This window comes from Micromonospora sp. NPDC047644, from assembly GCF_040704315.1.
Lineage (GTDB): Bacteria > Actinomycetota > Actinomycetes > Mycobacteriales > Micromonosporaceae > Micromonospora.
Genome location: NZ_JBEYSY010000004.1, coordinates 225,910 through 283,580 on the forward strand (window position 1 = coordinate 225,910; position 57,671 = coordinate 283,580).

A 57,671-nucleotide genomic window follows, 5' to 3' on the forward strand; every position below is an offset into this window, starting at 1 on the left:
GATGCCGAACGTGGCGGCGACGGTGAGCAGGAAGCCCAGTGCCGCCTTGATCGGCACCAGCAGCGAGCGGAACACCAGCATCAGCAGCAGCACCGAGAGCCCGACCACCAGCAGCAGGTAGATCGGTAGCGCGTCGGAGAGCTTCTCGGAGACGTCGATGCCGATGGCGGTGACGCCGGTGAGCAGCACGTCCGCGTCGGGGATCCCGCTCACCGCCCCACGGATGTCGTGCACCAGCGTCTCGGTGGCCTCGTCGGTCGGGCCGGTCTTCGGCACCACGCCGAGCAGCGCGGTCCGGCCGTCCGGGCTGAGCTGGGGCGGCGCCACCGCGAGGACGTTCTCGGTGCGCTGGAGCAGGGCGGTGACCTGCGGCACGGCCGCCGAGGTCGCCTGCGGGCTGTCACCGGCGACCACCACCGCGAGCCGGCCGGTGAAGCCCGGACCGAAGCCCTCGACGGTCAGGTCGTTCGCCACCCGGGCGGGTGAGCCGACGGCGGCCGTCGCGGCGCCCGGCAGGGCCAGCCGCATGTCCGGCGTGGGCAGCGCGAGCAGCCCCAGGCCGAGCAGACCGACCAGGATGACCGGTACGCGGAACCGCGTGATCAGTCGCGCCCAGCGGAAACCGAACCGGTTGCGCTCGTCGGTCGTGGTCGGCGTCGCGGTCGGCCGGTCGGTGACGTCCGAGTCGTCCTCGTCGGCGGCGGTGCCGTCGGCGGCGGTCCCGTTTGCGGCGGTCCCGTCGGTGGAGACGGAGCGGAGCCGGCGGGGGAGCACCCGGCGACCGGCGAAGCCGAGCAGCGCCGGCTGGAGGGTGATGGCGACCAGCACAGCGACGGTGACCGTGCCGGCGGCGGCGAGACCCATCACGGTGAGGAACGGGATGTCCACCACGGCGAGCCCGGCCAGGGCGATGACAACCGTGGCGCCGGCGAAGACGACTGCCGAGCCGGCGGTACCCACGGCCCGGCCGACCGCCTCCTCCGGGGACAGGCCGTCGAGCAGGTTCTGCCGGTGCCGGGAGGTGATGAAGAGCGAGTAGTCGATGCCGACCGCGAGACCGAGCATCAGTGCCAGGATCGGCGCGGTGCTGGTGAGCTGGACAGCGCCGCTCAGCGCGAACAGCCCGGCCATGCCGGCGCCCACGCCGATCAGCGCGTTGAGCATCGTCATGCCGGCGGCGACCAGGGAACCGAAGGTGATGATCAGGACGATCGCGGCGACCAGCACGCCGAGCGCCTCGGTGGAGCCGATCTCCGGCTCACCGCCGAGCACCTCACCGCCGGGGGCGACCTGCCAGCCCTGTGCCCTGGCCGCCGCGCCCACCTCCTCGTACGCGGTGCGTTGGTCGTCGGTCACGTCGTCGCCGCCGGTGGCGAACTGGACCTGGACCAGCGCGTACCGGCCGTTTGGTGAGACCGCGCCGACCTGGAGCGGATTGACCGCCCCGACCACGCCGGGCAGTGCCGACGCCTCCTGGACCAGCTCCTGCACCACGGCCTGGCCCTGCGGGGTGGCCAGTTGGCCGTCGGCGGGCGCCTTGACCGTGATGGTGCCGGTGGCGCCGCTGGCCGCGGGGAACTGGTCCGCCAGCAGGTCGAGCGCGCGCTGGCTCTCGGTGCCGGGCATTGTGAAGTTGCTCGCCGTCGGGCCGCGCAGGGTCGCCGCGGCCAGGCCGGCGACGACGAGTACGACGAGCCAGAGCGCGACGACGAGCCGTCGCCGGCGCAACGCGCCCCGGCCGAGCCGGTAGAGCAGGGTGGCCATCAGGAGTCCTTGTCCTCGGTCGTGGGTGGATGGGGCACTGGTGCGTCGACGGGTTCGACGGCCCGTCGGGCGAGGGTGAGCAGGGCGAGGCGCAGTTCGTCGTCGGGGATGTCGGCGAACTCGGCGCACGCCTCGGAGATGCCGGCGAGCAGCACCAGCGCGGCGATCCGGGCGCCTGGCCGGTCGGAGTGCCCGGCGAGGGCGTCCCGCAGCCGGTCGGAGATCTCCTGGATGTGCGCGAAGGCGGGCTGGCACAGCAGCTCCGGGAACTCGCCGCGCAGGACGGCGATCTCCTGTCGGAACCGCACCGCGAGGTCGACGAAGCCCTGTGCGGCAACCTCCTGGGCGGCCGCCCCGGTTAGGCCGTTGAGCTGGTCGTCGAGGCTGCGAAGCACCTCGATCGCGGGTGCCATCAGTTCGGCGAGCAGGGCTTCCTTGTTGGCGAAGTGGTAGAGCACGGTGGCCTTGGAGCAGCCGACCTCCCGGGCGATGTCCTGCAGAGAGGTGCCCCGGTAGCCGGTCACCGTGAACCGCCGCGCCGCCGCGGCGAGGATCTCGCCGTGCGTGTCGGGTACCGCTCTGCCCATGCCCGGTCCACCTCCCGCAGACCAGCATGCCTGACCGATCGGTCAGACCCTGACCGATCGGTCAGATGGAAGCGGTGGCGTTCACCACACTCCTGGCGGGTTTCGTCAGACGTGCTCGGCGTCGTACCTGGTCCGGGCCGCAGCGATGGCCCGCCGGTGCCGCTCGGCCCAACTGGTCAGCGCGACCAGCGACTCGTAGAGCTCCAGCGCCATCGGGGTGGCCGTGTATTCGACCTTGGGTGGGACGGTCGGATAGACGGTGCGGTGCAGCAGGCCGTCCCGCTCCAGGTTGCGCAGCGTCAGCGTGAGCATCCGACGGCTGATCCCCTCGATGTGCCGCTCCAGTTCGGTGAAGCGCACCGGGCCGTGCGAGGCGGCCACCAGGATGCCGATGCTCCACTTGCCGCCGACCCGGTCGAGCACCTCGCGGACGGTGCACGCGCGAGCCTGACCGGGGGTGAACGGCACGTTCTCGGCCGAGCAGGTCAGCTCGGCCTTGACCAGCGCGGACACATCGCTGTTCCTCTGGGACATCAAAGTGCCTCCTTCCGCCGCGGTTAATGGTCACAGACGATGACCTCGGTAACAAACCGTGCCCCAAGGAGGGTTCCGTGGAACGTGTCGTCCCATCCCGTTGGCCGGCGCTGCTGGTGCTCTGCGCCGGCAGCCTGATGATCATTCTCGACGGCACCGTCGTCGCGGTGGCGCTGCCCGCCATCCAACGCGACCTGGGCTTCAGCGCCGCCGGCCTGGCCTGGGTGGTGAACGCCTACCTGGTCGCGTTCGGCGGGCTGCTGCTGCTCGCCGGTCGGCTCGGAGACCTGCTGGGCCGGCGCGCGGTCTTCCTGGCCGGCGTCACGATGTTCACCGTCGCCTCGCTGGCCTGCGCGGTCGCCACCGGGCCGGCCCTACTGGTGGGCGCGCGGTTCGGGCAGGGCGTCGGCGGCGCTCTGGCCATGGCGGTCAGCCTCGGCATGATCGTCCGGCTCTACCCCGAAGCGGCCGAGCGGGCCCGTGCCATCGCCGTCTTCAGCTTCACCGGCGCGGCCGGTGCGTCGATCGGCACGGTCGCCGGCGGGGTGCTCACCGAGGCCGCCGGATGGCGGACCATCTTCCTGGTCAACGTGCCGATCGGGGCGGTCATCCTCGTCGCGGCCCTGCGCCGGCTGCCGGCCGAACGAGGGGCCGGCCTGCGCGCCAGCCTGGACCTGCCCGGCGCGCTGCTGGCCACCGCCGGTCTGATGGCCGCGGTGCTGGGCATCGTCGGAACGGGCGAGCACGGCTGGACCAGCCCCCGGACGCTCGGCGCGGTAGCCCTCGCGGTGCTGCTGCTCAGTGGGTTCGCGCTGCGCCAACGGGTGGCGGCGGCCCCGCTCGTGCCGCCCCGGGTGCTGCGCGTCCCGGGCCTGGTGGCGGCGAACGCCGTGCAGTTCCTCATGGTCTGCGCGTACTTCGGGTTCCAGTTCCTGCTCGCCGTGGAGCTGCAACTGGTGCTGGGGTTGGACGCCGCCGCGACCGGCTGGGCCTTCCTGCCCACCCCGGTCGTGATCGCCGTGGTCTCGCTCGGCCTGGCCGGTCGACTGATCGCCCGCTTCGGTGCCCGGATGGTCCTGCTGGTCGGGCTCGGCCTGGCGAGCGTCGGCTTCCTCCTGCTCGCCCGGCTGCCCGTCGACGGCGCCTACGTCGCTGACGTACTCCCCGCGATGTTGATCTTCGGGGTGGCCGGCGGGCTGACCCTGCCGGCGGTCACCACGGTGGCCATGGCGGGCGCGACCGAGACCGACGCCGGGCTCGCCTCCGGCCTGGCCAACACCACCCAACAGGTGGGCGGAGCGGTCGGCCTCGCCGCGCTGGCCACAGTCGCCGCCACCCGCGCCGACGGGCTGCGGGCCGCCGGCTGGGCCGAGACCGCCGCGCTCGCCGGCGGGTACCGGACGGCGTTCGCCGTGGCCACGGGTCTCGTGGTCGCCGCGTGGCTGGTGGCGCTGACCACAGTGCCCCGACACCCGGCCCAGCCGTCGCCGGCGGCCGGAGAGTCGGAACCGGCCGGGGTGGGCGCCGGAATCGATCCGGCCCGAAGCGCCGCGTCCAGTTGACCGACGGCGGTGCGGCCGGGAGGGTGATCGGGTGAGCAAGGCTGACGAGACCCGGGACGGCGTGGCCCTGACCAACCTGGACCAGCCGCTGTCCGACCGCGACGACGCGACGAAGCGTGACCTGGTCGACTACCTCGACGCGGTCGCCGACCGGATCCTCCCGCAGTTGCGGGGCCGGCCGCTGTCGGTGATCAGGGTCCGTCCCGGCCAGCCGCCGTTCATGCAGAAGAACCTGCCCCGCTACACCCCGGACTGGGTCCGCCGGGCGCCGGTCTGGGCGGAGGCGTCGCACCGGGAGATCTCGTACGCCCTCTGCGACGACCGCCGCACCCTGCTCTGGTTCGCCAACCAGCGGGCGGTGGAGTACCACCCGACGCTGGCCACCGTGGCGGATCTGCACCGCCCGACCCACCTGATCCTCGACCTGGACCCGCCGGACGGCGACGGGTTCCGCGCGGCGGTCGACGCCGCCCTGCTGGTCCGTCAGGCGCTCGCCGACGCCGGCCTGGCCGGTGCGGTCAAGACCAGCGGCGCCAAGGGCGTGCACGTCTTCGTTCCGGTGAGCGACGAACCCACGGCCGAGGAGCTGGCCGCCGCCACCCGGGCGCTCGCCGTCCGCGCCGAGCGGCTCGACCCGGCGCTGGCCACCACCGCCTACATCAAGGAGGACCGGGACGGCCGGGTCTTCGTGGACGCCACCCGGGCGGGCGGAGCGACGGTGGCCGCCGCGTACAGCCCCCGGCTGCGCCCCGGGATGCCGGTCTCGTTCCCGGTCGACTGGGCGGACCTGACCGAGGTGACCCCCGCCGACTTCACCATCCGGACCGCGCCCGCGCTGCTCGTTGACGGCGACCCGTGGGCCGCGCTGATGCCGGCCCCGCAACAGCTCCCCGCCGACCTGGTGGCCGAGGGCCGGAGCATCCCGGTGGCGCGGGTGCAGGCCATGCACGAGGGGAAGCGTCGGGCCCGCGCCCGCCGCGAGGCTGGCTGACCGGCCCGCCGGCCCCCGCCCGGGGTGCGGCGGATTGTCGGTGGGTTGTGGCACGATTTCGCGGGTGAGCAGCAAATCCGACGTGACCCAGCGACTGGCCGACCTGGCGCGGCTGCGCCGGGTCCGCGACCGGATCGACCGGGAGTACGCGTCTCCGTTGGACGTCGAGGCGCTCGCCCGTGGCGCACACATGTCGGCCGGGCACCTCAGCCGTGAGTTCCGGCTCGCCTATGGTGAATCTCCCTACAGCTACCTCATGACCCGGCGGATCGAGCGGGCGATGGCCCTGTTGCGCCGTGGCGACCTGAGCGTCACCGACGTCTGTTTCGCTGTCGGTTGTTCGTCGTTGGGCACCTTCAGCACCCGCTTCACCGAGCTGGTGGGCGTGCCGCCCAGCGTCTACCGGCGGCAGGCGGCACAGGCGACGGCCGGCATGCCGTCGTGCGTGGCGAAGCAGGTGACCAGACCGGTCAGGAATCGAGAAGCGCGGGTCGCCGAGCCGCAACTAGCGTGACCAGCATGGACATCACCATTCATTCGAGTTTCCTGCCGCACACCGACCCGGAGGCCTCGCTGGCCTTCTACCGCGACGTCCTCGGCTTCGAGGTCCGCCTCGACGTCGGGTACGAGGGGATGCGGTGGATCACGGTCGGGCCGGTCGGTCAACCCAGCACCGCCATCGTCCTGCACCCGCCGGCCGCCAACCCCGGCATCACCGACGACGAGCGGCAGACCATCCTTGAGCTGATGGCCAAGGGCAGCTACTTCGGCGTCAACCTCGCCACCACCGACCTCGACGCGACCTTCGCCAAGCTGGAGGCCAGCGACGCCGAGGTCGTCCAGGAGCCGACCGACCAGCCGTACGGCGTGCGCGACTGTGCCTTCCGGGACCCGGCGGGCAACATGGTCCGCATCCAGGAAGTGCGCTGAGTCCTGCGCGCCCGAGGAGATGGAGACACGATGAGCACGGCCATCCAGCCGTCCGCGCCGCACGTCGCCGACAGCCACGACCTGATCCGGGTGCAGGGCGCGCGGGTGAACAACCTCAGGGACGTCAGCGTCGAGATCCCGAAGCGGCGGCTGACGGTGTTCACCGGCGTCTCCGGCTCCGGCAAGAGCTCGTTGGTGTTCGGCACCATCGCGGCCGAGTCGCAGCGGATGATCAACGAGACCTACAGCGCCTTCGTGCAGGGCTTCATGCCGACGTTGGCGCGGCCCGAGGTCGACCTGCTGGATGGCCTGACGACGGCGATCATCGTGGACCAGGAGCGGTTGGGCGCGAACTCCCGCTCCACCGTCGGCACCGCCACCGACGCCAACGCGATGTTGCGCATCCTGTTCAGCCGGCTCGGGCAGCCGCAGATCGGCTCGCCCAACGCGTACTCCTTCAATGTTCCCTCGGTGAAGGCGACCGGGGCGATCACCGTCGATCGCGGCGCCGGCAAGACGAAGACCGAGAAGGCGACCTTCAACCGTCTCGGCGGCATGTGCCCGCGGTGCGAGGGCATGGGTGCGGTGACCGACATCGACCTGTCGGCGCTCTACGACGACAACCTCTCGCTCAACGAGGGTGCGATCACCATCCCGGGTTACAGCATGGAGGGCTGGTTCGGCCGGATCTTCCGGGGCTGCGGCTACTTCGACCCGGACAAGCCGATCGCCAAGTTCACCAAGCGGGAGCTGCACGACCTGCTCCACCGGGAGCCGACCAAGATCAAGATCGACGGGATCAACCTGACCTACTCGGGCCTCATCCCGTCGATCCAGAAGTCCTTCCTCGCCAAGGACATCGACGCCCTGCAGCCGCACATCCGCGCCTTCGTGGAGCGCGCGGTGACCTTCACGACCTGCCCCGAGTGTGCCGGCACCCGGCTCAGCAAGGAGGCCCGGTCCTCGAAGATCAAGGGCAGGAACATCGCCGACGCGTGCGCGATGCAGATCAGCGACCTGGCCACCTGGGTACGCGGGATCGAGGAGCCGTCGGTGGCCCCGCTGCTGGCCGGCCTGCAACATCTCCTCGACTCGTTCGAGGAGATCGGGCTGGGCTACCTCTCCCTCGACCGACCGTCGGGCACCCTCTCCGGCGGCGAGGCGCAGCGCACCAAGATGATCCGCCACCTCGGCTCCTCACTCACCGACGTCACCTACGTCTTCGACGAGCCGACGATCGGGCTGCACCCGCACGACATCCAACGGATGAACGAGCTGCTGCTCCAGCTGCGCGACAAGGGCAACACCGTGCTGGTCGTGGAGCACAAGCCGGAGGCCATCGCCATCGCCGACCACGTCGTCGACCTCGGGCCCGGCGCGGGCACGGAGGGCGGGACGGTCTGCTACGAGGGCACAGTGGAAGGTCTGCGGGCCAGCGGCACCATCACCGGCCGCCACCTCGACGACCGGGCGGCCCTCAAGGAGACGGTGCGGACGCCCACCGGCAAGCTGGAGATCCGCGGCGCCACCGCCAACAACCTCCAGGACGTGGACGTCGACGTACCCCTCGGGGTGCTCGTCGTCGTGACCGGCGTCGCCGGCTCCGGCAAGAGTTCGCTGGTGCACTCCTCGATCCCGGCCGGCGCGGGCGTGGTAGCGATCGACCAGGGCGCGATCCGCGGCTCACGGCGCAGCAACCCCGCCACCTACACCGGGTTGCTCGACCCGATCCGTAAGGCGTTCGCGAAGGCCAACGGGGTGAAGCCGGCGCTGTTCAGCGCCAACTCCGAGGGCGCCTGCCCGAGCTGCAACGGCGCCGGCGTCATCTACACCGACCTGGGGATGATGGCGGGCGTCGCCGCGCCCTGCGAGGACTGCGAGGGCAAGCGGTTCCAGGCGTCGGTGCTGGAATACCGCTTCGGCGGCCGCGACATCAGCGAGGTGCTCGCGATGTCGGTGACGGAGGCCGAGAAGTTCTTCGGCGCCGGCGAGGCGCGTACGCCGGCGGCGCACGCCATCCTCGAACGGCTCGCCGACGTCGGGCTCGGCTACCTGAGCCTGGGGCAGCCGCTCACGACCCTCTCCGGCGGTGAGCGGCAACGGCTCAAGCTGGCCACCCACATGGCCGAGAAGGGCGGCGTCTACGTCCTCGACGAGCCGACCACCGGCCTGCACCTGGCCGACGTGGAGCAACTGCTCGGCCTGCTCGACCGCCTGGTCGACGCCGGCAAGTCGGTGATCGTCATCGAGCACCACCAGGCGGTCATGGCGCACGCCGACTGGATCATCGATATCGGCCCCGGCGCCGGCCACGACGGTGGCCGGATCGTCTTCGAGGGCACACCCACGGATCTCGTCGCCGCCCGCTCCACCCTCACCGGCGAACACCTGGCGGCGTACGTCGGCAGCTGACCGGCCGCCTCCGTCACCATTGTGGCGGGTGTCGCGCCAACACGATGAAGGCTCCTGACCGAATCTGCCCGAGGTAAACGAGAAGGGACCGGCCGTCCCACCTCGACGGCCGACCTGCGCACCCCCGACGACCATGAGGTTCGCAAGGGCAGGACGACACGCCCGGAGCGCATTGTCTTTTCGAGGAGACGATGGCTCCGGGCGACCGGGTCGGTGCGGCTTTCAGGTCTCAGATCCGGGTCATAGTGGAGGTGTAGCCGCCTCCGCCGGGGTAGGTCCATTCGCCGGTGACCGTGGTGTCGTCGGTGCTGAAGGTGCCCTCGTAGTAGGCCGGGCTGCCTTTCGCGCCGGCCCAGATGGTCAGCTTGTCGCCGACGAGTTCGTAGACGTAGTCGAAGGTGTTGCCGGCCGTGTCGTAGAACCGCGACGCCACATCCGCGCCGACCGGCTCACCGAACGGGTGCAGATTGCCGATGACCTCGAGACCGGTGACGGGTTGGTCGAACTGGCTCAGTTCGACGTGCTGGAGCAGGAAGAAGCGGCCGGCCATCCACTCGTACCGCACGGTTCCCTCGGCGCCGCCGGTCACCGACCAGGTGCCGACCAGACGGTCCAGGGCGGTCAGTTCGGCGCTCGGCTGGATGTTCTCAGACATCGTGTCCTCCTCGGGCGGGTTGTTGCCGGTACCTCGGAGGCGACGCCCGGGCTTTGACGTCGACGTCAGGTGAGCTGGGTCACGCTCCCGGAATGTCAAAGTTCACGGTGCGGCCACGAGGTAGCGACAAGCACCCACCAAGGAGGAAGTCATGGCCACCATCGCCGCCGTTCCCGCCAAACGCCGCTCGTCCGACCGCCTGCTCCTCGCCGGCGGCCTCGCCGGACCGGTCTTCTTCGCCTCGGCCGTGACGCAGATGCTCACCCGGGAGGGCTACGACATCACCCGGCATCCGATCAGCCAACTGGCCACCGGAAGTCTCGGCTGGATCCAGATCGTCACGTTCGTGCTCGCCGGCCTCGGCGGGGTCGCCCTCGCCCTCGGTGTCCGACGCACGCTCACCGAGGGAACCGGGCGGCGTGTACTGCCAATCTTCATCGGGATCTTCGGCGCCGGGCTCATCGCGGCCGGGGTGTTCACCATGGATCCTGAATACGGCTTCCCGGTAGGGACCCCTGACGGGCCGGTCGGCGAGATGTCCTGGCACGGCATCGCGCACTCGGCGGCGGCCGCCATCGCCTTCACCGCGCTGGCCGTCGCCGCCATCGTGCTCACCATCCGGCACGTCCGCCGTCGGGCCACCCTGCCGGCGGTGCTGAACGGTCTCGTCGCGCTCATCCTGCTGACGCCGATGTCGCCGAACCACATGAGCATCCAGATCGCCGTGAACGGCCTGGTCGCCTTCACCTGGACGACGGTCGTCGCCCTCTCCCTGCGCCGTACGAGCTGATCGGCGTAGCGTGATCCGCGCCCCGCTAACACGAGGATGATCATGAAATACCTGCTGCTCAGCTACACGCCGGCCGCCGCCTGGGACGCCGCGACCGCCGACACCCCGTCCGAGGAGGCGCTTGCCGCGTTCGCCGCGTACCAGCGGTTCGAACGGGAGCTGATCGAAACCGGCGAGTTCCTCAGCAGCGAGGGACTCGGTCACCCGGTGGTCAGCACCACGGTCCGCAAGACCCCGACCGGCGTGGTGGCCACCGACGGCCCGTTCGTCGAGCTCAAGGAGGTCCTGGCCAGCTTCGCGGTGATCAACGTGGACAACCAGGAACGCGCCGTCGAGATCGTCTCGCGAATGGTCGAGGTTCTGGGCGAGCCGATGGAGATCCGGCCGATAATGGGCGCGGACTTCGCGGCGTGACCCTCTGCATCCAGCGTCGCCGGACGGCGGCAGACGCGGAGGGCACACGAACGGCAGCACCCGCGTGACACCGAACGTCGAGCACCTGCTGCGCACCGAGGCGCCGCAGGTCCTCGGCGCGTTGGTGCGGCGCTTCGGCCACTTCGATATCGCCGAGGACGCGGTACAGGAGGCAATGCTCGTCGCGAGCCGGGCGTGGCCGACGGACGGAGTGCCGGAGAACCCGCGCAGCTGGCTGATCCGGATCGGGTACCGGAGGATGGTCGACCTGCTTCGCACCGATCAGGCCCGGCGCCGCCGCGAGCGGCACGCCGGCATGAGCGAGCTGGCGATGCGGGACCCGAGCCGCCAGGCGAGTCCTGCGCTGGAGACCGACGACAGCCTCACCCTCCTGTTGCTGTGCTGTCACCCCACGCTGAGCCCGACCTCCCAGGTGGCGCTCACGCTGCGCGCGGTCGGCGGCCTGACGACCACGGAGATCGCACACGCGCATGGGACGACCGAGAACACCATGGGCGCCCGGATCAGCCGGGCCAAGCAGCACCTGGCCCGCGCCGGTGCCCGGTTCACCCCGCCGACCGACGCCGACCGCGACAGCCGGATGAACGCCGTCATGCAGGTGCTCTACCTGATCTTCAACGAGGGCTACACCGCCTCCGCCGGGGACGAACTCACCCGCGTGGACCTGACCCGCGAGGCAATCCGGCTGACCCGCATGCTCCGCGACTCCCTGCCGGACGACCCTGAGGTGACCGGGCTGCTCGCCCTGATGCTGCTCACCGAGTCGCGGCGCGCTGCCCGTACCGACGGGGACGTGTTGGTGCCGCTGGACGAGCAGGACCGGACAGGGTGGGATCCCGAGCTGATCCGCGAGGGCATCGGGCTTATCCACAACGTCTGGCGGCGGCGTGAGGTGGGCACGTACCAGCTGCAGGCCGCGATCGCGGCCGTGCACGCCGCCGCCGCGTCGCCGGACCAGACGGACTGGCCCCAGATCGCGGCCCTGTACCTGGGACTGGAACGGCTCAGTCCGACCGCGCCGGTACGGCTCAGCCGGGTGGTCGCAGTCGCGCACGCGTACGGGCCGGGCCGAGGGCTGGCCTTGCTAGACGACCTCAACCGCAGCTACCACCTGGACGAGGACCCGCTGACCCGACAGCGCGAACGCGCGATCCGCGCACATCTGCTCGAGATGACCGGTGACACGGCCGGCGCGGCGGCGTGGTACCGCGAAGCAGCCTCCCTGACCCGGAACCAGGTCGAACAGCGATACCTCCAACGCCGAGCCCACCGCCTCGGCTGACCAATTGTCGGCCGACGTCCGCACATCGGCAGACCCGGATGCCGAGCCCCGCTTCGTCGGACGGTCGCGTGTCACACAGCGTCACCTACCGGGGCGGCCCGCCTGTCCCACCCGTCTCCAGCAGCCCACCAACGGGAGGCTGGCTGACCCTGATGCGGCCCTGTGTCGAGCCGTGCCTGGCTCTGCGTCGGAGCCGGTACGCCGACACCTACGGAAACGACCGATGCGAACGCCAGCGAAGGTCGTCCTCACATCGGTCGTGATATGTCCGGAGGCGCCCATCAGCCCTGTCGGCTGGGCGGAGCGGGTAGGTTGCCTGCACCACCAGCACGCGCCCAGGTGCGGCGCGGTTCTTTTTTGGTGCCCCCGGCAGGATTCGAACCTGCGCCCCCGCCTCCGGAGGGCGGTGCTCTATCCCCTGAGCTACGGGGGCTCAGCGACTGGAGAAGACTAGCAAACCTCCCCTGCGTACGCCGAATCGGTATCGGGTGAGCCGATCGTGTCGGACCGGCCCACCCGGTGCTCAGGCGGCTACCGCCCGCCCGCAGCTGGGCAGCGGGTGCAGGACGATTCGCCGAGGGAGCCGGCGCGGCCACTCGTTGCGCGGCCAGGAGCCGTCCACGATCAGGTGGACGGTGCGCTGCTCCTCGCCACTGAGTCGCAGCACGAAGTCGCGGGGGAGCGGCGGGTCGACCGTCGGCGTCGTGATCATGAAGCGCACCCGACCGCGGGACGAGACGGCGGAGATCACGTCGGCGGCGGGCATCGTGCCGCGCAGCCGGACCCGGCCGATCCAGTAGACCTCCGCGAGGTGCTCCTGGGCGGCCCGGGTGATCCCCGGGTACTCGCTTCGGACCCAGCGCTCCACCGCGCTGACGCAGAGCCCGCAGGCCCGCTCCCGCGGTTCCCGCGGACCCAACCCCCAGGCCCGCAGGTACGCCCCGACCGCGCCGGTGTCCAGCGGCAGCTCGAAGCGCCGCTGGATGAGCGTGGTGAGGCTCTGCCGCGTCCACAACTCCTCGTCCAGGCCGAACTCGTCGGGATGGACGCCCCGCAGCATGTCGATCAACTCGAGTTCCTGTTCGCGGCTGAGCATTCCCGGCTCGCCCTGCCGCTGTCCGCGACGGACGGCTGCCACCGCCCCGTCACCACCGATGGTGTGGCGTCGGCACCAACTGGTGACCGAACGCCGTGCGTCTCTGAGTGCAACCCCCACGTCTTGGGCAACGAGCCCGAATCGCAACTGGTCACGATATGTGGGGAGAAAACTCTCTAAGCAACGTAATCGCCTGTCCCACTCAAAACGCCCACAAGGTGCGAGAGGGGTGTTCAGGTCATACACGGCGGGTCTGGCCTCTTGATCGACTCGGGTTCCTGGACCTCGGGGCATCCGGGTCGCGTGGACGGCGCGGTTTCCTGCGACCCGAGTCGATCAAGGCCGGGCGGCAGGGGTCGGAGCGGGCGGGACACATGGTGCGGCCCGCGTCACCGCCACGGATCGGCGGGGACGCGGGCCGTTGCGCCCGTCCGGTCGGTCAGCCCTTGGCCTGCGCCTGGAGTTGCCGGAGGTTGTTCAGTTCGGTCTGCTGGGTGTTCTTCATGGTCTGGGCCACCCGCACGACCTCGGCATTGTCGGTCTCGTCGAGCGCCGCGTCGATCATGTGGATGCCGCCCAGGTGGTGGTCGTACATCAGGGTCAGGAACTGGCGGTCGACCTCGATGCCCTGAGCGTTGCGCAGGGCGGTCATCTGCTGCGGCGTGGCCATGCCCGGCATCAGACCGTCCTTGACGGTGGCCCCGTCGGACATCCACGACATCGGCGGGTTCGACCCGGTCGGGCTGAGGCCCCACTCGCGCAGCCAGGTCTGCATCGCGCCGATCTCGCCCTGCTGCCCGGTGGCGATGTCGACGGCGATCTGCCGCACCTCGGGGAGGGTCGCCGACCGGTACGCGATCAGGCTCATCTCCACCGCCTGCGCGTGGTGGGTCGTCATGTCCCGGGCGAAACCCGCCTCGACCGAGGCGTCACCGGGTCGGGTGAGCCGCGGCGTGAGCAGACCGCCCCCGTAGCCGAGGAGAAGCCCCACCACCAGCATGATGGCGAGCGCCAGCACGCCGTAGCGCGACGCCGGGGCCCGGCCGCCCTCCTCCGGGTCGGCCGGGATCTCGTCGTACTCGCTGTCGGTGGTCGCCGGAGCGGTCATTGCCGTCCTTACTGCTGGGGCTGCTGCTGAAGCTCACGCGGCGTGGTGCCGGTGGCGGTGATGCCGGTGTTGCAGAGCGCCGTCGGGCCCTCGACGGAGGCGTTGACCCGCAGGTCCTTGATGAACTCGTCGATCCGCGAGTCGTCGGCGTTGTCGACCTTGAGCTGGTAGCCCCACGCCTGGAGCGAGATCGGCTTGTCCAGGTTCTCGTACGGGCTCATCATCATCTTCTCGACGCCGCGCACCTTGTCGGCGAGCTTGTCGACCTGGTCCTTGGGCAGGTCGGGGCGGTAGGTGATCCACACCGCCCCGTGCTCCAGGCTGTGCACCGCGTGCTCGCTGGCGATCGGAGCGTCGTAGACGTCGCCCATGCAGTTCTGCCAGGCGGCGTTGTGCACGCCACCCACCGGCGGCGAGTACTTGTAGGTCAACGGGCCCGACTTGTGCGACTCGTAGTCGAGGCTCTCCTTGTCGGTCTTGCGGATGTTGACGATGCCGTCGATGGCGTTGGCCCGCTTGTCCCACGGCTTGGAGCCCTGGAACGACGCCCAGGCGCCGTAGCCGATGATGCCGGCCGCGAGCACGCCGACCGCGACGAAAAGCGCGATCGGGCCCCAGGCGCGGCCCTGGCTCACCTTGACCGGTGTGACCGGCTTGCGCGGGCCCTTGCCCCCGCCCCGGGGGGAGCCCGTCGGCTTGCCGGAACCGGCCTTGGCGCCGGACGCCGGCCGGCCCGCAGCCGGCTTCTTGCCGGTGCTGACCACGGTCGGGCGGCGCTCAGGGCCACCCGGGGTGCTGATGCTCATCGTGCCTCGTCAAGTCGGTCGGTCAGGGGAGTGGCGGGCCGGTAGACGCGCAGGGGAGCCGCCGAGTGCCCGAGTCTACCCCCGATAACATGGTTGGGTGACTCCTGCAGAACTAGCCTCGGTCGTCCTTGCCGCCGCCCACGCCGTCTTCGAGCAGCGGGGGCTCGACCGCGCCGCGCTGCCGGCGAGCACCGTGGTGGAGCGACCGCGCAACCCCGAGCACGGCGACTACGCCTCGACGCTCGCGCTGCAGTTGAGCAAGAAGGTGGGCGTTCCGCCCCGGGAGCTGGCGACGGCCCTGGCCGACGAGCTGGGTCGGGCAGAAGGTGTCAAATCGGTGGAAATCGCCGGGCCGGGCTTCCTGAACATCCGGCTCGACGCGGCGGCCGCCGGTCAGCTCGCGCGGGTGATCGTCGAGGCCGGCGCGGAGTACGGCCGCAGTGACCGGCTCGCCGGCGAAAAGATCAACCTGGAGTTCGTCTCGGCCAACCCGACCGGGCCGGTGCACATCGGTGGGGTCCGCTGGGCGGCCGTCGGTGACGCGCTGAGCCGGCTGCTGCGGGCCACCGGCGCCGACGTCGGCACGGAGTACTACTTCAACGACGCCGGTTCGCAGATCGACAGGTTCGCCCGGTCGCTGCTCGCCGCCGCCAAGGGCGAGCCGGCGCCGGAGGACGGCTACGGCGGGGCGTACATCGCTGAGATCGCCGCCGAGGTGCAGGCCCGGCGGCCGGAGGTGTCCTCGCTCGACGACGACGCCGCCCAGGAGGTCTTCCGGGTCGAGGGCGTCGCGCTGATGTTCGACGAGATCCGTTCCTCGCTGCGTGACTTCGGGGTGGAGTTCGACACCTACTTCAACGAGAAGGACCTGCACGACCGGGGTGAGCTCGACCTGGCGCTGAACCGGCTGCGCGAGCAGGGGCACCTCTACGAGTCCGAGGGCGCCACCTGGCTGCGCACCACCGACTTCGGCGACGACAAGGACCGGGTGCTGCGCAAGTCCAACGGCGAGTGGACGTACTTCGCCGCGGACTGCGCCTACTACCTGGACAAGCGCGAGCGCGGCTTCGAGCGGGTCGTGATCATGCTGGGTGCCGACCACCACGGCTACATCGGCCGGATGAAGGCGATGTCCGCCTGCTTCGGCGACGACCCGGAGCGCAACCTGGAGATCCTCATCGGGCAGCTGGTCAACCTGCTCCGCGACGGTGCCCCGATGCGGATGAGCAAGAGGGCCGGCACCGTGATCACCCTGGAGGATCTGGTCGACGCGATCGGGGTGGACGCCTCCCGGTACGCGTTGGCCCGCTACTCCAGCGACTCCCCGATCGACATCGACATCGAGCTGTGGACCCGGGCGACCCGCGACAACCCGGTCTACTACGTGCAGTACGTGGCAGCCCGGACGGCGGGCGTGGCCCGCAACGCCGCCGAGGTGGGGCTGGTTCCGGGCGACGCCGACGCGTTCCGCCCCGAGCTGCTCGCCCACGAGAAGGAGAACGAGCTGCTCAAGGCGCTCGCCCAGTTCCCCGCGGTGGTGGCGACCGCCGCCGAGCTGCGGGAGCCGCACCGGGTGGCCCGCTACCTGGAGGAGAGCGTCGCCGCCTCCTACCACCGCTTCTACGACAACTGCCGGGTGCTGCCGCTGGGCGACGAGGAGATCACCGACCTGCACCGCGCTCGGCTCTGGCTCAACAACGCCACCCGCACGGTGATCGCCAACGGCCTGCACCTGCTCGGCGTCTCCGCACCCGAGAGGATGTGACATGAGGGCTCATGAGGCTGGTGCGCTGCACGCGGACATCAGTAACCGGGGGCCGGCCTGGCTGCGTACCCCGGAGGACGTGAACGCCCTGCTCCCCACGCTGTGGCCGCGCAGCGTGACGCGCGGCGCGGACGGCGCGCTCGCCGTCGCGGGCCTCAGCGTCCGCGACATCGCGGCCGAGTTCGGCACCCCCGTGTACGTCCTCGACGAGGCCGACCTGCGGTCGCGCTGCCGTGACTTCCGGGCGGCCTTCCCGACCGAGGACATCTTCTACGCGGGCAAGGCGTTCCTCTGCCGGGCGGTGGTCCGGATGATCGCGGAGGAGGGGCTGCACCTGGACGTCTGCACCGGCGGTGAGCTGGCCACCGCGCTGTCGGCCGGGATGCCGCCGGAGCGGATCGGCTTCCACGGCAACAACAAGTCGGTCGCGGAGCTGGGTCGGGCGCTGGACGCCGGGGTCGGCCGGATCATCGTCGACTCGTTCACCGAGATCGACCGGCTCACCGCGCTGGCCCGGGAGCGCGGGGTCCGGCCCCGGGTGCTGGTCCGGGTCACCGTGGGCGTCGAGGCGCACACCCACGAGTTCATCGCCACCGCCCACGAGGACCAGAAGTTCGGCTTCTCCCTCGCGGGCGGTGCCGCGGCGACCGCCGCGTTCAAGATCCTCGATGAGGACGTGCTGGAGCTGCGCGGCCTGCACTCGCACATCGGGTCGCAGATCTTCGACGCCAGCGGCTTCGAGGTCTCGGCCCGCCGGGTGCTCGCCCTGCAGGCGCAGATCCGCGACGCGCGCGGGGTGGAGCTGCCCGAGCTGGACCTGGGCGGCGGCTTCGGCATCGCGTACACCACCCAGGACGACCCGGCGACTCCGCAGGACCTGGCCAAGCGGCTTCGCAAGATCGTCGATTCGGAGTGCGCGGCGGAGAACCTGGCCGTGCCACACCTGTCGATCGAGCCGGGCCGGGCCATCGTCGGGCCGGCCGTGTTCACCCTCTACGAGGTCGGCACGGTCAAGGACCTCGACGGCCTCCGGACGTACGTCAGCGTCGACGGCGGGATGAGCGACAACATCCGCACCGCCCTCTACGACGCGTCCTACTCGGCGACGCTGGCCTCGCGGGCCTCGACCGCGCAGCCGTTGCTCGCCCGCGTGGTGGGAAAGCACTGTGAGTCCGGGGACATCGTGGTGAAGGATGAATTCCTGCCCGCCGACGTGCAGCCCGGAGATCTTGTCGCAGTGCCCGGCACCGGTGCGTACTGCCGAAGCATGGCCAGCAACTACAACCATGTGCCCCGGCCACCGGTGGTCGCCGTGCGCGACGGCCAGGCGCGTCTGATCGTCCGGCGGGAAACCGAAGAGGACCTGCTCGCATTGGATGTTGGATGACGTCACCTGTGCGCTTGGCGCTGCTCGGCTGTGGCACTGTCGGCCAGGAGGTGGTCCGGCTGCTGCACGAGCAGTCGGCCGACCTGACCGCGCGGATCGGCGCCCCGCTGGAGATCGCCGGCATCGCCGTCCGTCGGCTCGGCCGCGATCGGGGTGACCTGCCGGTCGACGAGGACCTGTTCACCACCGACGCGCTCGGCCTGATCAAGCGCGACGACGTGGACGTGGTCATCGAGGTGGTCGGTGGCATCGAACCGGCCCGGAGTTGGCTGGTCGAGGCGTTGCGCGCCGGCAAGAGCGTGGTCACCGCCAACAAGGCGCTGCTGGCCGAGGACGGCGTGGCCCTGCACGAGGCGGCGGCCGAGGGCGGCGGCGACCTCTACTACGAGGCGTCCGTGGCCGGGGCCATCCCGCTGCTGCGCCCGCTCCGCGAGTCGCTGCACGGCGATCGGATCAACCGGGTCACCGGCATCGTCAACGGCACCACCAACTTCATCCTCTCCGCGATGGACGCGACCGGCGCCGGCTTCGCCGAGGCCCTCGAAGAGGCCACCGCCCTGGGGTACGCGGAGGCCGACCCGACCGCCGACGTGGAGGGCTTCGACGCGGCGGCGAAGGCGGCGATCCTCGCCTCGCTGGCGTTCCACACCCGGGTCGGCGCCGCCGACGTGCACCGCGAGGGCATCACCGAGGTGACCGCCGCGGACATGGCCAGCGCCCAGGCGATGGGCTGCACGATCAAACTGCTCTGCATCGCGGCCCGGGGTGTCGACGCAGGCGGCCAGGAGACGGTCAGCGTCCGGGTGCACCCGGCGATGATTCCGCGCAGCCACCCGCTGGCCAGCGTCGGGGACGCGTTCAACGCGGTCTTCGTCGAGGCCGACGCGGCCGGGCAGTTGATGTTCTACGGTCGGGGCGCCGGTGGCGCGCCCACCGCCAGCGCGGTGCTCGGTGACGTGGTCGCGGTGTCCCGCAACCGGCTCGCCGGGGTGCGCGCGGCCAGCGAGAGCGCGTACGCGGACCTCGCGGTCCGGCCGATGGGTGAGGCGTTGACCCGCTACCACGTGAGCCTCGACGTGGCCGACCGCTCGGGTGTGCTGGCGTCGGTGGCGAGCGTGTTCGCCCGGCACGACGTGTCGATCGCGACGGTGCGGCAGGGTTCGGCGGGCGGGCCGGCGGGCCGCGACGGCGACGCCGAGCTGGTCATCGTCACCCACGTGGCACCGGACGCCGCGCTCGCCGCGACCGTCGGCGAGCTGCGCGGTCTGGACATCGTCCGGTCGGTCACCAGTGTGCTGCGGGTCGAGGGCGGCGCCTGAGTCGTTTGCATCATCGAGGGGGCGGCGCGCGCGTCCCGCCAGGTGGGTAGGCGGGGGTGTGCCATTGACCACTCCAACAGGCTGGTCCAAGGTGGCCCTGACAATCGGGTGGGCACGGCGGTAGAGGCGAGGAGAACGACATGTGGCGGGGTCTGATCGAGGCGTACCGGGATCGGCTGCCGGTCACCGCGGCCACGCCGGTCGTCACGCTGCACGAGGGCAACACCCCGCTGTTGCCGGCGCCGGTGCTGTCCGCCCGGCTCGGTTGCGACGTGCACCTCAAGGTGGAGGGTGCCAACCCGACCGGCTCCTTCAAGGACCGGGGGATGACCCTCGCGGTGTCCAAGGCGGTCGAGGCCGGCAACAAGGCCATCATCTGCGCCTCCACCGGTAACACCAGCGCCTCCGCCGCGGCGTACGCGGCCCGGGCCGGGTTGACCTGCGCCGTGCTGGTGCCGCAGGGCAAGATCGCGTTGGGCAAGTTGGCCCAGGCGCTGGTGCACGGCGCGAAGCTGCTCCAGGTGAGCGGCAACTTCGACGACTGCCTCGCGACGGCCGCCAAGCTCGCCCAGGACTACCCGGTCGCGCTGGTCAACTCGGTGAACATCGACCGGCTGCACGGCCAGAAGACCGCGGCCTTCGAGATCGTCGAGGCGCTCGGCGACGCGCCCGACATCCACTGCCTGCCGGTCGGCAACGCCGGCAACATCTCCGCGTACTGGATGGGTTACGCGGAGGATCTGGCCGCCGGCGCCACCACCCGCACCCCGAAGATGTACGGCTTCCAGGCGGCCGGCGCTGCCCCGATCGTGACCGGCCAGGTGGTGCCGGAGCCGTCCACCATCGCCACCGCGATCCGGATTGGCAACCCGGCGAGCTGGACCAAGGCCCTGGACGCCCGAGACGCCTCCGGCGGCCTGATCGCGTCGGTGACCGACCGGGAGATCCTCTCGGCGTACCGTCTGCTCGCCCGTGAGGTGGGGGTCTTCGTCGAGCTGGGCAGCGCGGCCAGCGTGGCCGGCCTGTTGCAGCAGGCCGCGGCGGGTGCGGTGCCGCCCGGCTCCACTGTGGTCTGCACGGTGACCGGCCACGGGCTGAAGGACCCGGAATGGGCGATCTCCACCGCGCCGGCGCCGGTGACCATCGCGAACGACCCGCTGGCCGCGGCGCGCGCCCTCGACCTGGCCTGAGCGCGCCGCCGTCGCAGGCGGTGTTCGACGGCGGGCAGCTGGCCGGCACGACGGCCCGGGGGCGGCGGGGGTCGAGGTATGCGAGTCCGGCACACTTTCGGGTATCCCCGCCCGCATTCTCGTTCAGGAGTGAGCCAGGCCGATGTCGCTGCTCGCCAGATTCAGCCTCGCCAACCGAGGGTTGATTGCCCTCATCGCGGTGGTGACCACGGTGTTCGGAGTGTTCGCCGTGCCGTCGCTGAAGCAGCAACTGCTGCCGTCGCTCGAGTTCCCGGCCGCGTTCATCGTGGCTCCCTTCCCCGGCGCCGGCCCCGAGATCGTCGAGTCTCAGGTGACCGAGCCGATCGAGAACGCCCTCCAGGGCATTCCGGGGCTGGACCAGGTCACCTCCACCTCCCGCGAGGGGGCGGCCACCGTCCAGGTGACGTACGAGTTCGGCACCGATCTCGACGACGTGGTCAACAAGATGCAGACCGCGTTGAGCCGGATCGACTCCCAACTGCCGGAGGGCGTCGACCCGCAGGTCATCGCGGGTAGCACCGACGACCTGCCGGCGGTGGTGCTGGCCGCGGCCGGCACCGGAGACGAGCGGGCGCTGGCCGAGAAGCTGCGCTCGACGGTGGTGCCGGAGCTGGAGGGCATCGAGGGGGTACGCACGGTCGAGGTGACCGGCACCCGCGACGACGTCGTGGTGGTCACCCCGGACCCGGCGAAGTTGGCCGCCGCGAAGATCCAGCCGACGGCGATCGGCGCGGCGCTGAAGACCAACGGCGTGGCGGTTCCGGCCGGCGCGGTGACCGACGGGGCGTTGGCCCTCCCGGTGCAGGTCGGCACGCCGATCTCCACCCTGGAGGAGCTGCGCGGCATCGTGGTCGTCCCGGCCGCGGCGCCCGTCCGCCTCGGTGACGTGGCGACGGTCGACCAGCAGCTCGCCCCGGCCACGGCGATCACCCGGACCAACGGCAAGGACAGCCTCGGTATCGCGGTCACCGCGGCACCGGACGGCAACGCGGTGGAGATCTCGCACGAGATCCGGGACCGGCTCGACGACCTGAAGGACGCCTCCGGCGCGGAGCTGACAGTGGTCTTCGACCAGGCGCCGTTCGTCGAGAAGTCGATCGAGTCGCTGACCACGGAGGGCCTGCTGGGTCTGGTGATGGCGGTCATCGTCATCCTGGTCTTCCTGCTGTCGGTGCGCTCGACGGTGGTCACCGCGGTCTCCATCCCGCTCTCCGTGCTGGTGGCGCTGATCGCCCTGTGGATCGGTGACTACTCGCTCAACCTGCTCACCCTCGGCGCGTTGACCATCGCGGTCGGTCGGGTGGTCGACGACTCGATCGTGGTGTTGGAGAACATCAAACGCCACCTGGAGTACGGCGAGGAGAAACGGCACGCCATCATCACCGGCGTCCGGGAGGTCGCCGGTGCGGTGACCGCGTCGACCCTCACCACGGTGGCGGTGTTCGCGCCGATCGCGCTGGTCGGCGGGTTCGTGGGCCAGCTCTTCGCGCCGTTCGCGATCACCGTGACGGTCGCCCTGCTCGCCTCGCTGCTGGTGTCGCTGACCGTGATCCCGGTCCTCGCGTACTGGTTCCTCAAGCCGCGCGGCGGCACCGCTGACGACGAGGCGGTACGGCACGCGGCGGAGGAGAAGGAGCTGCGCAGCCCGTTGCAGCGGGCGTACCTGCCCGTGATCGGGTTCGCCACCGGCAAGCGGTCGACCCGTTGGATCACCGTCGGGCTCGGTCTGCTGGTGCTCTTCGGCACCTTCGGTCTGGCGCAGAAGTTGGAGACCAACTTCCTGGACGACTCCGGCCAGGACACCCTCAACATGAGCCAGGAGCTGCCGGCCGGCAGTGGCCTGGCAGCGACCGACGCGGCGGCCAAGCAGGTCGAGTCGGTGCTGTCGAACACCGACGGCGTCGAGACGTACCAGGTGACCGCCGGCGGTGGGGACAACCCGTGGGCGGGCGGCGGCGGCAACAACGTCGCCAGCTGGTCGCTGGCGCTCGACGGTGACACCGACGCGAAGCAGATGCGTGAGGTGCTGCGCAAGGAGTTCGAGAAGCTCGGCGCCGGTGTGGGTGAGATCAGCTTCGGTGGCGGGCAGGAGGCGTCGACCAGCCAGCTGGAGGTGATCGTCCAGGCCAGCGACCCGGAGACGCTGACCCGGGCCGCCGAGGAGGCGCGGGCCGCGATGGCCGGCGTGCCGGACGTCGAGGACGTCTCCACCAGTCTGGCCGCGCGGGTGCCGCGGGTCGACGTGGTGGTCGACCGGGTCGCCGCCGGTCGGGTCGGGCTCACCGAGGCCGCCGTGGGGCAGCTCGTGTCGCAGGCGTTCCGGGGAGCGCCGCTGGGTCAGGTCGCGCTCGACGGCCAGCAGCAGAACGTGGTGCTGCGGTTGGGCACGCAGCCGCCGATGACGGTGGAGGAGCTGCGGGCACTGCCGGTGGGCCCGGTCAAGTTGGGCGACATCGCGCAGGTCACCCAGGGCGAGGGCCCGCAGCAGGTCACCCGCATCGACGGTGAGCGCAGCGTGTCGGTGACCGGCGCGGCGACCGGCTCGAACCTGGGCGCGACCAGCACGGAGTTGCAGAAGCGGCTGGACGGTCTCAACGTGCCGGGTGCGAGCTTCACCATCGGTGGTGTCAGCGCGGATCAGGCGGACGCCTTCGCGGACCTGGGCCTGGCGGTGCTGGCCGCGATCGCCATCGTCTTCCTGATCATGGTGGCGACGTTCCGTAGCCTCACCCAGGCGCTGATCCTGCTGATCTCCATTCCGTTCGCGGCGACCGGTGCCATCGGTCTGCTGTTGGTCACCGGGACGCCGCTCGGTGTGCCGGCGCTGATCGGTGTGCTGATGCTGGTCGGCATCGTGGTGACCAACGCGATCGTGTTGCTCGACCTGATCAACCAGTACCGGGCGCAGGGCATGGGGGTCCGGGAAGCCGTGGTAGAGGGTGGCCGTCGCCGGCTGCGCCCGATCCTGATGACGGCGGTGGCGACGATCTTCGCGCTGCTGCCGATGGCGTTCGGGTTGACCGGTGAGGGTGGCTTCATCTCGCAGCCGCTGGCGGTCGTGGTGATCGGTGGTCTGCTCAGCTCGACGCTGCTCACGCTGATCCTGGTGCCGACGCTCTACGCGATGGTGGAGCACACCAAGGAGTCGCTGCGGGCTCGGCGCGCACGACGCCGTTCCGGCGGGTCGGCGGTGAGCACGACGACGGAGACCGACGAGGCGTCGGCGCCGAACCAGGTCGCGGTGCCGAGCGACGCACCCGCCCCGGTCGCGGCCGAGGGTGTGCAGCCGGCCGCGCGACCCGCGCCGTCGGCCGCGTTGGTGGAGGGCACGGACCAGTTCGAGGTGCTGCGGTTGCCGCGTAGCCGTACCTCCCCGCTGCCTCCGGCGGAGCCGACCGAGTAGGTCGCAGAGCAGTTCGGAACGCCCCCGGCGGATTGTCGCCGGGGGCGTTCCAGGTTCATTCGCCCGAAAACACTCCGACTCGACCGCCCCATACTTTGTGTAACTTCTTGCATACTCCTCGTAGACGGGTGGGGGTGTGGGTGGAGCGGGGCGGGCGGATGGCCGAGGGCGCGCGCGGGTGGGACCGACGCGACCTGCTGCGTCGTGGCCTGCTGGTGGTGGGCGGTGTGACCGTCGGCGCGGGGTCGTCCGAGGCGTGGTGGAGCACCCGTCGCCGGATGCCGATCGCCGGAGGCCCGGCCAGCGCCACCCTCGGTAACGGCCAGCAGGATGTCGGCTCCGGGGTGGTGGACGTCGTCTGGTCCGGGCGGACCAACCAGCGCCTGGTGGCCCTCACCTTCGACGACGGCCCGGCACCACAGTGGACTCCCATGGTGCTCGACACGCTGGCCCAGCACCGGGTGCCGGCCACCTTCTTCATGGTCGGGGCGCAGGTCCGTCGACACGCCGACTTGGTGCGCGACCGGCTCGCCGGGCACGAGGTGGGCAACCACAGCTGGGAACACCGGGACCTGGCTGAGCTGGACGCCGCCGAGGCGTACGACGACCTGCGTCGCAGCCACGACGCGATCGGCGACCTGACCGGGGTGCCGCCGGCGCTCCTCCGACCACCGTACGGCCACCTGGGCGGGGCGGTGCTGCACGCGGCGGCCCGACTGGACTATCGGCTGGTGCTCTGGTCGTTGCAGATGGTGGAGCGCGAGTTTCCCGACGACCCGGCCGGTCACGCCCAACGGATCGTGGCCGAGGTTCGACCGGGAACGATCGTGCTCGGCCACGATGTGGGGGCGCACCGACGGCTGGTCGCGCTGCGGGGCCTGGCCGACATGATCAACGGGCTACGGTCGCGCGGTTACACCTTCGTCACGGTTTCGGCGCTGCTGGGAGCGGATGTGGGTACGGCACCGACCAGGTAGGGTCGCGCTCCGTGGCGTCCACCCTCTCGGTTCTGACCGGCAATCGGAGCTTCCGCAACCTGTTCCTCGCCGAGTTGGTGGTCTTCGGCGCCGACTGGTTCGTCATGGTGCCGTTGCTGGTGCTGTTGCCGCACCTGACCGGCAGCGGCGTCTGGGGCGCGCTGGTGTTGGCCGTGGACACCGGCATCGTGGCGTTGCTGCTGCCGTACACCGGCACGATCGCGGACCGCTTCGACCGCCGGAAGATCATGATCGCCGCGAACGTGGCCGCGCTGGTGGGCGTGTTGCTGCTGCTCGGCGTGCGCGACGCCGGAACCGCGTGGCTGGCGCTGGTCGCCATCGGAGTGGTGGCGGTCGCCAAGGCGTTCTACTCGCCGGCGGCCCAGGCCGCGCTGCCCAACGTGCTGGAGCCCCACGAACTCGCCGCGGGCAACGCCGTCGCCGGCTCGGCCTGGGGCACCATGACCGTGGTCGGTGCGTCGCTGGGCGGCGTGCTCAGCACCGCTGCCGGCCCGTACGCCTGCTTCTGGGTGGCGGCGGTGGGCCTGGCGGTGGCCGCGGCCCTCGCCACCCGGATCCGTCGGCCGTTGCAGGCGCCCCGGGACGCCGACCAACCGGCCCAGCGAACCTGGTCGGCGGTCCGCGAGGCGCTCGGCTACATCGGTCACCGCCCCCGGGTGCTCGCGCTGGTCACCGTCAAGTCCGCGGTGGGCCTGGGCAACGGCGTGCTGACAGTGTTTCCCCTGCTGGCCGGCGTGTACGGGGTGGGCCCGCTCGGTGCCGGCCTGCTCTTCGCCGTCCGCGGCGCGGGAGCGTTGGTGGGGCCGATCCTGATGCGCCGGGTGTTGACCAACCGGGCCTGGCTGCTGCCCGGGCTCGCGCTGTCCATGTCGCTCTACGGCCTGTCCTACCTGGGCACCTCGGTGGTGCGCTGGTTTCCGCTGGTACTGCTGCTGGTCTTCGTGGCGCACTTCGCGGGTGGCAGCAACTGGGTGATGTCGAACTTCGCCCTTCAGGGTGAAGTTCCGGACCGGTTGCGGGGCCGCGTCTTCGCCACCGACATGATGCTGGCGACGCTGGCGATCTCGGTGAGCCAACTGGCGGTGGCCCTGGTGGTGGACTCGGTCGACGAACGGGTGGTGCTCGCCGGCTGCGGTCTGATCACCCTCGTGTACGCGGTCGGCTGGCGGATCGCCACCCGCCGGCTGTCGCTCACCGATCCGGCCGTCGAGCCGGTCCCGGACCCGGCCGGCTGAACTCGGCGGTCCCAGGCAGCGGGCGCGGGACCGGTTCGTCGGCCCTGAGCCCTAGCATGGGCGCGTGCCGACGAACTTCACCGCCGAGCCGGTCCGGGTCCGCGTCCCGGCGACCAGCGCCAACCTGGGCCCGGGCTTCGACGCGCTGGGTCTCGCCCTCGGGCTCTACGACGACGTGGCCGCCGAGGTCGCCTCGGCCGGTGTCCGGGTGACAGTGACCGGGCAGGGCGCCGGTGAGCTGCCCGACGACGACCGGCACCTGGTGGTGCGGGCCATGCGGGCCGCGTTCGACGTGCTCGGGGCCCATCCTGCGGGGCTGAGCGTGGAGTGCGTCAACCGGATCCCGCAGGCGCGTGGGTTGGGGTCCTCGTCCGCCGCCATCGTCGCCGGGGTGCTGCTGGCCCGGGCCCTGGTCGTCGACGGGGAGCAGCGCCTCGACGACGCCGGCGCGCTGCGGCTGGCCGCCGAGATCGAGGGCCACCCCGACAACGTGGCACCGTGCCTGCTGGGCGGTTTCACGGTGGCCTGGTCCGAGCCGGGCGGCGCTCGGGCGGTTTCGCTGCCCGTCGCCGCAGCGGTCCGGCCCACTGTTTTCGTTCCGGCGGAACGCGGTTTGACCGCGACCGCGCGGGCGGCTCTGCCGGCGGCCGTGCCGCATGGTGACGCCGCGTTGACCGCCGGGCGGGCTGCGCTGCTGGTGCACGCGCTCACCACGGACCCGACCCTGCTGCTGCCGGCGACCGTCGACCGACTCCATCAGGATTACCGCGCAGCCGGGATGCCGGGCACGTCTGCCCTGGTCAGCGCGTTGCGTGCGGCCGATGTGGCGGCTGTGGTCAGTGGGGCCGGGCCGACTGTGCTGGCGCTCAGTCAGCCTCCGGCGGACTTCGGAGTGGGAACAGACTGGGAGATCTGGCAGTTACCGATAGACGTCAGCGGCGCGCGGGTCGCACGGGGTAGACTTGGACACGCCGAGCGGGACCCTGTTGCCGCAGGTCGGAAGAGTTGATTACGCTCTAGACCTAGCACAGCCGCGAAGCACGCGATCTCCTGCGGGGCGGCGCACCCCCGAAGCTCTCGGCGGTCAGCCCGTCTACCCCTGCCAAAGGCCCACGCCGCACCGCAGTTTCCACAGGTCGCCGCAGACGGCGAGACCTGCTCACCGACGTTGGTGAGTCGGGATACCGACCGGCTGCTGTGTCACAGACTCCCGCGACGCGTCCTTGCGAGGCGGGTGCACCGAGGCCGCCCGGCCACCTGAGCTCCGACTCCGGGCAGTCCCGGCCTATCGAGGGAAGGAATCCATTGAGCGACACCACCGACGTGACGTCGGATGTTTCCAACGTCGCTGGCGATGCCACCGCAGCCGCTCCCGCCCGTCGTCGGCGCAGCGGCACCGGTCTGTCGGCGATGCTGCTGCCAGAGCTGCAGAGCCTGGCCGCGTCGCTCGGCATCTCCGGCACGGCTCGCATGCGCAAGGGCGAGCTGATCGCCGCGATCTCCGAGCGGCAGGGCGGCAACGCCGCCGGGACCCCTCGACCACGGGCCGAGGTCGCGGCCGCGGCCGCCCCGACCCGTGAGGGAGTGCGCGCCGAGGTGCGGGAGACCGCCGACCGGCCGGCAGCCGAAGGACGCGGTGCCGAGCAGGCGCCGGCCGAGCCGGCCGCCGAGACCGAGGGCCGTAGCCGCACCCGGCGGAGCCGGACCGCAACGGCGGAGGCCCGTACCACCGAGGCTCGCCCCGCTGAGGCGCGGGCGACCGAGCCGCGGGCAGCCGAGGCGCGGACGACCGAACCGCGCAGCGACGAGGCGGAAGCCGGCGAGCGGGCCGACCGTGGCGAGAACCGCCGCGACCGGGCCGAGCGTCCGGAGCGCGCCGAGCGTGCCGACCGGGGTGAGCGGACCGAGCGTGCCGACCGGGGTGAGCGGACCGAGCGTGCCGACCGGGGTGAGCGGACCGAGCGTGGCGAGCGGGCTGAGCGTGGCGAGCGCAACGACCGGGGCGACCGTGCCGACCGGGGTGAGCGTGGCGAGCGCGAGCGCAACGACCGGGGCGAGCGTTCCGACCGGGGCGAGCGGGCCGAGCGCAACGACCGGTCCGACCGCAACGACCGCAATGACCGCAATGACCGCAATGACCGCAACGACCGTGGTCAGCGTGCCGAGCGGGACAGCGACGACGACGAAGATGGTGGCGGCCGGCGCGGCCGGCGCAGCCGTTTCCGGGACCGTCGCCGTGGGCGCGGCGAGCGCACCGAGACCGGTGCCGACACCGGCGGGCGTGAGCCGCAGGTCAACGAGGACGACGTACTCGTCCCGGTGGCCGGCATCATCGACGTGCTCGACAACTACGCCTTCGTGCGGACGACCGGTTACCTGGCCGGCCCGAACGACGTGTACGTGTCGATGTCCCAGATCAAGAAGTACGGCCTGCGCCGCGGTGACGCGATCACCGGTGCGGTGCGGGCGGCCCGCGAGGGCGGCAACAGCGGCGACCAGCGGCGCGACAAGTACAACCCGCTGATGCGGCTGGACACGATCAACGGGATGGAGCCCGAGGAGGCCCGGCGTCGTCCGGAGTTCTACAAGCTCACCCCGCTCTACCCGCAGGAGCGCCTGCGGCTGGAGACCGAGCCGCACATCCTGACCACCCGGGTCATCGACCTGGTCATGCCGATCGGCAAGGGCCAGCGGGCACTCATCCAGTCTCCGCCCAAGGCGGGTAAGACGATGGTGCTGCAGGCGATCGCGAACGCGATCACCCGTAACAACCCGGAGTGCCACCTGATGGTGGTGCTGGTGGACGAGCGGCCTGAAGAGGTCACCGACATGCAGCGGTCGATCAAGGGCGAGGTCATCGCGGCCACGTTCGACCGTCCGCCGCAGGACCACACCACGGTGGCGGAGCTGGCCATCGAGCGGGCCAAGCGGCTCGTCGAGCTTGGGCACGACGTCGTCGTGCTCCTCGACTCGGTGACCCGGCTCGGTCGGTCGTACAACCTGGCGGCGCCGGCCAGCGGCCGGATCATGTCGGGTGGTATCGACTCCACGGCGCTGTACCCGCCGAAGCGCTTCCTCGGCGCGGCCCGCAACATCGAGAACGGCGGGTCGCTGACCATCATCGCCACGGCGCTGGTGGAGACCGGGTCCATGGCGGACACGGTCATCTTCGAGGAGTTCAAGGGCACCGGCAACGCCGAGTTGAAGCTGGACCGGAAGATCGCCGACAAGCGGACCTTCCCGGCCATCGACATCAACCCGTCCGGTACGCGTAAGGAAGAGGTCCTGCTCGCACCGGAAGAGCTGGCCATCATCCACAAGCTCCGGAAGGTGCTGCACTCGCTGGACTCGCAGGCCGCGATGGATCTCCTGCTGGACCGGCTCAAGCAGTCCCGCACGAACATCGAGTTCCTGATGCAGATCGCGAAGTCGACGCCGGGGGAGTAACCCTCCCCGGGTGACGACGAAGGGGCACGGCCATCGCGGCCGTGCCCCTTCGTCATGTTCCCGGGCCCGACATCAGCAGCCGCGGGAGCCGCCGTCAGGTGATGGAATTTTCCTTCGGTTAAGTCGACAGGTATTGAAACTTCTATTCATTGCCGGGTTGACTGTCGTCCATGCGTACCCGCAGACGATCCGCCCGCCGCACCGGCGTCCTGCTGCTGACGCCGCTGCTGGCCCTGGCCCTGTCGCCGCCGGCCACCGCCGCGCCCACCATCGACCCGCCCACACCGGCCGCACCGTCGGTGGCCTCACCCACCATCGCCGAGGACGCGCCGCCCGCGTCCTCCCGCCCGGCCGGCTCGGTCAGCCTGGCCGCCGCTGCGACGGTCGCGACCTCCCCGACCACCGACGCCGGTGGTCTGGAGCCGGCCGGTGGGCTGGAGACCACGAAGGCCACCCGGCCGGTCGCTCCGGGCGTGCAACTGACGTCCTTCGACCGGTACGACGCCGAGGGCTGGCTGCGCGCCGACGCGCTCACCACCGACCTGGCCGGCGGCTCCACCGTCGACTACGTCAACTCCGGCGCGGTCAGCCGGGCCGAGCCGCTGCGAAAGGCGGTGGACCAGTCGCGCGCGGTCGCCGCGGTCAACGGCGACTTCTTCGACATCAACAACTCCGGTGCCGCCCAGGGCGTCGGCGTCCGTGACGGCGAGCTGATCCAGTCGGGGGTCAGCGGTCATCGCAACGCGGTGGCCGTCACCACCAACGGGGTCGGGCGGGTGATCGAGGTGAACTTCGACGGCAGCGCCGCCCTGCCCACCGGGCCGGTCCCGCTGACCCAGTTCAACAACATGGTGCAGGCCGACGGCATCGGCGCGTTCACCGAGCTGTGGGGGACGTACTCGCGGCAGCGTGCCGTGGAGGGCGCGGCCCGGGTGGTCGAGGTCACCGTGACCGGCGGTCGGGTGGCCGCGGTGGGAAGCGTGGCCGGTAGCGGCCCGATCGTGGCGGGCAGCACCGTGCTGCTCGGCCGCGACCTCGGCGCGGACGCGCTTGCCGGTCTGCGCCCCGGTGACCCGGTGGCCGTCGCCTGGCGGCCGAAGCCGTCCGACGGCAGCACCCTGCACGCGGCGGTCGGGGGCGGCAACGTCCTGGTCCGCGACGGCGTCGTGCAGAGCATCGCCGACCCGACCCTCGCACCCCGCACCGCCGTCGGCTTCAGCGCCGACGGTCGAAAAATGATCATGCTGACGGTGGACGGCCGTCAGGTCGACAGCCGCGGCGTGACGCAGACCGAGATGGGCCGGATGATGGCCGAGTTGGGCGCCCACCACGCGCTCAACCTGGACGGTGGCGGATCGTCCACGCTGCTGGCCCGGGAGCCGGGCGCGCCGGCGGTGCAGCTGGAGAACGGCCCCTCCGACGGCAGCGAGCGGGCCGTGCCCAACGGCCTGGCCATCTACGCCCCGAAGGGCAGCGGGCGACTCACCGGCTACTGGGTCGAGACGGCCAGCGACCCCACCACCGCCCCGGGCGTCTCACCGGTGCGAGGTGGGCGGCCCGACCGGGTCTTCCCGGGGTTGACCCGCACTCTCACCGCATCCGGCTACGACGAGACGTACGGCCCGGCCGCCGGCGCCCCCACCTGGCGGGCGACCCCGGCGGTACGCGGCCGGGTCGGCAGTGACGGCGTGTTCCACGCCGCCGCGCCGGGGGCCAGCACGGTCACCGCCGGACGAGGGCGGGTCACCGGCTCGCTGAACCTCACGGTGCTCGGCCCACTGGCCCGCATCGGCACCACCACGCCGCGGGTCGGGCTGACCGGCCGGGACGCCGCCGCCCTGGTCGGCGTCGTCGGGTACGACGCCGAAGGCAACACCGCGCCGATCGAGCCGGACGATCTCACCCTCGACTACGACCGGGACCTGCTGCGGATCACCCCCACCGGGGACGGCAACCTGTCCATCGCCGCGTTGCGGGACACCGGCTCCGGCCTGGTGACCATTCACGTCGGACGCACGAGCGCCGTCCTGCCGGTCACCGTCGGGCTGAGCGACGTGCCGGTCGCCGGTTTCGACGACGCCGCGTCCTGGCGGTTCAGTCAGGCCCGTGCCAGCGGTTCGGTGGCGTCGGCGCCCGGGCACACCGGCACCGGTCTGCGAATGTCGTACGACTTCAGCCAGTCCACCGGCACGCGGGCCGCGTACGCCGACCCGCCCGCCTGGATCGAGGTGCCCGGTCAACCGCAGGCCTTCGGGATGTGGATCCACGGCAACGGCACCGGGGAGTGGCCCAGCCTGCACCTGCACGACGCCCAGGACACCCAACACGTGCTGCGCGGCCCACTGATCACCTGGACCGGTTGGCGGTACGTGGAGTTCGCGGTGCCGGCCGGGGTGCAGTACCCGGTGCGGGTGCGCCGCTTCTACGTGGCCGAGACGAACGCGACGGCGCAGTACACCAGCGAGGTGGTCATCGACGACCTGGTGGCGAAGGTGCCCCCGACGGTCGACGTGCCGCCGGCGGCCCCGCGTACCGATCGGGTGGTGGTCCGCGACGGCACGGTGGACGGCGCGCCGTGGCGGTTCGCCGTGCTCTCCGACGCCCAGTTCGTCGCCGCCGACCCGGACAGCGACCTGGTCGCCCAGGCCCGGCGGACGTTGCGGGAGGTGCGGGCGGCCCGGCCGGACTTCCTCCTGATCAACGGCGACTTCGTGGACACCGCCAATCCGGCCGACTTCGCGCTGGCCCGGCGGATCCTCGACGAGGAGTTGGGCGACGCGCTGCCCTGGTACTACGTGCCCGGCAACCACGAGATCATGGGCGCTCCGATCAGCAACTTCGCGGCCGCGTTCGGTGCCACCTCCCGGGTGTTCGACCACGACGGCACCCGGTTCGTCACGCTGAACTCGTCCACCGGGACGCTGCGCGGCGGAGGCTTCGACCAGGTACGGATGCTCCGCGAGACGCTGGACGCCGCCGCCACCGACCGGCGCGTGGGCTCGATCGTCGTCCTGCACCACCACCCGCCGCGTGACCCCAGCCCGGCGCAGGCCAGCCAGCTCGGCGACCGCAAGGAGGCGGCGCTGCTGGAACAGTGGCTGGCCGACTTCCAGCACCGCACCGGCAAGGGCGCGCTGTTCGTGGGTGGGCACGTCGGCACCTTCCACGCCGACCGGGTGGACGGGGTGCCGTACGTGATCAACGGCAACGCCGGCAAGACGCCGTCCACCCCTGCCGACCAGGGCGGGTTCACCGGTTGGACGGAGTTCGGCGTGGACCCGGTGACCCCGGCCGAGGCCGACCGGGCCCGCCGTGACCCGCTCGCCGAGGGCCCGCGCTGGGTGGACGCGGAGTTCCACGCGCACGCCGACCGCCTCACCATGGCCGCCCCGGCCAGCGTCGCGGTCGGTACCCCGGTGGCGGTCACCGCCACGCTGACCCAGCCCGGCGGGCGTACGGTCCCGGTGGCCGCACCGGTCAGCGCCGACTGGTCGGCGTCGCCGGGAGTGCACGTCGGCCCGCCGACCGGGGTGCGTCCCTGGCACACCGCCCGATTCGACCCGGCCACCGGCACCCTGACGGCACTGCGGCCCGGCGCGCCGATACGCCTGACGGTCGAGGTCAACGGCGCACGCGCCGAGGCCACCGTCACCGTCACCGGGTGAGCCGTCCGGACGGGCCCCACACCCGGGGCCCGTCCGGACACCTCAGAAGTCGCCGTCGGCGACCTGGAAGACGGTGAGGCCGAGAGATCGCCACATCTGGACCACCTGGACGCGGTCGTCGAAGACGCCGGCCACCCGGTAGCGGTCCCGGATCTCCCGGTCGTAGATCTCCCGCTTGACGATCGAGTCCTTCCGGGAGTCGCCGACGGCGCGCAGGTGCAGGCCCAGGTACGGCACTCGTACGTGCCGGGCCAGCCACGCCTCGGTGGCGGCGCGGGCGGAGGCGTCCCGCCCGGAGCAGAAGACCACCCCGTAGCCGGCGGCGTGCATCGCCCGGACCGCCGCGATTACCGCCGTGTTCGGCTGGTCCTGGCCGACCCGGGTCATGTCGTACGGGCTGCGGGAGACGGCCAGCGCCACCGTGCCGTCGATGTCCACCAGGACGATCTCCGGTGGCTCGGTCGACGGCGGGTGCACCACGGCGGGTCGTCCGGTGCGGGCCTGCGGCACCGGCAACGGCATCTCCCGCCCCTGAAGGTAGCGCTCGTGCAGCCGGCGGATCGCGTCCGCGCCGACCTGATCGGTGACCGGGCGGGCGGCGTCGCGGCGCAGGCACTCGTCCAGCGGCACGTCGGTGAAGTCGTGCACCTCGAAGTCCGCGCCGTGGCGGGCGGCCAGCTCGGCCCAGCCGCGCAGGGTCCGCGCGCGCAGGTTGGTGTCGTCCACGCAGACGTCCGCCCGGGCCCGCAGCAGCGCCTCGACCTGAGCCTGCTGTACGGCGGTCACCTGCGCCTCGGCCCACTGGGTGAACAATCGTTCGCCGTGCAGCATGCGCCGCAGATCGTCCCGGTTCACCCGCGACACGGACGGCTGGAGCGTGCGGGCGAACGTCGTCTTGCCCGAGGCGGGCAGTCCCCGGGTGGCGATCAGGCGGGTCATCGGCGCACCTTCGGTTCGACGGGCGTACCCCGGCCGGGGTACCGGGCGGCGGTCCGGCAGGTGCGCGAATGCCCCGCCGGGCGGCGGGAATGCGGACGGGTGGGCACGTGTTGACGATGCCGGACGAGGTGTGCGGCCCGATTACCGGGTCGGCTCAGGCCCATGGCACACTGGTCAATCGGCCACCGGTTCCGGTTCACGCCCGAGCCCGTCGCGTACGGCGCGACGAGCGATGACGGCGACCCGGCGACCACCAACGAGAGGACCGAGGCGAGATGAAGGCAAACATCCACCCGGAGTACGTGACCACCGAGGTCAGCTGCTCCTGTGGCAACACGTTCACGACCCGCAGCACCGCCAAGGGCGGCACGATCCACGCCGAGACCTGCAGCGCCTGCCACCCGTTCTACACCGGTAAGCAGCGCGTTCTCGACACCGCGGGCCGGGTCGCGAAGTTCCAGCAGAAGTACGCCAAGGTTCAGGCCAAGAAGGCCAAGTAACTCCTCGTTCGGCGCCCGCGTCCGGTTTTCCACCGGACGCGGGCGCCGTCCGCGTTTTCCTCCACTTCCGCCCGGCCGCTGGCCTCCCGGCCCCCGGCCCGGTCGTCGCGCACGTCGAAGGAGCATCCGCAGCATGAGCAGCGAGCGTCTGGCCGGCCTTCTCGACGAGTACGCGGAGCTGGAGAAGCGGTTGGCCGATCCGGCGATCCACGCCGACCAGGCCACCGCGCGCAGGGTCGGCCGCCGGTACGCCGAGCTGGTGCCGCTGCACAAGGCCGCCGACGAGTTGGAGCAGGCCCGCGCCGATCTGGCCGCGGCTCGCGAGCTGGCCGCCGAGGACCCGTCCTTCGCCGCTGAGGCGGACGCCATCGCCGGGTCCCTGCCGGTGCTGGAGGAACGGCTCGCCGAGCTGCTCATCCCGCGTGACCCGCACGACGCCAAGGACGTGATCGTCGAGATCAAGGCCGGTGAGGGTGGCGAGGAGTCAGCGCTGTTCGCCGGTGACCTGCTGCGGATGTACACCCGGTACGCCGAGCGGCACGGCTGGGTCACCGAGGTGATCGACGCACAGGACTCCGACCTGGGCGGGGTCAAGGACGTCTCCCTGGCGATCAAGACCAAGGGTGTGCCGGACGGTGGCAACGGCGTCTGGTCGCGGCTCAAGTGGGAGGGCGGCGTGCACCGGGTACAGCGTGTGCCGGTCACGGAGTCGCAGGGCCGGATCCACACCAGCGCCGCCGGGGTGCTGGTGCTTCCGGAGGCCGAGGACGTCGACGTCACCATCGACCAGAACGAGCTGCGCATCGACGTGTTCCGCTCGTCCGGCCCGGGTGGCCAGTCGGTGAACACCACCGACTCGGCGGTACGGATCACCCACCTGCCGACCGGCATCGTCGTCTCCTGCCAGAACGAGAAGTCGCAGTTGCAGAACCGGGAGCAGGCGATGCGGATCCTGCGGGCCCGGCTGCTCGCCGTCGCGCAGGAGCAGGCCGACGCCGCCGCCTCGGACGCGCGCAAGGCTCAGGTGCGCACCGTGGACCGCTCGGAGCGGATCCGCACCTACAACTTCCCGCAGAACCGGATCACCGATCACCGCATCGGCTACACCGCGTACAACCTGGATCTGGCGCTCGGCGGCGAACTGGACGGGGTGCTGGACGCCCTCACCGAGGCCGACCGGGCCGCCCGCCTGGCCGGCGACACCGAACTAACCCGCCGCTGACGCCCCCGGCCCCTCTAACGCCCGGGTCGATCATGGACTTGTGGTGGGCTGATTGGGGCGTCGTGGGCCTTTCGTGAGGCACCACAACTCCATGATCGACCCCGATCCGCCGGGGGTGGTCAGCTTGCGCGCGGGCGGGTCTTGGCGCGGAGCATCTCGCGGTCGGCCTGCTCGAACGCGACGCTGAGCGCGTCGCGCAGCCCGCTGCCACCGGAGACCTCGGCGAAGCCGATGCTGACCCCGACCGGGGTGCCCGGGACCAGCGACTCCCAGTCCTCCAGGCGGACCGCTGCCTCGATCCGGCGGGCCACCTCGGCGGCCTCGATCATGCCGGTGTCCGGCAGCACCACCACGAACTCGTCACCGCCGTAGCGGGCCACGAAGTCGCCCCGGCGCATCACCCGGTTGATCACGCCGGCGATGCGTTGCAGCACCAGGTCGCCCGAGTGGTGCCCGTGCCGGGTGTTGACCGCCTTGAAGCCGTCCAGGTCGCAGACGCCGATCACCACTCGATCGCCGCGGGTGACCACCGCCGTGATGTAGCGCTCCAACCGGCGGCGGTTGGGCAGCCCGGTGAGCGGGTCGGTCAACGCCTCGCCCTCGAAGCGTGCCGCCTCACGGCGCATCTCCTCGTGGTCGATGCGGGCGGCGATGCCATCGATGTAGACGTCGCGCAGCCGGTCGTTGCGCTGCGCGGCGAGCCGGAACGCCAGCCGATCGGCCCGGTGCGCCGCCAGATGGTCCCCGGCACGGGTCAACGCGATGCTGCGCAGCCGGGCCGGCTCGGCCGCCCCGAGCGTCTCGTTGGAGACCTGGACGGTGTCCAGTCGGGCGACCGCCTCGATCGGCCGCCCGTCGGCGACGGCAAGGCACACCTGCCCGAGCTGACGCAGGTCGCGGGCGCGGGCGCTGTCGCCGCCGTGGGTCATCAACCGGGCCGGCTCGGGGCCTTCGGTCGCCACCTGATCGCCGAGCGCGGCCTGTCGAGCCGCCGCGTAGCCGTACGCGGCGAGGCTGCTCGGGCGTAGCTGGGCGGCCCGCCCGGCGCGGACGAAGCGGGTCAGGTCGGCGGCCACGTCCCGGAGCACCCGCAGGCAACCGTCGCTGTCGCCGTTGTGGTCGAGGGCCACCGCGTTGCGCAGCCGGATGCCCGGTGCGGCGAACGTCTCCTCCGGGATGCCGGCGGTCAACCCGAGCTGCCGGGCCCGCTCGATGGCCCCCAGGGCGTACCCGTGGAAGCTGAGGTAGCTGTAGGCCATGGCCAGGTCGTGCCAGCCCCAGGCGGTGTCCCGGTCCGGGTCGGTGACGGCGCCCAGCGCCCGGGCCGCCCGGACGAGGTGCATGACGCAGCGGTCCAGCGCGCCCTGGTGGTGCGCGGCGAGCGCGGCGAGGGCGTTGAGGTGACCGTGCAGGTAGGGCTCGGTGAGGTCGCGGACCGCCGCCGACGCCTCTTCGATGGCCCGGGTGAACTCCGCCGTCCGGCCGAGATTGATCAGCGCGGAGAGGCGCTGCACCATGGCGTCCGCGCGGGCCGCCGGGTCGTCGGTGGTGCGGATCACACGCTCCAGCAGGACGTACGCCTCCGCGGAGCGGCTGGCCTCCTGCAACGCCCGGGCGTGCGTCAGGGCGTCAACCTGGTCAACGACCCGGTCGAGCCAGCCCACCCGCCAACCTCCTGTCGTGCGCGCCCGGGCGCACCTGTTCGTCACGTCGCCCGCGACGCTTCATGATTATGTCGTGAGTACTTTGCCGCAACACCCCCCCGAAGGGACAGGCCCCATCCGGCCGTCCGCCGCGGTGGCCCGAGCGGCCCGCGCCCTCGCCGCCGCCGGGGTCGGGCCCGCCCGGGTGGAGGCCGAGGTGCTGGCGGCGTACGTGCTCGGGGTTTCTCGGGGCCGGTTGGCCCTCGCCGACGGCCTGAGCGACGACCAGGTGGCGAGGCTCGACGAGTTGACGCGCCGCCGCGCCGCGCGTGAGCCGTTGCAGCACCTGACCGGGCGGGCCGGGTTTCGGCACCTGGAGCTGTCGGTCGGTCCGGGTGTCTTCGTTCCCCGGCCCGAGACCGAGCTGTTGGCCGGCTGGGGCGTCGAGCAGGCCCAGGGGCGGCCCGAACCGGTGGTGGTGGACCTGTGCAGCGGCTCGGGCGCGATCGCCCTCGCGGTCGCTCAGGAGCTGCCGGCTGCACGGGTGATCGCCGTGGAGCGATCCGCGGAGGCGCTGGTGTGGCTGCGGCGCAACGCGGCGGAGCGCGCCGCGGCGGGGGACCGGCCGATCGAGGTGGTCGAGGCCGATGTGACAGCGCCGGACCTGTTGGCCGAGCTGGTGGGCCGGGTGGATGTGCTGCTCTGCAACCCGCCGTACGTGCCGGACGACGTGGTGGTCCCGCCGGAGGTGGCCGGGCACGACCCGGCGGAGGCGGTCTTCGGCGGCGCGGACGGCCTGGTGGTGATCCGGCCGGTCGTCGCCCGGGCGGCGGTGCTGTTGCGCCCGGGGGGTGTGTTCGGCGTCGAGCACGACGACACCCACGGCGCGGCGGTGCCCGAGCTGCTCGCCCGCGACGGCGGCTTCACCGCTGTCGCGGAGCATCCGGACCTCACCGGGCGTCCCCGCTACGCGACCGCGTCCCGACGGGCGGACGGCCAGCACGCCCCGATCGGGGCGGCGTGGCAGACTGACTCCTCGTGATGCTCTACGACTGCCGATCGCCCGCCGATCGGGACCGCGGCATCGCCGCGGCGATCGAGGCGGTCAAGAACGGCGAGCTGGTCGTTCTCCCGACGGACACCGTGTATGGGATCGGCGCGGACGCGTTCACCCCGTACGCGGTGAAGGCGCTGCTCGACGCCAAGGGTCGGGGTCGGCAGATGCCGCCGCCGGTGCTGATCGGCTCGCGGCACACCCTGGACGGGTTGGTCTTCTCGCTGCCCACGGCCGCTCGGGACCTCGTGGAGGCGTTCTGGCCGGGTGCCCTGACCATCGTGGTCGAGCACTCGCCGAGCCTGCAGTGGGACCTGGGCGACAAGACCGGCACGGTGGCGGTGCGGATGCCGCTGCACCCGGTGGCGTTGGAGGTGCTGCGCGAGACCGGTCCGATGGCGGTCTCGTCGGCCAACAAGACCGGCCAGCCGGCCGCGGTCACCGCCGACGAGGCACGTGACCAGCTCAGCTACTCGGTGCGGGCCTACCTGGAGGCCGGCCCCTGCCCGGATCCGGTGCCCAGCACGATCGTCGATCTCACCGGTGAGGTGCCGCAGCTCCTGCGGGCCGGGGCGATCCCGTTGGAGAAACTGCGCGACGTGGTTCCGGATCTCGTCGACGGTCGGGCGGTCTGAGTGCCCCCGTTCACCGTTCTGCACGTCTGCATGGGCAACATCTGCCGTTCGCCGATGGCGGAGCGGCTGCTGGCCCTGGCAGTGCAGGACCGGCTGACCCGGCGTTCGCAGGACCCGGCCCAGGCCGAGGAGTTGGTGCACAGCCACAGCGCCGGCACGGGTGGCTGGCACGCGGGCGAGGAGATGAACCCGCCGGCGGCACGGCAGGTCACCGGCCGTGGTGGGGACGTGGCGGGGTTCGCCGCGCGCAAGCTGCGCTCGGACCACATCGACGCCGCCGACCTGGTCCTGACCGCCACCGCCGACCAGCAGGAGTACGTGGTGGCGCTCCGTCCGGACGCGGCGGCCCGCACGTTCGTCCTGGGCGAGTTCGGCCGGCTGCTGGCCGCCGTGGATGCCGCCGCGCTGCCGCCGGGTGACGCCACCCCGGAAGCGGTGTACGCCCGAGGGACGGCCCTGGTGGCGGCGGCGCACGACGCGCGGCTCGGCGCCTCGGCGCTGACCACCGATGATCTGGATGACCCGTGGGGTCGTGGCGACCAGTGCTTCAGCCGGGTCGCCGACGAGATCGAGGAGACGGTCCACCCGCTGGCCGGCGCGCTGCTGCCCTGAGCGTGGTGCGAGTTTCCTCCGGGTTTGGGGAAAACCCAGGGCCAAAGGGGCGTTCCGGGTCATTCTGAACGGGTCCTAGCGTGACCGGCTCCTGCGGGGAGAGCTGATGATCCGGGCCCAACTCGACAAACTGCTGACCGTGGTGATCGCCGGAGTGCTGGCCGGGTTGGTGCTGGCCGCCGCCGCACTGCCCGCGGCCCTGGTCTTCGGGGTCGGCTTCAGCGCCCTGTCGACGCCGTACTCGGAGCTGCCGAACACCCTCCGGACGCCGCCCACCGCGCAGCGCTCCAACCTGTACGCCAACGACGGCACCACCCTGATCACCTCCTTCTACCAGGAGGACCGGGTGGACGTACCGCTGCACGAGGTGGCTCCGGTCATGCGCCGGGCGATCGTGGCCGCCGAGGACGTCCGGTTCTACCAGCACAGCGGGGTCGACCTGCGGGGCGTCGTGCGCGCGTTCACCGTCAACAAGCGCGACGGCCGGACCCGGCAGGGCGCCTCCACGCTGACCATGCAGTACGTCCGCAACGTGCTCAGCAACGACCCTCGGCTGACCGAGGCGCAGCGGGACGCCGCCACCGAACTCACCACCGTCCGCAAGCTCCAGGAGATGCGGTACGCGCTCGCGTTGGAGCGGGAACTCGACAAGGACGAGATCCTCACCCGTTACCTCAACATCGCCTACTTCGGCGCCGGGGCGTACGGCATCGCGGCCGCCAGCAAACGCTACTTCTCCCGATCCCCGGCCGAGCTGACCCTGGCCCAGGCGGCACTGCTCGCCGGTCTGGTGCGCTCGCCGGACAGCGACGACCCGATCAACGGCGACGCCGACAGCGCGGTGGCCCGACGGTCGTACGTGTTGGAGCGGCTGGTGGAGTCAGGTCAGGTGGCGGCGGACGCGGCGGCGGCGGCCCGCGCCGAACCGCTGCAACTGCGGCCCAGCGAGACCCCGAACGACTGCACGGGTGTGCCCGACGCGCACAGCGACTGGGGCTTCTTCTGCGACTGGTTCACCCGCTGGTGGAGCGGCCAGTCCGCGTTCGGGGCGACCGCCGACGAACGGCAGCGCGCGCTGCGCCGGGGCGGCTTCTCCATCGTGTCGTCGCTGGACCCGGGGGTGCAGCGGGCCACCACCGAGCAGGTGCTGAAGATCTACGCGCCGACCAGGGCCGAGGCGGTGCCCACCGCGGTGGTGCAACCGGGCACCGGGCGGGTGCTGGCGATGTCGGTGAACCGCGCCTACAGCGTGGCGGACAACCCGGTCGGGCAGAAGAACCGCCCGAACACCGTCAACCAGTTGGTCGCCGGCGGTGGCGCGATCGAGGGGTACCAGGGCGGCTCGACGTTCAAGCTCTTCACCATGCTCGCCGCGCTGGAGTCCGGCCTGCCGCTGTCGACCGACTTCGTGGCGCCGACCCAGTTGCTCACCCGCTTCCCGGTGACCGGGGCAGCGAGCTGCGACGGACGGTGGTGCCCGGCGAACGCCAGCCCGTCGTCGATGGACGGCCCCCGCACCATGTGGAGCGCGTTCGGCCGCTCGGTGAACACGTACTTCGCCTGGCTCACCGAGAAGGTCGGCGCCGACCGGGTGGTGGAGATGGCCGAGCGGCTCGGCATCGTGCTGCGGGCCGAGTCCGACGCCAAGCTGGCCCGCTACGGCGCGAAGGACTGGGGCCCCTTCACCCTGGGGGTGGCCGCGACCACCCCGTTGGACCTGGCCGGCGCGTACGCCACAGTGGCGGCCGAGGGGACCTGGTGCGCGCCGCTGCCGGTGGTCTCGATCACCGACTCGGGCGGCCGACCCGTCGACGCCGCCAAGCCGGACTGCCGACAGGTGCTCGACGCCGACGTGGCACGGGCGGCCGCCGACGCGGCCCGCTGCCCGGTCGGCGACCAGTCGATGTACGGGCGCTGCGACGGCGCCACCGCACCCGGATTGCGGGCGAAGCTCGGCCGCCCGGTGGCGGGCAAGACCGGCAGTTCCGAGCGGTACGAGACGGAGACGGTGGTGGCGTTCACACCACAACTCGTGGTCGCCTCGATGGCCGCGAACCCGGACGACCCCCGGGACGCGGTCGGTCAGGCGGTGCAGGCCCAGATGGTGAACGCGGTCGGCGAGGTGCTCGCCTCCGCCCTGCGCGACCAGCCGGTCCGTGACTTCGTCCCACCGAGCGAACGCACCGCCTTCCAAACCCAACCCCAAGCCGGCAACTAACCCCACCCCAGTCCCCACCCCGCTCCGCTCCGCCCCGCCCCACCCCGCCCTGCCCTGCCCCGCCCCGCCCCGCCCCGCCCCGCCCCGCCCCGCGCCGGCCCCGCCCCGCGCCGGCCCCGCCCCGCCCCGCCCCGCGCCGGCCCGCCCCAGTCCGGTCGATCATGGACTTGTGGTGGGCGTTGAATCCACAAAAGCCCTTTTTGTGGCGCACCACAACTCCATGATCGACGCGGTGACGCGCGACGCGGGTAGCGCGAGACGCGCCCTGTCCCACGCCCCGGCCTGCGCCCGCCTCACTCCCGCGATCTTGCAGTTTCTGTCGCGACAAAGAGTGCCCAAGCTCTCAAATCGACAACACAAAGTGCAAGATCGCGGGAGTAGAGCGGGTGGGAGCGCGGCGGGACGGGGGGTGGGGTGGGTGGGCCTGGGGGCGATGGGCGGCAGCGGGGCGGGCGGAGTGGCGCGGGCCGTGGTGCGGCGGCGGCGCGAGCGGCGCCGGGGACGCCGGAAGCGCAGGGACATGCGGGGCGGGCGCTGGATGCGGGGCGGGTGCTGGAGACGCGGGGCGGGTGCGGAGAGGCGGGGTGGTTAGCGGGGTTGTTCGGCGTTGCGGGCTATGTTGCGGGCCATTCCGCCGAAGACCACCGCGTGGAACGGGGCCACCGACTTCCAGTAGGCGTGCCCCGGCAGGCCGCGCGGCAGGAAGACGGCGCGTTGCTGGTAGCGGCTGCGGCCGTCGTCGGCCGGTAGGACCCGCATCTCCAACCAGGCCCGACCGGGTAGCCGCATTTCGGCGCGCAGTCGCAGCAACTCGCCCGGGACGATCTCCTCGACCCGCCAGAAGTCCAGCGCCTCGCCGACCTGGAGGCGGTGCGGGTCGCGTCGACCCCGCCGCAGCCCGACCCCGCCGACCAGCCGGTCCAGCCAGCCGCGTACCGACCAGGCGAGGGGGAACGAGTACCAGCCGTGTTCGCCGCCGACGCCCTCGACGACCCGCCAGAGCGCGGTGGGTGGTGCGTCGACCGCTCGTTCCCGTACGTCGGTGTAGGCGGTGCCACCGGACCACACCGGGTCGGTGGGCAGTGGTTCGGCGGGCGCGTCCGGGCCGCTCGCTGTGGACCAGCGGGTCTCCACCTGGGCGTCGCGCACCTTGGCCAGCGCCAGCGCCACCGCCTCGTCGAAGCCGGTCAGCCCGCCGGGTGGGTCGGGGACGTAGCGGGCGATGTCGTGTTCGTGGGCGACCGCCTCGTGGATCAGGCTCTCCACCAGGGGGCGGGCAATCTTGTTCGGCACCGGGGTGATCAGCCCGACCCAGTGCGAGGAGAGGGACGGGGTGAGCGGGCGGACCGGCACGATGATGCGCCGGCGCAGCCCGGCCACCCGGGCGTAACGCTGCATCATCTCGCGGAAGGTCAGCACGTCCGGACCGCCGACGTCGAAGCCCCGGTTGACCTCGGTCGGCAGTTCCGCGCAGCGGGCCAGGTAGTGCAGCACGTCGCGGACCGCTATCGGTTGGATCCGGTTGCGGACCCAGCGTGGGGTGATCATGGCGGGCAGCCGCTCGGTCAGGTAGCGCAGCATCTCGAACGACGCCGAGCCGGACCCGATGATCACCGCGGCGCGGAGCACCGCGGTGGGCACTCCGCTGTCCAGCAGGATCCGGCCCACCTCGGCCCGGGACCGCAGGTGCGGCGAGGGGACCTCGGAGTCGGCCGCCGGCTCCGGACCACCGAGGTAGACGATCCGGCGTACGCCCGCCGCGCGGGCCGCCGCCGCGAAGTTCGTCGCTGCCGCCCGGTCCGCCGCCTCGAAGTCCGCCCGACCCAGCGAGTGCACCAGGAAGTACGCGACGTCCACGTCGGCGAACGCGGCAGGCAGAGTCTCCGGACGGCTCAGGTCGCCCTCGACGAGCTCGGCCGCCGACGCCCACGGCACGTCGCGCAGGCGTCCGGTCTTGCGCGCCAGGCAGCGCACCGTGTGCCCGTCGGCGAGCAGCAGCGGCGTCAGCCGCCCGCCGATGTAGCCGGTAGCGCCGGTGACGAGGCATCTCACGGGTTCCAGTGTGCGGCCCCCGAGTGCCTGTTGCACAAGAACTGGCCGGCCTGCGGCGGGCCCGGACGACGCCCGGCGGCGATGCGGTCACGTCCGGATACCGGTGTTGTATCCGGACGTGACCGCGCCTTGCCGGATCGCCGCCCGGACTCCGCCTCGGCTCGGCCGCCCTTGTGCGACAGGCCCTAGACTCGTTCGCTGTGGAGACCGACACGAGCACCTTCTGGGGGCCGGATTTCGCGCAGCTCAGGGCCACCGACCCGGAGATCGCCGAGGTGGTCCTCGGCGAGTTGGACCGGTTGCGCGGCGGCCTGCAGCTCATCGCCAGCGAGAACCTGACCTCGCCGGCGGTGCTGGCCGCGCTCGGTTCGACGCTGACGAACAAGTACGCCGAGGGTTACCCGGGCCGGCGCTACTACGGCGGTTGCGCCGAGGTGGACCGGGCCGAGGAGATCGGCATCGCCCGGGCCAAGGAGCTCTTCGGGGCCGAGCACGCGAACCTCCAGCCGCACTCCGGGGCGAGCGCCAACCTGGCCGCGTACGCCGCGTTGGTGCAGCCGGGGGACACGGTCCTGGCGATGGACCTGCCGCACGGCGGGCACCTCACCCACGGCAGCCGGGTGAACTTCTCCGGTAAGTGGTTTCACCCGGTCGGCTACCCGGTGCGGCCGGACACCGAGCTGATCGACTACGACGAGGTACGGGACCTGGCGCGGGCGCACCGACCCAAGCTGATCATCTGCGGGGCCACCGCGTACCCGCGCCTGATCGACTTCGCGCGCTTCCGGGAGATCGCCGACGAGGTCGGCGCGTACCTGATGGTGGACGCCGCGCACTTCATCGGCCTGGTCGCCGGTCGGGCGATCCCGTCCCCGGTGCCGTACGCCGATGTCGTCTGCGCCACCACCCACAAGGTGCTGCGCGGGCCGCGCGGCGGCATGATCCTGTGCCGCGAGTCGCTGGCCCAGCGGATCGACAAGGCGGTCTTCCCGTTCACCCAGGGCGGCCCGCTGATGCACGCGGTCGCGGCCAAGGCGGTCGCGTTGCGCGAGGCCGCCCAGCCGGAGTTCCAGACGTACGCCCGGCAGGTGGTCAGCAACGCCCAGGCGCTCGCCGCCGGGCTGGCCGACGAGGGGATGCGCCCCGTGTCCGGTGGCACCGACACCCACCTCGCCCTGATCGACCTGCGGGAGCTGGGGGTGACCGGCACCGAGGCCGAGCGCCGCTGCGACGCCGCGTCGATCACCCTGAACAAGAACGCCATCCCGTACGACCCGCAGCCGCCGATGGTGGCCTCCGGCATCCGGGTGGGCACACCGAGCGTCACCACGCAGGGGATGCGCGAGGGGGAGCTGCGCCAGGTGGCGACCCTGATCGCCCGTGCGGTGCGCACCGATCCCGGCGCAGCGGGCGGGGTCGACGAGTTGACCCGGCTCGGTGCCGAGGTGGCCGAGCTGGTCGCGGCGTTCCCGGCGTACCCCCGTGGCTGAGCCCGGGGTGGTCGAGCGGGGCACCGACCGGCGGTGGCGGCTGCGGCACCTGCCGGTGTTGTTGAGCGCGTCGGCGGCGCTCGCCGTGGTCGCCGCGGTGGTGGGCGGGGTGCTCGGCGGTGTGACGGCCGCGGTCGGCGCGGCGGCCGGAGTGGGCGTCACGGTGCTCAGCTACACCCTCACCACTGTGGTGCTGGCGCGGGCCGACCAGGTCAACCCGCAGTTGGTGCTGCCGCTCGGGGTGGGCCTGTACGTGTTGAAGTTCAGCCTGTTGGGTGCGGTGCTGGTGGCGGTGGGGTCGACTGGTTGGCCCGGTTTGATCCCTCTCTGCCTCGGCATCGTCGCCGGGGTGGCAGTGTGGACAGCGGTGCACCTCTGGTGGCTGACCGCGGTGCACGCTCGCCGGCCGCAGGGCTGACCCGGCGGTCGTCCCAACCAGCGGACGCGCCGCAATGTGTCGGCCTCCGGTCATTTTCCGACGGGCGGAAGGGGAGTAGCGTGCCCACAGACGACGGCGCCCACGAGAAGCCCACACAACGACGGTTGTGCGGGGGGTGAGGCACAGCCTCGTCTTCCCGGCTGATATCGTTCGCCCCGTCATGGCTGGTGACCAAACCCCCCGTCCCGCCGGTGAACCGGACGATTATCCGTCCGGTGCCGGTCAGGGTTGGACCGCGCTCAGCTACCTCATCGGAGGAATGCTCGTGTGGGGTTTCATCGGCTGGCTGGTCGACCAGTGGCTCGATACAGGTGGCGTCGCCACCGGCATCGGCGTCGTGCTCGGCGTGACCGGGGGGATCATCCTCGTCGTCCGTCGGCTCGGCACGCCTACTTAGGAAGGGACACGGTGTTCGGACAGGCGAACGTTCTGGCAGCGGGCCAGGCGGCATTCCCACCCAGCGTGGACGACTTCTACCTGCCCGCGATCGTGCCCTGGGGCGCGGAGAACGCCCCGTGGTTCACCAAGTTCACGTTGATGATCTGGATCGCGGTCGGCGTTCTGATCATCTTCTTCCTGGCGACCTATCGGAACCCCCAGTTGGTGCCGACCAAGAAGCAGTGGTTCGCCGAGTCGATCTACGGCTTCGTGCGCAACAACATCTCGGTCGACATGATCGGTCACCAGGGCGTGCGGTTCGCTCCGTACTTCACGACGCTGTTCTGCTTCGTGCTGTTGACGAACTCGTTCGCGATCATTCCGTTCTTCCAGATCTCGCCGAACTCGCACATCGCCTTCCCGGCGATCCTCGCGGTGATCAGCTACGTGCTGTTCAACTACATCGGCATCCGGCACCACGGCTTCGGCAAATACTTCAAGCACGCCCTGATCCCGCCGGCACCGTGGTACATCCTGCCGCTGCTGATCCCGATCGAGGCGTTCTCGACCTTCATCATCCGGCCGTTCTCGCTGGCCGTCCGTCTCTTCGCGAACATGTTCGCCGGCCACATGCTCCTGCTGGTCTTCACGCTCGGCGGCTTCGCGATGCTCAACGCCAACGCCTGGCTGGCGCCGATCTCGGTGGTCTCCTGGGTGATGACAGTGGCGCTGACCCTCCTCGAGGCGCTGGTCATCGTCCTGCAGGCATACGTCTTCACCGTGCTGAGCGCCAGCTACATCCAGGGCGCGCTCGCCGAAGAGCACTGATCCACGCACCAACCGTTGTCGTCCCGCGTGAGAGTCACGCGTGATAACCAGGAGGAACCACTAATGGATTACGTCGCCGCGGTAGAGGGCAGCACCGCCGCCATCGGCTACGGCCTCGCGGCCATCGGCCCGGGCATCGGCGTTGGCCTGGTCTTCGCCGCCTACATCCAGTCGACCGCCCGGCAGCCCGAGTCGTCGCGCATGACCCTGCCGTACGTCTGGATCGGCTTCGCCGTCATCGAGGCGCTCGCGCTGTTCGGCATCGCCTTCGGCTTCATCTGGGCCGGCTGATTCCGCCCCTTCCGACCGGGAGGTCACCCATGTTGTTCCTCCTCGCCGCCGAGGGTGGTGAGTCAGACCACAACCCGATCATTCCGATCTGGCAGGAGATCGTGGTCGGCACGGTCGCCTTCGCCGTGCTCTGCTTCGTGCTGATGAAGTTCGTCTTCCCGCGCATGGAGCAGACGTTCCAGGCTCGGGTCGACGCGATCGAGGGCGGCATCAAGCGCGCCGAGGCCGCCCAGGCCGAGGCGAACCAGCTGCTCGAGCAGTACCGTGCCCAGCTCGCTGAGGCTCGGACCGACGCCGCCAAGATCCGTGACGACGCGCGGGCCGACGCCGAGGGCATCCGCCAGGACATCCTCGCCAAGGCGCGGGAAGAGTCCGACCGGGTCATCCAGGCGGGCAAGGACGCGCTCGCCGCCGAGCGGGCCACCATCGTGCGCGAGCTGCGCGCGGAGGTCGGCACCATCGCGGTGGACCTGGCCAGCAAGATCGTTGGCGAGTCGCTGGCCGACGAGGCGCGGCGTAAGGGCACCGTCGACCGGTTCCTGAGCGGTCTCGAGAGCACGGGGGCCCGCTGATGCAGGCCGCCAGCCGGGAGTCGTACAAGGTCGCGGCCGAGCGCCTCGACGCGTACGTCCGCGGCGCGGAGCCGTCGGCGGTGGCCTCCACCGCCGACGCCATCCTCTCCGTGGCGACCCTGCTGCGGCGGGAGCCGCGGCTGCGCCGGGCGCTCTCCGAGCCGGCCCGCTCCGGCGAGGATCGCGGGGCGCTGCTCGGCGACATGCTGGGCGGGCGGATCGGCGCGGACGCGCTCGACCTGCTCGTGTCGCTGGTCGCCGGCCGGTGGTCGGCACCGTCGGAGCTGCTCGACGGCACCGAGCGCCTCGGCGTGGAGGCGCTGCTGGCCAGCGCTGACTCCGCCGGCGAGTTGGGCGAGGTCGAGGACGAGCTGTTCCGCTTCGGCCAGGTCGTCTCGGGGCAGTCAGCGCTGAGCAACGCGCTCGCCGACCCGGTCGCCCCGGTCGAGCAGCGGGCCACCCTGGCCCGCGAGCTGCTGGCCGACAAGGCCCGCCCGGTCACCGTCCGCCTCGTCGAGGCGGCGCTCGGCGGGTTCGGGGGACGCTCCTTCAGCGGGGCGCTCACCCGGCTGGTCGAGCTGGCCGCCGACCGGCGTGACCGGCAGGTGGCGTACGTGACCGTCGCGGCCCCGTTGAGTGACGAGGACGAGCGTCGGCTGGGTGCGAGCCTCACCGCGATATACGGTCGAGAGGTCTCCGTCAAGCAGACGGTCGACCCCGCCGTTCTCGGTGGCGTGAGCGTCCGGGTCGGTTCCGACCTGTACGACGGCACCATCCTGCGCCGCCTCAACGAGACCCGCAACGCGCTCGCGAAGCGCTGAACGGCTTCGCCGCCCGCAATGTGGTGGTTCCGCCGCCTCAGCGTTGGGGCGGCTCCGCCGCCGCAGCGCCCGGATTGACAGACGCCATTCGGACCGGTTGGTACTAGGTATCCCGGGCCCCTGAATTTTAAGGAAGCAGAGGATGGCCGAGCTGACCATCTCGACGGAGGAGATCCGCGGCGCCCTGGAGCGCTACGTCTCCTCCTACTCGTCCGACGTCTCCCGCGAGGAGGTCGGCACCGTCGCCGACACCGGCGACGGCATCGCCCACGTCGAGGGCCTGCCCTCGACCAAGACCAACGAGCTCCTGGAGTTCGAGGACGGCACGCTCGGCGTGGCGTTGAACCTCGACGTGCGGGAGATCGGCGTCGTCGTCCTCGGTGACTCCGCCAAGCTCGAGGAGGGCCAGCGGGTCAAGCGCACCGACCGGGTCCTCTCGGTCCCGGTCGGCGACGCCTTCCTCGGCCGCGTGGTCAACGCCCTCGGCCAGCCGATCGACGGCCTCGGCGACATCGCCGAGGAGGGCTACCGCGAGCTGGAGCTGCAGGCTCCGAACGTGATGGCCCGGCAGTCGGTGTTCGAGCCGCTGCAGACCGGCATCAAGGCCATCGACGCCATGACGCCGATCGGCCGGGGCCAGCGGCAGCTGATCATCGGTGACCGCAAGACCGGCAAGACCACCGTCGCGCTGGACGCCATCCTCAACCAGCGGGACAACTGGCGCACCGGCGACCCGAAGAAGCAGGTCCGCTGCATCTACGTCGCCATCGGCCAGAAGGCCTCCACCATCGCCTCGATCAAGGGGCAGCTGGAGGAGGCGGGCGCGCTGGAATACACCACCATCGTGGCCTCGCCGGCCTCCGACCCGGCCGGCTTCAAGTACCTCGCCCCGTACACCGGCTCGTCCATCGGGCAGCACTGGATGTACGGCGGCAAGCACGTTCTGATCGTCTTCGACGACCTGAGCAAGCAGGCCGAGGCGTACCGGGCCGTGTCGCTGCTGCTGCGTCGCCCGCCGGGCCGTGAGGCGTACCCGGGTGACGTCTTCTACCTGCACTCCCGCCTGCTGGAGCGCTGCGCGAAGCTCTCCGACGAGCTGGGTGGCGGCTCGATGACCGGTCTGCCGATCATCGAGACGAAGGCCAACGACATCTCGGCCTTCATCCCGACCAACGTCATCTCGATCACCGACGGCCAGATCTTCCTGGAGACCGACCTGTTCAACCAGGGCGTTCGTCCGGCGATCAACGTCGGCACCTCGGTCTCCCGGGTCGGTGGCGCCGCGCAGGTGAAGCCGATGAAGAAGGTCTCTGGTTCGCTGCGGCTCAACCTGGCCCAGTACCGCGAGCTGGAGGCGTTCGCCGCCTTCGCCTCGGACCTGGACAAGGCCTCGCAGAACCAGCTGAACCGCGGTTCGCGTCTGGTGGAGCTGCTCAAGCAGTCGAACTACTCGCCGTTCCCGGTGCAGGAAGAGGTCGTCTCGGTCTGGTCCGGTGTCGAGGGCAAGCTCGACGACATCCCGGTCGGCGAGGTGCGGCGCTTCGAGTCGGAGTTCCTCCAGTACCTGCGGCACAAGCACGAGGGTGTCCTCGCGTCGATCGCCGACAACCAGTGGAACGACGACATCACCGGCTCCCTGGACACCGCGATCGCGGAGTTCAAGCAGGTCTTCCTCAACAAGGAGGACGAGCGCAAGGTCAACGACGCGCCGGCCGCTCCGCTTGAGGGCGACGAGAACCGCGAGACGGTGACCCGCTTCCGCGACAGCGCGACCGACCGCCCGGCCGAGAGCTGATCCCATGGCGGCCCAGGTTCGCGTTCTTCGTCAACGAATCCGCTCGGCGAAGTCGATGAAGAAGATCACCAAGGCGATGGAGCTCGTGGCGACGAGCCGGATCGCCAAGGCCCAGGCCCGGGTGCAGGCGTCCCTGCCGTACGCCCAGGCCATCACCGGTGTGCTCACGGCGCTGGCGTCCAACGCGCGGATCGACCACCCGCTGCTCACCCCGCGCGAGCGGGTGCGGCGGGCGGGCGTTCTGTTGGTCACCAGTGACCGTGGCCTGGCCGGCGGTTACAGCTCCAACGCGATCAGGATGGCCGAGTCGCTGATCGCGCGGCTCAAGGCGGACGGCAAGGAGCCGGTGCTCTACGTCATCGGGCGTAAGGGCGTCGGGTTCTACCGGTTCCGCGACCGGCCGATCGAGGCGAACTGGACCGGGTTCAGCGAGCAGCCGTCGTTCGAGGACGCCCGTACCGTGGGTGAGACGCTGATCAAGGCGTTCACCGCCGGTGCGGACGACGTCGACGGTGGTGCTGGCGCGGACGGGGTGCTCGGCGTCGACGAGTTGCACATCGTCTACACCGAGTTCCACTCGCTGATGACGCAGAACCCGGTCACGAAGATCATCGGCCCGATGCAGGTCGAGGACCGGCCGCGCTCCGAAGGGCTGCTGCCGGCGTACGAGTTCGAGCCCGAGGCGGAGGCGCTGCTCGACGCGCTCCTGCCGAGGTACATCAACACGCGGATCTACGCGGCGTTGCTCGAGTCGGCGGCGAGTGAGTCGGCGGCACGGCGGCGGGCGATGAAGAGCGCCACCGACAACGCCGAAGAGATGATCGAGAAGTACACGCGTGAGATGAACTCGGCCCGTCAGGCCGGGATCACCCAGGAGATCAGCGAGATCGTCGGCGGCGCCAACGCGCTTGCCGCGTCGGGAAGTGAAGTGTGATGACTGCACCAGTAGAGACCAAGACGGCCACGGGTCGCGTGGTCCGGGTCATCGGCCCGGTCGTCGACGCCGAGTTCCCGCGCGACGCCATGCCGGCCCTGTTCAACGCCCTGAACGTCACCGTGAGCCTGTCCGGCGGTGAGAAGACGCTGACCCTGGAGGTCGCCCAGCACCTGGGTGACAACCTGGTCCGCGCCATCTCGATGCAGCCGACCGACGGTCTGGTTCGCGGCGCGGAGGTTCGTGACTCCGGTTCGCCGATCACCGTTCCGGTGGGCGACGCGGTCAAGGGCCACGTGTTCAACGCGATCGGCGAGGTGCTCAACCTCAAGGAGGGCGAGACCCTCAACCCGGACGACCACTGGGGCATCCACCGCAAGGCCCCGGCCTTCGCGGACCTGGAGCCGAAGACCGAGATGCTGGAGACCGGCATCAAGGTCATCGACCTGCTCGCCCCGTACGTCAAGGGCGGCAAGATCGGCCTGTTCGGCGGCGCGGGCGTGGGCAAGACGGTGCTCATCCAGGAGATGATCACCCGTGTTGCCCGTAACTTCGGTGGTACCTCGGTCTTCGCCGGCGTGGGTGAGCGCACCCGTGAGGGCAACGACCTCATCGCCGAAATGACCGAGTCCGGCGTCATCGACAAGACCGCGCTGGTCTACGGCCAGATGGACGAGCCGCCGGGCACCCGGCTGCGGGTGGCGCTCTCCGCGCTGACCATGGCGGAGTACTTCCGCGACGTGAAGAAGCAGGAGGTGCTGCTCTTCATCGACAACATCTTCCGCTTCACCCAGGCCGGCTCGGAGGTCTCCACCCTGCTCGGGCGTATGCCGAGCGCCGTGGGTTACCAGCCGACCCTGGCGGACGAGATGGGCGAGCTCCAGGAGCGGATCACCTCCGTCCGGGGCCAGGCCATCACCTCCATGCAGGCGATCTACGTGCCGGCGGACGACTACACCGACCCCGCTCCGGCCACCACGTTCGCCCACCTGGACGCGACCACCAACCTGGAGCGGTCGATCTCCGACAAGGGCATCTACCCGGCCGTGGACCCGCTGGCGTCCTCGTCCCGGATCCTCGCCCCGGAGTTCGTCGGCGCCGAGCACTTCCAGGTCGCCACCGAGGTGAAGAGGATCCTGCAGCGCTACAAGGACCTGCAGGACATCATCGCCATCCTCGGCATCGAGGAGCTCTCCGAGGAAGACAAGATCACCGTGGCCCGGGCCCGGCGGATCGAGCGTTTCCTCTCGCAGAACACCTACGCGGCGGAGCAGTTCACCGGCGTTCCGGGCTCGACGGTCCCGATCAAGGAGACCATCGAGGCGTTCCGCAAGATCAGCGAGGGTGAGTACGATCACTTCCCCGAGCAGGCGTTCTTCATGTGCGGCGGCCTCGATGACCTGGAGAAGAAGGCTGAGGAGCTGATGAAGGGCTGACCAGCCCCCATCGATTCCCGTAGCAAAAAGACTGCCCCGGCAATGCCGGGGCAGTCTTTTGTTCATGTTCGCGCCTTACCATCGTCGCGGTCCGTTACTCGTGGTAGTCACTCTCGCGGCTCCCGAGCTACGGTTCGTTCCGCGCTCACCTGAACGAGCGTTGATCTGTGCAACCTTTCGACGACGTGCGCCCGTCTTTCTCGGCGTGGGCGTAACGAACGGAGCTGCTCGTGGGTAAGGCCGGCAAGAGTGGCCGCAAGCCGTCCCTCTGGCGAGGTGTGCCGCGGTGGGCCAGGCTCTGCACGGTGTTCGGCACCGTGCTGACCGTGCTCAGCGGCGCCGTGCTGGTCAGCACCGAGGTGTTGATGGCCCGCTACGAGGGGTCCGTCGGCAAGGCCGACCTCTTCGGCGACCAGGCCGCGGGCGCCCAGGCGAAGAAGAGCGACATCAAGGGTCCGCTCAACATTTTGCTCGTCGGCATCGACCCACGTACGGCGACGGCCGCGCCGCTGGCCGACTCGATCATGGTGCTGCACGTGCCGGCCTCGATGGACCGGGCCTACCTGTTCTCGCTGCCTCGTGACCTCTACGTGCGGATTCCGGCGTTCAAGAAGGCCGAGTTCCCGGGCGAGACCACGAAGATCAACGCGGCGATGTCGTTCGGCAGCAGGGTGCCGGGGGCCAACCCCGACGCGGCGCGGGGCTTCGAGTTGCTGGCCAGCACCGTGCAGAACGTCACCGGCATCAAGCGCTTCGACGCCGGCGCGATCATCAACTTCACCGGTTTCCAGAAGATCGTCGACGCCATGGGCGGTGTCGACATGTACATCGAGCGCGACGTGAAGTCCGAGCACAAGCAGCCGGACGGCAAGCCGCGGCCGGGCAACACCCGTGGTGAGGGCTACGTCGGCCCGCAGGCGATCTACAAGAAGGGCAACCGGCACCTCAGTGGGTGGCAGGCGCTGGACTACGTCCGGCAGCGCTACCCGAAGAACGGTGTTCCGGATTCCGACTACGGTCGCCAGCGCCACCAGCAACAGTTCGTCAAGGCCATGGTCGGCCAGGCGTTCAGCGCCGACGTGGTGTCCAACCCGATCAAGCTGGACAAGGTGCTCCGCGCCGCCGGCCAGTCGTTGATCTTCAACGGTCGGGGCAACAGCGTTGTCGACTTCGGGCTCGCGCTGAAGGACATCCGCCCGAACACCATTGAGATGATCAAGCTGCCCGGTGGTGGAGTCTTCGAGGGTAAGAAGTACCTGGGCGAGCAGTTCCAGGACGGTGTGCCGGACTTCTTCACCGCCCTGCACAACGAGCAACTCGACCCGTTCCTGCTGGAGCACCCGGAATTCGTCAACAAGACCAAGTAGTCAGGTCGGCGTTGTCCCCACCCGCGTTGGGCGCGCCGCATCGTCAGGCTAGACTTTCGGCAATCCGTAGCCGCAGCAAGGAGACAGCGTGGCACAGCAGCTTCACGTCGAGCTCGTCGCCGTCGAGGAGAAGGTCTGGTCCGGTGACGCCGAGATGGTCGTCGCCCGGACGACCGAAGGCGAGCTCGGTGTCCTGCCGGGGCACGCGCCGCTGCTCGGCCAGCTCGCCGAGCCCGGCCAGGTACGCATCAAGCTCGCCGGCGGCGAGCAGGTCGCCTACGAGGTGGCCGGCGGCTTCCTCTCGGTGAGCGCCCAAGGTGTCACCGTGCTGGCCGAGAGCGCAACCCCGGTCTCCGCGCAGAGCCGCTGAGCCACACCGGGGATGGAGATCGTCGAAGGATTCGGAATCGGCGTTGTCGTCATCCTCGGCGCGCTTCTGATCCTCTTCGTCCGGCGAGCTGTGGTCACCCGCAGCGGCGGCATCATCCGGCTCAGCGTCCGGGTCTCCACCATGCTCGACGGCCGTGGCTGGTCGCCCGGCTTCGGCCGGTTCGCCGGTGACGAGCTCCGCTGGTACCGGATGTTCAGCTTCGCGATTCGGCCCAAGCGGGTGCTCTCCCGCAAGGGGCTGGCCGTGGAGCGCCGCCGGTTGCCCGAAGGTCAGGAACGGTTCTCCATGCCGGCCGACTGGGTGATCCTCCGCTGTACCAGTCACCACGCACCGGTGGAGATCGCCATGGCGCGATCGACAGTGACCGGTTTCCTCTCCTGGCTCGAGGCCGCCCCTCCGGGGGCGGTCTCGCCGCGTATGGCCTCCCAGGACTGGCCGGCTGCCTGATCGGCTCTTCTGTGGTTGCTCTTCTGGGTTTCCGGGGAGCCCGCCCGGCTCCGGGCGGTCAGGCTTGATCCCTGCGCCGGTCGGGCTCCCCCGGAAACCCCTTCGTGGGCACTGCCGCCGTTCTGGCATGGTTTTCAAGCACCTGCCGTTACCGGTGTGGCTGAGTCTTGCCCATTTCAGTGGTTGGGCGCGGGTGATCGACTCGGGTTTCTTGACGCCGTGGTGTCCTGGTGGCCAGGATGGCCCGACTTCATGGAACCCGAGTCGATCTAGGCGCTGACACGCCTTGGCCCTGGCGGGCGTCGCCCGGAGGACGAGTCGGCCTTGGCTACGCGTGGTGGCGGGCAGAGTGGGAACTCAGACCTCGACGTGGTGCGGAGCGCCCGACGTTCAGCGCTTGCCGCCCGGCACCCATAGCACATCTCCTGCCGGATTTGCCGTTCTTGACAGGATAAAGAGCAGATCGGAGAGCCGGTTGAGATACTTTGCCGGGAGCGTGCTGGTTCGTTCCGGATCGTGGCTGACCAGCGCCCACGCTGCCCGTTCGGCACGCCGGGCGACGGTCCGCGCCACGTGCAGCAGCGCCGCGCCTGCGGTGCCGCCGGGGAGGATGAAGGAGTCGAGCTTGCTCAGGCGTGCGTTGTACTCGTCGCACCAGCCCTCCAGGCGCTCGACGTACTCCTCGGTGACCCGCAGCGGCGGGTACTTCGGCTCCGGCTCGACCGGGGTGGACAGGTCGGCGCCGACGTCGAACAGGTCGTTCTGCACCGACCCCAGCACGCCGCGAAGCTCCTCGTCGAGGTTTCCCAGCGCGAGCGCGACGCCGATCGCCGCGTTGCACTCGTCGACATCCGCGTACGCGGCGATCCGTGGATCGGTCTTCGGCACCTGCTCGTTGTTGCTCAGCCTGGTCATGCCGGCGTCGCCGGCCTTGGTGTAGATGCGCGTGAGGTGGACGGCCATGACGCACAGCCTACGGATTCCCGACCTGACGATCCCGGCGCGGCCGGACAGCACCGCCGGCTGGCCGGTGGTGGTGGGCCCCGGCGACGCCGGCGATTCGGCGGTCAACGATGTCGACGTCATCCGGGTACACGGTGACGCCCGCCTGTCCGGCACCGTGCACGTGGTCGGTGCCAAGAACTCGGCGTTGAAGCTGATGGCCGCCGCGCTGCTGGCGCCGGGCCGCAGCGTGATCACCAACGTCCCCCGGATCACCGACATCGCGATCATGGGGGAGGTGCTGCGTCGGCTGGGCTGCGACGTCCAGTTCGACGCGGACGACCCGGTCGACCCGATGGTCGCCCGGGGCGGGGTGGCCCGGTCCCGGTCGGTGACGATCGACGTACCCGAGCAGCCGGGCGCGGAGGCCGACTACGACCTGGTCCGACGGCTGCGCGCGTCGATCTGCGTGCTCGGCCCGTTGCTGGCCCGCCGGGGGTACGTGCGGGTGGCGCATCCCGGCGGCGACGCGATCGGGTCGCGGGGGTTGGACATGCACATCTCCGGGCTGACCCGGATGGGGGCGGAGATCTCCGGTGAGCACGGGTTCGTCATCGCCTCCGCCCCACACGGGCTGCGGGGCGCGGACATCGTGCTGGATTTCCCCAGCGTCGGCGCGACCGAGAACCTGGTGATGGCGGCGGTGCTGGCCCAGGGCACCACGATGATCGACAACGCGGCGCGGGAGCCGGAGATCGTCGACATCTGCACGATGCTCAACCAGATGGGCGCGCGCATCGTCGGCGCGGGCACGTCGACGTTGCGCATCACCGGTGTGCCCGGTCTGCGTCCGGTGCGCCACGCCACGGTGGGGGACCGGATCGTCGCCGGCACCTGGGCGTTCGGTGCGGCGATGACCCGCGGGGACGTGACGGTGACCGGGCTCGACCCGGCCTTCCTGGAGATCGCCCTGGACAAGGTGGTGGCGGCCGGCGCGCTGGTGGAGACCCGGGGGGACGGCTTCCGCGTACGGATGGACGAGCGGCCCCGGGCGGTGGACGTGGTGACGCTGCCGTACCCCGGTTTCGCGACCGACCTGCTGCCGATGGCGATCGGGCTGGCGGCCGTCAGCGACGGCGCCTCCCTGATCACCGAGAACATCTTCGACGGCCGGTTCATGTTCGCCAACGAGATGATGCGGCTCGGCGCGGACATCAAGACCGACGGGCATCACGCGGTCGTCCGGGGCCGGGACCGGCTCTCCGGTGCCCCGGTGCGGGCCA

49 protein-coding genes and 1 tRNA gene (2 of these 50 only partly in view) are annotated in these 57,671 nt (G+C 71.2%); 38 read left to right on the top strand and 12 right to left on the bottom strand.

The genetic code is table 11. From position 1 onward, the window contains the following. The 3 genes from AB0877_RS08860 to AB0877_RS08870 form a co-directional block, all read right to left on the bottom strand. On the bottom strand, nucleotides 1-1,764 hold the 5' portion of the coding sequence (locus AB0877_RS08860; RefSeq protein ID WP_366608019.1) for an MMPL family transporter. 492 nt of this gene lie to the left of the window's left edge; only the first 1,764 of its 2,256 coding nucleotides appear in the window; its start codon is at nucleotides 1,762-1,764; the stop codon falls past the left edge of the window. Next, on the bottom strand, nucleotides 1,764-2,351 hold the full coding sequence (locus tag AB0877_RS08865; protein ID WP_366608020.1) for a TetR/AcrR family transcriptional regulator: 588 nt from the start codon (nucleotides 2,349-2,351) through the stop codon (nucleotides 1,764-1,766). Before AB0877_RS08865 ends, AB0877_RS08860 begins: the two co-directional genes overlap by 1 nt. 105 nt (nucleotides 2,352-2,456) lie before the next feature. Further along, entirely contained in the window at nucleotides 2,457-2,888 is a 432-nt protein-coding gene (locus AB0877_RS08870) for a helix-turn-helix domain-containing protein (RefSeq protein ID WP_366608021.1), read from the bottom strand. A 74-nt stretch (nucleotides 2,889-2,962) separates the two neighbouring features. On the opposite strand from AB0877_RS08870, the gene AB0877_RS08875 reads away from it, so the two are divergent. The 5 genes from AB0877_RS08875 (at nucleotide 2,963) to AB0877_RS08895 (ending at nucleotide 8,780) form a co-directional block, all read left to right on the top strand. Further along, complete coding sequence (locus tag AB0877_RS08875) at nucleotides 2,963-4,447, top strand: MFS transporter (RefSeq protein WP_366608022.1); 1,485 nt, start codon at nucleotides 2,963-2,965, stop codon at nucleotides 4,445-4,447. Next, a complete protein-coding gene (locus AB0877_RS08880) occupies nucleotides 4,419-5,438 on the top strand; it encodes an ATP-dependent DNA ligase (protein ID WP_366608138.1) in 1,020 nt (339 codons plus the stop codon). The genes AB0877_RS08875 and AB0877_RS08880 overlap by 29 nt, the downstream gene beginning before the upstream one ends. A gap of 64 nt (nucleotides 5,439-5,502) precedes the next feature. After that, a complete protein-coding gene (locus AB0877_RS08885) occupies nucleotides 5,503-5,952 on the top strand; it encodes a helix-turn-helix transcriptional regulator (RefSeq protein ID WP_366608023.1) in 450 nt (149 codons plus the stop codon). 5 nt (nucleotides 5,953-5,957) lie between these two features. Next, nucleotides 5,958-6,368 (top strand): VOC family protein, encoded by a 411-nt coding sequence (locus tag AB0877_RS08890; protein WP_366608024.1) that lies wholly within the window; start codon nucleotides 5,958-5,960, stop codon nucleotides 6,366-6,368. A 30-nt stretch (nucleotides 6,369-6,398) separates the two neighbouring features. Further along, on the top strand, nucleotides 6,399-8,780 hold the full coding sequence (locus AB0877_RS08895) for an excinuclease ABC subunit UvrA (protein ID WP_366608025.1): 2,382 nt from the start codon (nucleotides 6,399-6,401) through the stop codon (nucleotides 8,778-8,780). Between the two features lie 229 nt (nucleotides 8,781-9,009). Here the strand turns inward: AB0877_RS08895 and AB0877_RS08900 are convergent, their stop codons facing one another. Next, complete coding sequence (locus AB0877_RS08900) at nucleotides 9,010-9,435, bottom strand: hypothetical protein (RefSeq protein WP_366608026.1); 426 nt, start codon at nucleotides 9,433-9,435, stop codon at nucleotides 9,010-9,012. A gap of 151 nt (nucleotides 9,436-9,586) precedes the next feature. On the opposite strand from AB0877_RS08900, the gene AB0877_RS08905 reads away from it, so the two are divergent. The 3 genes from AB0877_RS08905 to AB0877_RS08915 all read left to right on the top strand — a co-directional run bounded on the left by AB0877_RS08905 (nucleotide 9,587) and on the right by AB0877_RS08915 (nucleotide 11,942). Further along, nucleotides 9,587-10,225 (top strand): DUF998 domain-containing protein, encoded by a 639-nt coding sequence (locus tag AB0877_RS08905; RefSeq protein ID WP_366608027.1) that lies wholly within the window; start codon nucleotides 9,587-9,589, stop codon nucleotides 10,223-10,225. A gap of 42 nt (nucleotides 10,226-10,267) precedes the next feature. Further along, entirely contained in the window at nucleotides 10,268-10,639 is a 372-nt protein-coding gene (locus AB0877_RS08910; RefSeq protein WP_366608028.1) for a YciI family protein, read from the top strand. Nucleotides 10,640-10,703: 64 nt separating this feature from the next. Next, nucleotides 10,704-11,942, top strand: coding sequence for a sigma-70 family RNA polymerase sigma factor (locus AB0877_RS08915; protein WP_366608029.1), 1,239 nt, complete (start codon nucleotides 10,704-10,706; stop codon nucleotides 11,940-11,942). A 358-nt stretch (nucleotides 11,943-12,300) separates the two neighbouring features. Here AB0877_RS08915 and AB0877_RS08920 read toward each other — a convergent pair. The 4 genes from AB0877_RS08920 to AB0877_RS08935 form a co-directional block, all read right to left on the bottom strand. Next, nucleotides 12,301-12,375, bottom strand: a tRNA-Arg gene (locus tag AB0877_RS08920). 90 nt (nucleotides 12,376-12,465) lie between these two features. Then, on the bottom strand, nucleotides 12,466-13,158 hold the full coding sequence (locus tag AB0877_RS08925; protein ID WP_366608139.1) for a winged helix-turn-helix domain-containing protein: 693 nt from the start codon (nucleotides 13,156-13,158) through the stop codon (nucleotides 12,466-12,468). 319 nt (nucleotides 13,159-13,477) lie between these two features. After that, nucleotides 13,478-14,146, bottom strand: a complete 669-nt coding sequence (locus tag AB0877_RS08930; protein ID WP_366608030.1) for a DUF305 domain-containing protein — start codon at nucleotides 14,144-14,146, stop codon at nucleotides 13,478-13,480. 8 nt (nucleotides 14,147-14,154) lie between these two features. Next, on the bottom strand, nucleotides 14,155-14,952 hold the full coding sequence (locus tag AB0877_RS08935) for a DUF3105 domain-containing protein (RefSeq protein ID WP_366608031.1): 798 nt from the start codon (nucleotides 14,950-14,952) through the stop codon (nucleotides 14,155-14,157). A 97-nt stretch (nucleotides 14,953-15,049) separates the two neighbouring features. Between AB0877_RS08935 and argS the strand changes: the two genes are divergently transcribed. The 10 genes from argS (at nucleotide 15,050) to AB0877_RS08985 (ending at nucleotide 33,382) form a co-directional block, all read left to right on the top strand. Then, nucleotides 15,050-16,717, top strand: coding sequence for an arginine--tRNA ligase (argS, locus tag AB0877_RS08940; protein WP_366608032.1), 1,668 nt, complete (start codon nucleotides 15,050-15,052; stop codon nucleotides 16,715-16,717). Nucleotide 16,718: 1 nt separating this feature from the next. Further along, on the top strand, nucleotides 16,719-18,104 hold the full coding sequence (gene lysA, locus AB0877_RS08945) for a diaminopimelate decarboxylase (protein WP_366608033.1): 1,386 nt from the start codon (nucleotides 16,719-16,721) through the stop codon (nucleotides 18,102-18,104). Between the two features lie 8 nt (nucleotides 18,105-18,112). After that, on the top strand, nucleotides 18,113-19,423 hold the full coding sequence (locus tag AB0877_RS08950) for a homoserine dehydrogenase (RefSeq protein ID WP_366608140.1): 1,311 nt from the start codon (nucleotides 18,113-18,115) through the stop codon (nucleotides 19,421-19,423). Between the two features lie 140 nt (nucleotides 19,424-19,563). Beyond that, complete coding sequence (thrC, locus tag AB0877_RS08955; protein ID WP_366608034.1) at nucleotides 19,564-20,613, top strand: threonine synthase; 1,050 nt, start codon at nucleotides 19,564-19,566, stop codon at nucleotides 20,611-20,613. A 142-nt stretch (nucleotides 20,614-20,755) separates the two neighbouring features. Then, nucleotides 20,756-24,037 (top strand): efflux RND transporter permease subunit, encoded by a 3,282-nt coding sequence (locus AB0877_RS08960; RefSeq protein WP_366608035.1) that lies wholly within the window; start codon nucleotides 20,756-20,758, stop codon nucleotides 24,035-24,037. 128 nt (nucleotides 24,038-24,165) lie between these two features. After that, nucleotides 24,166-25,014, top strand: a complete 849-nt coding sequence (locus AB0877_RS08965; protein WP_366608036.1) for a polysaccharide deacetylase family protein — start codon at nucleotides 24,166-24,168, stop codon at nucleotides 25,012-25,014. 11 nt (nucleotides 25,015-25,025) lie between these two features. Continuing rightward, entirely contained in the window at nucleotides 25,026-26,270 is a 1,245-nt protein-coding gene (locus AB0877_RS08970) for an MFS transporter (RefSeq protein ID WP_366608037.1), read from the top strand. 64 nt (nucleotides 26,271-26,334) lie between these two features. Next, on the top strand, nucleotides 26,335-27,279 hold the full coding sequence (thrB, locus tag AB0877_RS08975) for a homoserine kinase (RefSeq protein WP_366608038.1): 945 nt from the start codon (nucleotides 26,335-26,337) through the stop codon (nucleotides 27,277-27,279). 296 nt (nucleotides 27,280-27,575) lie between these two features. Further along, complete coding sequence (gene rho, locus AB0877_RS08980; RefSeq protein WP_366608039.1) at nucleotides 27,576-29,717, top strand: transcription termination factor Rho; 2,142 nt, start codon at nucleotides 27,576-27,578, stop codon at nucleotides 29,715-29,717. Between the two features lie 170 nt (nucleotides 29,718-29,887). Next, nucleotides 29,888-33,382 carry a phosphodiester glycosidase family protein gene (locus AB0877_RS08985; protein WP_366608040.1) on the top strand — a complete coding sequence of 1,165 codons (3,495 nt, stop codon included), beginning with the start codon at nucleotides 29,888-29,890 and terminating at the stop codon, nucleotides 33,380-33,382. 42 nt (nucleotides 33,383-33,424) lie between these two features. Here the strand turns inward: AB0877_RS08985 and AB0877_RS08990 are convergent, their stop codons facing one another. Continuing rightward, complete coding sequence (locus AB0877_RS08990; RefSeq protein ID WP_366608041.1) at nucleotides 33,425-34,321, bottom strand: AAA family ATPase; 897 nt, start codon at nucleotides 34,319-34,321, stop codon at nucleotides 33,425-33,427. Between the two features lie 275 nt (nucleotides 34,322-34,596). Between AB0877_RS08990 and rpmE the strand changes: the two genes are divergently transcribed. Together rpmE and prfA are read left to right on the top strand one after the other, a co-directional pair. Continuing rightward, nucleotides 34,597-34,821 carry a 50S ribosomal protein L31 gene (rpmE, locus tag AB0877_RS08995; RefSeq protein WP_355008073.1) on the top strand — a complete coding sequence of 75 codons (225 nt, stop codon included), beginning with the start codon at nucleotides 34,597-34,599 and terminating at the stop codon, nucleotides 34,819-34,821. Nucleotides 34,822-34,954: 133 nt separating this feature from the next. Next, nucleotides 34,955-36,043: a peptide chain release factor 1 gene (gene prfA / locus AB0877_RS09000; protein ID WP_366608042.1), complete on the top strand. Its 1,089-nt coding sequence runs from the start codon at nucleotides 34,955-34,957 to the stop codon at nucleotides 36,041-36,043. A 119-nt stretch (nucleotides 36,044-36,162) separates the two neighbouring features. Here prfA and AB0877_RS09005 read toward each other — a convergent pair whose 3' ends face one another. Beyond that, nucleotides 36,163-37,707, bottom strand: coding sequence for a GGDEF domain-containing protein (locus tag AB0877_RS09005; RefSeq protein ID WP_366608043.1), 1,545 nt, complete (start codon nucleotides 37,705-37,707; stop codon nucleotides 36,163-36,165). A 73-nt stretch (nucleotides 37,708-37,780) separates the two neighbouring features. On the opposite strand from AB0877_RS09005, the gene prmC reads away from it, so the two are divergent. From prmC to AB0877_RS09025, 4 genes are all read left to right on the top strand, one after another. Further along, nucleotides 37,781-38,728 carry a peptide chain release factor N(5)-glutamine methyltransferase gene (gene prmC / locus AB0877_RS09010; protein WP_366608044.1) on the top strand — a complete coding sequence of 316 codons (948 nt, stop codon included), beginning with the start codon at nucleotides 37,781-37,783 and terminating at the stop codon, nucleotides 38,726-38,728. Beyond that, complete coding sequence (locus AB0877_RS09015) at nucleotides 38,728-39,375, top strand: L-threonylcarbamoyladenylate synthase (protein WP_091406475.1); 648 nt, start codon at nucleotides 38,728-38,730, stop codon at nucleotides 39,373-39,375. The genes prmC and AB0877_RS09015 overlap by 1 nt, the downstream gene beginning before the upstream one ends. Continuing rightward, complete coding sequence (locus AB0877_RS09020) at nucleotides 39,376-39,987, top strand: phosphotyrosine protein phosphatase (RefSeq protein WP_366608045.1); 612 nt, start codon at nucleotides 39,376-39,378, stop codon at nucleotides 39,985-39,987. It begins immediately after the preceding gene. 106 nt (nucleotides 39,988-40,093) lie between these two features. Further along, nucleotides 40,094-42,205: a transglycosylase domain-containing protein gene (locus tag AB0877_RS09025; RefSeq protein WP_366608046.1), complete on the top strand. Its 2,112-nt coding sequence runs from the start codon at nucleotides 40,094-40,096 to the stop codon at nucleotides 42,203-42,205. Between the two features lie 588 nt (nucleotides 42,206-42,793). Here AB0877_RS09025 and AB0877_RS09030 read toward each other — a convergent pair. Further along, nucleotides 42,794-44,257, bottom strand: a complete 1,464-nt coding sequence (locus tag AB0877_RS09030) for an SDR family oxidoreductase (protein ID WP_366608047.1) — start codon at nucleotides 44,255-44,257, stop codon at nucleotides 42,794-42,796. A 200-nt stretch (nucleotides 44,258-44,457) separates the two neighbouring features. Between AB0877_RS09030 and glyA the strand changes: the two genes are divergently transcribed. From glyA to AB0877_RS09095, 13 genes are all read left to right on the top strand, one after another. Beyond that, nucleotides 44,458-45,747: a serine hydroxymethyltransferase gene (gene glyA / locus AB0877_RS09035; RefSeq protein ID WP_366608048.1), complete on the top strand. Its 1,290-nt coding sequence runs from the start codon at nucleotides 44,458-44,460 to the stop codon at nucleotides 45,745-45,747. After that, a complete protein-coding gene (locus tag AB0877_RS09040; RefSeq protein WP_366608049.1) occupies nucleotides 45,740-46,165 on the top strand; it encodes a hypothetical protein in 426 nt (141 codons plus the stop codon). The genes glyA and AB0877_RS09040 overlap by 8 nt, the downstream gene beginning before the upstream one ends. A 181-nt stretch (nucleotides 46,166-46,346) precedes the next feature. Next, nucleotides 46,347-46,583 (top strand): AtpZ/AtpI family protein, encoded by a 237-nt coding sequence (locus tag AB0877_RS09045; protein ID WP_091405894.1) that lies wholly within the window; start codon nucleotides 46,347-46,349, stop codon nucleotides 46,581-46,583. 11 nt (nucleotides 46,584-46,594) lie between these two features. Further along, entirely contained in the window at nucleotides 46,595-47,392 is a 798-nt protein-coding gene (gene atpB / locus AB0877_RS09050) for a F0F1 ATP synthase subunit A (protein ID WP_124857598.1), read from the top strand. A 63-nt stretch (nucleotides 47,393-47,455) separates the two neighbouring features. Next, nucleotides 47,456-47,683 (top strand): ATP synthase F0 subunit C, encoded by a 228-nt coding sequence (locus tag AB0877_RS09055; RefSeq protein WP_074314047.1) that lies wholly within the window; start codon nucleotides 47,456-47,458, stop codon nucleotides 47,681-47,683. Nucleotides 47,684-47,715: 32 nt separating this feature from the next. Then, nucleotides 47,716-48,255, top strand: coding sequence for a F0F1 ATP synthase subunit B (locus AB0877_RS09060; RefSeq protein ID WP_112584053.1), 540 nt, complete (start codon nucleotides 47,716-47,718; stop codon nucleotides 48,253-48,255). After that, nucleotides 48,255-49,076, top strand: coding sequence for a F0F1 ATP synthase subunit delta (locus AB0877_RS09065; protein WP_366608050.1), 822 nt, complete (start codon nucleotides 48,255-48,257; stop codon nucleotides 49,074-49,076). The genes AB0877_RS09060 and AB0877_RS09065 overlap by 1 nt, the downstream gene beginning before the upstream one ends. Nucleotides 49,077-49,218: 142 nt before the next feature. Continuing rightward, entirely contained in the window at nucleotides 49,219-50,871 is a 1,653-nt protein-coding gene (gene atpA, locus AB0877_RS09070) for a F0F1 ATP synthase subunit alpha (RefSeq protein ID WP_366608051.1), read from the top strand. Nucleotides 50,872-50,875: 4 nt separating this feature from the next. After that, nucleotides 50,876-51,805 (top strand): F0F1 ATP synthase subunit gamma, encoded by a 930-nt coding sequence (locus AB0877_RS09075; RefSeq protein ID WP_334501836.1) that lies wholly within the window; start codon nucleotides 50,876-50,878, stop codon nucleotides 51,803-51,805. Continuing rightward, the gene (atpD, locus tag AB0877_RS09080; RefSeq protein WP_366608052.1) at nucleotides 51,805-53,241 is read left to right on the top strand and encodes a F0F1 ATP synthase subunit beta; all 1,437 of its coding nucleotides are present in this window, start codon (nucleotides 51,805-51,807) and stop codon (nucleotides 53,239-53,241) included. The genes AB0877_RS09075 and atpD overlap by 1 nt, the downstream gene beginning before the upstream one ends. 224 nt (nucleotides 53,242-53,465) lie before the next feature. After that, a complete protein-coding gene (locus AB0877_RS09085) occupies nucleotides 53,466-54,608 on the top strand; it encodes an LCP family protein (RefSeq protein ID WP_366608141.1) in 1,143 nt (380 codons plus the stop codon). A gap of 88 nt (nucleotides 54,609-54,696) precedes the next feature. Then, a complete protein-coding gene (locus AB0877_RS09090) occupies nucleotides 54,697-54,978 on the top strand; it encodes a F0F1 ATP synthase subunit epsilon (protein WP_366608053.1) in 282 nt (93 codons plus the stop codon). A gap of 12 nt (nucleotides 54,979-54,990) precedes the next feature. Next, nucleotides 54,991-55,446, top strand: coding sequence for a DUF2550 domain-containing protein (locus AB0877_RS09095; protein ID WP_366608054.1), 456 nt, complete (start codon nucleotides 54,991-54,993; stop codon nucleotides 55,444-55,446). A gap of 390 nt (nucleotides 55,447-55,836) precedes the next feature. Here AB0877_RS09095 and AB0877_RS09100 read toward each other — a convergent pair whose 3' ends face one another. Beyond that, complete coding sequence (locus AB0877_RS09100; protein WP_091405871.1) at nucleotides 55,837-56,409, bottom strand: cob(I)yrinic acid a,c-diamide adenosyltransferase; 573 nt, start codon at nucleotides 56,407-56,409, stop codon at nucleotides 55,837-55,839. Here AB0877_RS09100 and murA point away from each other — a divergent pair. Continuing rightward, nucleotides 56,408-57,671, top strand: partial view of a UDP-N-acetylglucosamine 1-carboxyvinyltransferase gene (gene murA, locus AB0877_RS09105; RefSeq protein ID WP_366608055.1) — the 5' portion only. It continues 179 nt past the right edge of the window; only the first 1,264 of its 1,443 coding nucleotides appear in the window; the start codon lies at nucleotides 56,408-56,410; the stop codon falls past the right edge of the window. The genes AB0877_RS09100 and murA overlap by 2 nt on opposite strands.

What these genes read in the sequence shown, in the direction of transcription:
- atpD (WP_366608052.1), top strand. Translation starts at nt 51,805, where the DNA reads ATGACTGCACCAGTAGAGACCAAGACGGCCACGGGTCGCGTGGTCCGG.
- AB0877_RS08910 (WP_366608028.1), top strand. Translation starts at nt 10,268, where the DNA reads ATGAAATACCTGCTGCTCAGCTACACGCCGGCCGCCGCCTGGGACGCC.
- AB0877_RS08890 (WP_366608024.1), top strand. Translation starts at nt 5,958, where the DNA reads ATGGACATCACCATTCATTCGAGTTTCCTGCCGCACACCGACCCGGAG.
- AB0877_RS09055 (WP_074314047.1), top strand. Translation starts at nt 47,456, where the DNA reads ATGGATTACGTCGCCGCGGTAGAGGGCAGCACCGCCGCCATCGGCTAC.
- atpA (WP_366608051.1), top strand. Translation starts at nt 49,219, where the DNA reads ATGGCCGAGCTGACCATCTCGACGGAGGAGATCCGCGGCGCCCTGGAG.
- AB0877_RS09075 (WP_334501836.1), top strand. Translation starts at nt 50,876, where the DNA reads ATGGCGGCCCAGGTTCGCGTTCTTCGTCAACGAATCCGCTCGGCGAAG.
- lysA (WP_366608033.1), top strand. Translation starts at nt 16,719, where the DNA reads ATGAGGGCTCATGAGGCTGGTGCGCTGCACGCGGACATCAGTAACCGG.
- prfA (WP_366608042.1), top strand. Translation starts at nt 34,955, where the DNA reads ATGAGCAGCGAGCGTCTGGCCGGCCTTCTCGACGAGTACGCGGAGCTG.
- rpmE (WP_355008073.1), top strand. Translation starts at nt 34,597, where the DNA reads ATGAAGGCAAACATCCACCCGGAGTACGTGACCACCGAGGTCAGCTGC.
- AB0877_RS08985 (WP_366608040.1), top strand. Translation starts at nt 29,888, where the DNA reads ATGCGTACCCGCAGACGATCCGCCCGCCGCACCGGCGTCCTGCTGCTG.
- AB0877_RS08930 (WP_366608030.1), bottom strand. Translation starts at nt 14,146, where the DNA reads ATGACCGCTCCGGCGACCACCGACAGCGAGTACGACGAGATCCCGGCC.
- AB0877_RS08900 (WP_366608026.1), bottom strand. Translation starts at nt 9,435, where the DNA reads ATGTCTGAGAACATCCAGCCGAGCGCCGAACTGACCGCCCTGGACCGT.
- AB0877_RS09045 (WP_091405894.1), top strand. Translation starts at nt 46,347, where the DNA reads ATGGCTGGTGACCAAACCCCCCGTCCCGCCGGTGAACCGGACGATTAT.
- AB0877_RS08905 (WP_366608027.1), top strand. Translation starts at nt 9,587, where the DNA reads ATGGCCACCATCGCCGCCGTTCCCGCCAAACGCCGCTCGTCCGACCGC.
- AB0877_RS08935 (WP_366608031.1), bottom strand. Translation starts at nt 14,952, where the DNA reads ATGAGCATCAGCACCCCGGGTGGCCCTGAGCGCCGCCCGACCGTGGTC.
- AB0877_RS09025 (WP_366608046.1), top strand. Translation starts at nt 40,094, where the DNA reads ATGATCCGGGCCCAACTCGACAAACTGCTGACCGTGGTGATCGCCGGA.
- AB0877_RS08990 (WP_366608041.1), bottom strand. Translation starts at nt 34,321, where the DNA reads ATGACCCGCCTGATCGCCACCCGGGGACTGCCCGCCTCGGGCAAGACG.
- AB0877_RS09015 (WP_091406475.1), top strand. Translation starts at nt 38,728, where the DNA reads ATGCTCTACGACTGCCGATCGCCCGCCGATCGGGACCGCGGCATCGCC.
- AB0877_RS09100 (WP_091405871.1), bottom strand. Translation starts at nt 56,409, where the DNA reads ATGGCCGTCCACCTCACGCGCATCTACACCAAGGCCGGCGACGCCGGC.
- thrC (WP_366608034.1), top strand. Translation starts at nt 19,564, where the DNA reads ATGTGGCGGGGTCTGATCGAGGCGTACCGGGATCGGCTGCCGGTCACC.
- AB0877_RS08895 (WP_366608025.1), top strand. Translation starts at nt 6,399, where the DNA reads ATGAGCACGGCCATCCAGCCGTCCGCGCCGCACGTCGCCGACAGCCAC.
- AB0877_RS09095 (WP_366608054.1), top strand. Translation starts at nt 54,991, where the DNA reads ATGGAGATCGTCGAAGGATTCGGAATCGGCGTTGTCGTCATCCTCGGC.
- AB0877_RS08865 (WP_366608020.1), bottom strand. Translation starts at nt 2,351, where the DNA reads ATGGGCAGAGCGGTACCCGACACGCACGGCGAGATCCTCGCCGCGGCG.
- AB0877_RS08960 (WP_366608035.1), top strand. Translation starts at nt 20,756, where the DNA reads ATGTCGCTGCTCGCCAGATTCAGCCTCGCCAACCGAGGGTTGATTGCC.
- AB0877_RS09065 (WP_366608050.1), top strand. Translation starts at nt 48,255, where the DNA reads ATGCAGGCCGCCAGCCGGGAGTCGTACAAGGTCGCGGCCGAGCGCCTC.